Here is a 57075-nt window from a genome sequence, read left to right as displayed (position 1 = left end):
GATTTAAATAAATGTTGCAATATTATTAATACCTATGTTTAATGCTTATTAATAACAACGCTGGGGTATTTATAATGTTAAAGCAAACTGCTCTTATTGCATTAATGGCAATTTCTTCTGCTTCATTTGCAGATTGGCAAGTCAAAGTTGGTGGTTCGGTGATTGCACCAACACAAGACACCAAAGTTGCTGGTGTTGGGACTGTGAAGGCAGACCATGAATATGCTTTTACGCCTTCTGTAGAATATATCTTTGGTGAAACACCTTTCTCTGCGGAAGTTTTATTAGCTACACCAATTAGCCACGATGTGAAATTAGATGGTGAAAAAGCAGTTAACCTTAAACACTTACCACCAACTGTAACGTTTAAATATAACTTTAAAAACTCTACACGTTTTACACCGTATATTGGTGTTGGTGGTACAGCATTCCTTGCATGGGATGAGGAATCATCTGGGGCATTGGCGGGCACTAAGGTTAAAGTTAAAGAAGATTTTGGTTTTGCTGGTCAAATCGGTTTTAACTTCCAACCTGCTGATGCAAAAAATTGGGGTGTTTTCTTTGATGCCCGTTATGCTCAATTAAGCCCAGAAGTGACTGTTAAAGCGGGTAATACTACTGCTGCAAAATTTGATTTAGATATTGATCCAGTTATCTATACTTTGGGTTATAGCTATAGATTCTAAGTTTGCTTTAGAATCATAAAAAACTCGGTAAATTTACCGAGTTTTTTTATTTTTACAGAGCCTTATATATTGAAACAAGAAGCAATAAAAAATAGTTATTTTTAGCTATATAAGCGCTGATTAAATCCATTTAATCTATCAGAACATCAATAAGACTTTGACATGATATGAAAAATTTAATTTTTATAATATTTGTAGGGTTAAGTAGCAGCACTATAGCCAATGCTGCAAGTTTTAATTGTGAGCATGCTCAGACCAAAAGCGAACATGCCATTTGTGAGCATCGCAGTTTAAACGATGCAGATGTCAAAATGGCGACCACCTATACCATTATCCGTAAACTCGTTCCGATGGGAACACGGGGCGTGATACAGGATCAGCAAGTGAAATGGTTACAACTGCGCAATCAATGTCAGGACAATCTACGCTGTTTAACCGATGCGTATCAGATGCGTCAGCAAAAACTAGAAATTTATATGAATCGAGTTTACCAACAAGGGCCATTTTAAAAAAAATTAAATTTTCCTATTGAAATATGCTTAAACCACTCCATTTCTAATGCATTCAATAAAAAAGCGTTATGAATTTACGGAGTGATTTTATGAGTGAACAGAACGTACAACACAGTTCAAAAAAGCATAGCTTTCAAGCAGAAGTGGCTCAGCTTTTACATTTAGTGACGCATTCACTTTATTCTAACCCTGAAATTTTCCTACGCGAGCTGATTTCAAATGCTTCAGATGCATGTGATAAGTTGCGTTTTGAAGGAATTAACCATCCTGAATATTATGAGAATGATCCAGACTTACATGTTCGTGTAAGCCTAGATAAAGATGCTAAAACAATCACCATCTCAGATAATGGTATTGGTTTAAGCCAACAGGAAGCCATTGATAACTTAGGGACGATTGCTAAATCAGGTACCAAAGACTTTATGTCAAAGCTATCTGGTGACCAAAAAGCAGATGCGCAACTGATTGGTCAGTTTGGTGTAGGTTTTTATTCTGGTTTTATCGTTGCTGATAAGATTACCGTTGAATCTCGTCGTGCAGGTTTAGATACATCAGAAGGTGTACGTTGGATCAGTGGCGGTACAGGTGATTTTGAAGTTGAACAAATTGAGAAGACTTCACGTGGAACATCGATTATTTTGCATTTACGTGATGATGCGCTGGATTATTTAGAATCTTATAAAGTTAAACAAATTATCAATAAATACTCTGACCATATCAGCTTACCTATCGAAATGCAGAAGGAAGTTTGGCAGGAAGAAGAAGCTGCTGAAGGTGAAGAGAAAAAACCAGGTCATTATGTTAAAACAGATGAATGGGAAGCGATTAACTCAGCAAGTGCTTTGTGGACACGTAGCAAAGGCGAAATTACAGAAGAGCAGTATGTAGAATTCTATAAGAATTTAACCCATGACTTTGATGCACCACTGGCTTGGGCGCATAACCGAGTTGAAGGCAGTACTGAATATACCCAATTGCTTTATATTCCAAGTAAAGCACCAAGTAATATTTTCACACGTGAAGCTAAAGCAGGCATCAAACTTTATGTAAAACGTGTATTTATTATGGATGATGCAGACAATCTGATTCCAAATTATTTACGTTTTGTACAAGGTGTGGTGGATAGTGCTGATCTGCCGCTTAACGTAAGTCGTGAGATTCTACAAGAAAGCCGTGATGTGAAAACCATCCGTGAAGGAAATGCACGTCGTGTATTGACAACATTGGATGCTTTAGCAAAATCAGAAGATCAAGCTGACCAAGACAAATTTAAAACCTTCTATGCTGAATTTGGTTCAGTAATCAAGGAAGGTTTAGGTGAAGACTTTGGTAATCGTGAACGTATTCTAAAACTTTTACGCTTCTCTACTTCGAGCAATGATGAAGTTTCAACATCATTGGAAGCGTATAAAGCACGCATGAAAGAAGGGCAAAAAGCCATCTATTATGTGACTGCCGATAGCTTAGCGGCTGCAAAAAACTCACCACAACTTGAATTGTTCCGTAAAAAAGACATTGAAGTTTTGCTTATGGCAGACCGTGTTGATGAATGGGCGATGGAATTTGTGCATGACTTTGATGGTACACCTATGCAAAATGTCGCAAAGGGTGCAGTCGATCTTGGTGATTTACAAGATGCTGAAGAGAAAAAAGCACTTGAAGCTGCTGCAGAACAGTTTAAACCTGTGGTTGAAAAGCTCTCTGATTCATTAAAAGCCAAGACCAAAGAAGTGCGTGTGACAACGCGTTTGGTGGACTCACCAGCATGTCTAGTAACCAGCGATGGTGAGCTTTCTCCACAATTGATTCGTATGTTAAAACAAGCGGGTCAGGCTGTACCTGAATCTAAGCCAATTCTGGAAATTAACCCAGAACATCCTTTAGTGAAAAAATTGGAAAGTTCAGCACAGTTTGATGATTTAGCCAATGTGATCTTTGATCAGGCAGTAATTGCTGAGGGTGGTTTACCTGATGATCCTGCGGAATATGTAAAACGTATTAACAATTTATTGCTTAAATAAGTCGTCATTTGTTTTAACAGAGCCTATCTTAAAGATAGGCTTTTTTTATAAAAAACATTCAATGAATAAATTTAAAAGAATTCAATGTATAGGCTGTTCTGTATTGCTCAGTTTAGCTACAACAGTAGGAATGGCATATGAACTTCCACCTGTTGAAAAGCGCAATGCAAATACCACAGATCTTTCAGTACATAACGCCATGTTCTTACGACAAAATACACAGGCTGCTGTGATTGGTATATTGAAAAAAAATGGTCAGAACTATGAACTTGCAGCTAGCGATGGGAAAGGGGGAATGGCGTTACCGATAGCAGTACATCCAAGCCTTAAAATAGACGATGCTTTAGTCGATAAAGAAGTTAGGGCGATTGGGCGAATGACCTACGAAACAATGTATATGCCAAATTCAAGCGACTTTGGTCCCGCTTATAGTTTTACTTTTGAATTGTTTTCAATTGCCTCATTGAATTAAAAGGATGTGGCAGGCGTTTTATCAACATCAGTGGATAAGTCGAAACTTATCCACAGTTCAGCTTAAAGATTCAGCTGATGCTTAAAATAACGCTTCTAAACGGACCAAAGCACTTGGGAAATGGCTACGATCTTCACGACGATCATTAAAATAATTTAAATCACCTTGTACGTAAAACCATTCACGCCAAACAGGTTGCCGCCAAGACACAAAAGGCCCCCAACTGTTTAATTTAAGATCATTATCATTATAATAACCGCCAGTGTAGATACCGTAGTTAAAGCGATTGTTTTTAAAGAACTGATGTTGACGATAAGTACGGTTATCCCAAGTTAAATCATCGTCTTGTTCATCTGCATACGTCACATAGAATTGGTTAGAAATAAAGGGCTGATTGGGGCGAGCATGGGTTAGCTCTAAGTTGGTTCTTAAATAGTTTTCACTGTCGATCCCATAGCGGTAAATTTGTTCTGCATGAAAAGTAAAATCATTCCCCAGTTTCCAATCCTTTTGGGCCTTTAAACGTGCATAAATATCATCGCCTGAACGAATACCAAGGTCTGCATCTATGTCAAAAGGTAAGCGTTTAGAAAGCTGTGACCAACGTAAAGCAATCGAGCTGTTATCATCACGAATTTGTTTTCCATCCACTCGTTTATCTGGATTGCCATCAGCATGATTGTTATTGATCGCAATATTATTGGAAATTTCATCATCTAATGAATCATCACCAAAGACCACACTTAAACGGTTTTCAAGTGTGGGTAATTTTACTTTCCCTCGAATACGTGGATTGACATCATAACCATCATGTTTGTTCCATTGATTATCAACAATGATCCGCAACGTTGCTGATGCTGGATGTGCCGGATCAGTTTTTCCAAACCAGTTGTCCATTTTATTGGCTGTACGGTCTGCCCAATTGCTAATCTTTTTCTGCTTTTTGTCGGCCCAAGTTTGATCTTCTGTCGCATCTGTTGGGGGAACAATAACCTGATCAGATTGTTCAGGAAAAATGGTCGGTGTTGAGTCAACAATTTTTGGAATATAGTTGAGCAAGCCGATCTCATTTTCTTTGGTGGTGGCTAAAGAAGGTTGCTGATCGACTTTCCCCGTTTTAGCATTCGCTTCAAGACTGCTATTTACTTCTGCAAATGCAGCGTTCCCAAAAAAACCGCCTAATATTAAGACATAAGGTAGTTTTGAGAAGATTGATATTTTATTCATATGCACACTTCTTAAACTTTGAATCATTCAGTTTTTAATTTTCAGTATAACTATGCCTTAAAAAAACACTGAATTTCAATGGAATCGCTATTTTAAGTACAAAAAACATAAATTTATTTAAAATGAAACGCATTCTATCAGCGATATCGCGAACCAAAGCGCAGTTTAAGCTGTTTTTGAATAGATCAGTGCTTTTATTATCCACAGCCCAATTGTAGTAAAGCTTTTAAACTAAAAATTGCTTTAGATACAAAATATGCACTTATCCAAGAAGAATTGATAAGCGATTGTGAATAGATCCCATAAACGTTTGAAAATCGAGAATGAAGAAAAATTATACGCTGTTGTGGATAACTTTAATTTTATCCTCAAGGCCGATTTTATTGTGGTATAAACAAAAACACCTCCAAAAGAGGAGGTGTTGTGTCTTAAAAAAATAAGAAAATTAAAAAAGAAACTACAGCGCATGAATTTCGTGGGAACGAAAAATATTTAAAGATCTTAGTCTAAGAAAAACACGATGAATAGTTCCTTTTCTGCAACGCTGTATTGCAAAAATGGCACGTAAAATTTTAAAAAATGACCCATTAAAAATAAAGCGTAGAAATCATTAGTATATTTTTATGATCAGTTTATGTTGGTTTTTTAACCATTTTCTTAAATATTACTATGCTTATTGAATACTGAAGAAACTCCTTCAAGGAATTTCTCCAGTAGCTGATTTTATTTGTTTGGAACTTCACAAGAGTCATCAGCACAAACAGGGCCATCCTGTTGCTCGATTTCAGCATCATTCGCAGTTTCAAGGGCTTTTTCTAACACTTGTACAAAGACTTCACGTGGTTGAGCACCCGCTAAAGCCACACGTTGATCAAAGACAAAGAATGGTACACCTGTTACTTTTAATTGATCATGAGCAACTTGTTCATCGAATTTTACAAAGTCAGCATATTCTTCAGAGTCTAGAACATCATCAACTTCGATCGGATTTAAGCCAATACGAGATGCGACATCTTCAATTGTTTCACGCTCACCAATCGGTAGGCCTTGTGTCATATAGCTATAGAAAAAAGCTTCTTCCGCTTCTGAACCTAAACCCTTACTTTGTGCAAGGTGAATGATACGATGGGCATTAAAGGTATTTCCTGAGTTGGCATTTTCCCAGTTAAATTGGATGCCTTCTTCTTTTGCCATTGCTGCAATATTGCGTTGCATATCTTCGACTTCAGGGATGCTACGTCCATATTTTTGCGCAAGACGTTCAGAGTTTGAAACTTCTTGACGCGTAGGTGCTTCAGGATCAAGTTCAAAACTGTGCCAATGGACTTCAAGTTCAATACCTGCTTGTTCAGCAGCAGCTTCTAAACGTTTTTTACCGATATAGCAAAAAGGACAAACCACATCTGACCAAATATCTACGCGCATGGGAAATCTCTACAATCTAATTCTGGATTATGATGGGGTTTGTTTGCATAAATTTAAAGTGAAACTTTTAAGTGATGCCCATTTTAAGCTTATTCAGCAAAAGTTATTTATTGTTATTTTGCATAATTAATATACAAAAAAGAGTCGCTTAGGATATTCTAAGTAATCTATAAGGATGTTCGGAGCTTGGTATGCGTCGACTTTTGATTGTTTTCGGTATCATCTTTCTGGCTGTTATTGGATTTTTCTACTATGACCATAGTTCAATAAAGAATGAAGAAGCCAATCGCCAAGCATTTGATTTGGTGATGACTGAAAAAATGCGGCAACTTTCTGAACAAGCCCAAGACCGTTCTAAACCAGTAAATATTGATATCCATGATAATCGGCTCAAAGGTGATTACAAAACCTTGTCTGAGTTTTTATTGAAATATTGGGCCAAGAATGTTGATACACGGAACACTTATTTAAATCAGCTCGCAGCGGCCAAATGGGATCATTTTTTAGATGTAAATCGTTTGGATGCAGACCGTAAACAGAACTATGTAGAAACAACACAGATGCTGGTGACTGTACGACAAGCAATGCAGCAATATCAGCAAAAAAATAGACAAAATAAAACCGAGGCTTTAAACGAATTAAAAAAAATAGATTTGCGTAAAGACCTCAAGAAACCCTTACAGGATAAGCTCGAACAGAATGCTGAACTTGACCCTGAAAATACCCTAATCCTAAATGAGCTACAAATTTTAGGTAAAGCTGAAACCATGTTTGATTTGTTAAAAAAATATGAGTGGCAGAAGCAGGGCAATCAAATTTTGTTTAAAGAAGATGCTCAAGTGAAACAATTTAATCAGTTATTTCAGGATGTACTGAAATTGAATAGCCAAATCAATCAGAAAAAAGAGCAAAATGCGGAAGTATTAGAAGAAGCCTTGTAAATTTTAGAAGTAGATGAATGAAAAATATAAAAATATGGTTGTTTTTTACAATGTTTATACTGCTATTGCTGGGTGGGATTGGCTATGTCTACCAGACGCCAATTCTCGTTCAGCAGGATTGTAAAAGTGTTGCTTTATATCGTTATCATTTTGGTGTTTATCAAATTGACCGAGATTCCATTCTGGATGTCGATACTTATAAACAGGTTTATGGATGGAAGCATTTTTTAGGCTTAGCCCCTATTTTATGTGCTGAACAAATTGAGTATGACCAATGTGTCGAGGAGGAAAAGCAAGCGGCTTTAAATGCTGAGCAGGAAAAACAGCAATGGAGCCTTGTGCGGGACAATTTATATATCAATCCTCAACGAGAATTGGCTTTAAAGTTTCCTTATGCAAATCGTTGTAGCATGTTTTTATCTGAACATGTTCTGCCTAGCAAAAGCCTGTCGATCATGGGTGAGCGTTTTTATCGACATTTGGGTTTTGGTGGTGAAGATGGGCCTTCTTTGAATGACACTATAGATTTAGCGAGCTTCAAGCAGTTAAACCCTTCCAATTTATATAAAGATAAACGGCATGTTTATCGCTACTTTAGTATGCTGGATGGGGGTAGTTTTTCTATTTTAGAGGGTGCAGATGCCAATAGTTTTGAGTTGCTCGGAGATTGCTATGCAAAAGACAAGCACAATATTTATGAAGAACGTTTTGGCAAACTTGACGATGCAGATTATGCAAGTTTTAAAACCAAATCTGATGCGGGATGTATTGCACAGGATAAAAATGGCTATTGGTTTTGGAATGATCGAAAAGCTTGGAAGGATATGAATAGTGAAGAAAAAGAGCGAGTCAAAGCGCTTCAATGAGGTTGATCTCGATTAGCGCTTGGTTTCTTCAATTTTTCCTTGCATTAAAAAAGATGCTAATAAGCTTTGAGATTTTTTGAGTTTGGCTAATTTTTCTGAAATATGTTCTAACTCCATTTCTAATGTCTCTTTGGCAACTGGGCATAAGGTAAGTTTTTCCTCAGCCAAATCGAAACATGGCAATAATAATTTAATGTCTTTTAAATGCATGCCTGCATCATTGAGAACTTTAATTTTTTGAATATCCTCGATGTTTGCTTGATTATAATCTCGATAGTGATTCGCTGTTCGTTGCGGACGAATTAATCCTAGCTCTTCATAATAACGGAGCATACGCGGGCTGACTTGAGTTATTTCAGCAACTTTAGCAAGATTCATAATAGACCTCTTATAAACTGAAATGGATCAGTTGAAAAAATTTATCGGTGGCTCTATTCAAGCTGTTGAGTGAGCAAAACCTATTTAATCTTTATTTCAGAATTTTAACAGTATTTACCGTTTATCTGAGCTTTAGTGAATCTCGCTATAATTTGTTATAGCCTATTTAATAGACAGTATTAAATGTATTGAATCATTTTATTGAATGTATAGGATGATTTATTTTTTAGGTGAAATGTATGAACTTTATCAAAGTTTCGATACTTGCAACGGCTCTTTCTGTTTGGTTACCCACTGTACAGGCAGAAGAAGTTGCCTCATTGCCTACCATTAAAGTGATGGCGGATTCTGAACTACGTCAAGAAGCTGTAGGTGTTATTCCTTATCAAGAAGATAAGGATGTACGTAAAGCGTTACAGCATCAGATCATTAAAAAAGAGAATGAGATCCAAAATTATGTGATAGGCGATAATTTTGCTGTGCTTGATATGCAGCCCAAAGCCTCTGAACCGAATATAAATCAAATTTCTTCACCATTACTCAGAGAGTATGTTTTGGCTGTAGCTGCTGGTTTGCAGTCCTCTGATCCTACAGCAGGTTTGTTTACCATGATGGAGCCACTTTCGATGGGGATGAATCGCGAGAAAGCCTTAGAAGCAGTTCGTAATGGAACTTTTAAGTTGAATATCGATGCTGACCGTTTAGATTTGATGTTAGGTGATAAATGGCGAAGCGGCTTACCGAAGTGATAATCTTTTAAATTTTAAGAATATTATAAAGTCAATCTGTAGATTGGCTTTTTTGTATATTGAGTTCTGTCCTAAAATTAAACTTGGTGAATGCTTGCAAATAATAGCGAGAACAATTCAACGACTACAGTTACAGCTTGGTTTCTAAACTGTCTGCATTAGATCAAGTGAGTAAAAGTAAAATGATCTATAAAAAACTCAAAATGAATAGAGTCTTTTAGGGAAAGTTGGATCACTTTTAATAAAATCCCCGCATTAAGCGGGGATTTTATATCTTAGTATTTAATTAAGAATTAAACACGTTCGATAATTGTCGCGATACCTTGGCCAAGACCGATACACATCGTTGCAAGACCGATTTGAGTATCTTGTTGTTCCATCACGTTCAACAATGTAGTGGTGATACGTGCGCCTGAACAACCCAATGGGTGACCCAATGCAATCGCACCGCCGTTTAAGTTGATCTTGTCTTGCTTGTCATAGATGTTCAAGCCTTTCATTACAGAAAGACCTTGAGCAGCAAATGCTTCGTTTAACTCGATGGTTTGGATGTCTTCCATTGTTAAGCCAGCACGTTTAAGCGCTTTCTGTGTTGCAGGAACAGGACCATAACCCATGATCGCAGCATCACAGCCTGCAATCGCCATAGAGCGAATCACAGCACGTGGCTTAAGACCTAAAGCTTGAGCACGTTCAGCAGACATTAACAACATTGCCGATGCACCATCAGACAATGCAGAAGAAGTCGCAGCAGTTACAGTACCACCTTTAGGATCAAATACTGGACGTAATGCTTTGAATGCTTCAAGGTTTGCATCTGGACGAATTACTTCGTCGATGTCGCAAAGGATTTTGAAGCCATTGGCATCATGACCTTCAACACCCACGATTTCGTTTTTGAAACGACCTTCCTGAGTTGCAGCCCAAGCGCGACGATGAGATTCAACACCAAACGCATCTTGTTCGTCACGGCTAATGCCATTCATACGACCTAACATTTCAGCAGTTAAGCCCATCATGTTAGATGCTTTCGCATAATGCTTAGATGCTTCTGGGTTAAGGTCGATGCCGTGCATCATACCAACGTGACCCATGTGCTCTACACCACCGATGATGAATACATCACCTTGGTTGGTTGCAATTTGCGCCGCAGCAGTATGGATTGACTGCATAGAAGAACCACAGAGGCGGTTTACAGTTTGACCACCAACAGTCTTTGGCAAGTCAGCCAATAACACGATGTTACGGCCAATGTTCATACCTTGTTCTAGGGTTTGGTTAACACAACCCCAGATCAAATCTTCAACTTCATTGACATCAAACTGGTTACGAGCAACTAAAGCACGAACCAATTCAGCAGATAAGCTGTCAGCACGTACATTGCGGAACATACCGTTTTTGGTTTTACCCATTGCAGAACGTACGCCATCAACGATGACAACGTCACGTGGATTTAAAGTAGCCATTCACGTTGCTCCTTAACCGTAGAATTTTTTGTTGTTTGCAGCCATGTCACGCAACATTTGTGGCGCTTCATAAGCCTTACCTAAGTGTGCATATTTGTCGCAAAGCGCAACATATTCAGCAACACCTGTTTGGTCGATGTAACGCGCTGGACCACCACGGAATGGAGGGAAACCTACACCCATGATCATTGCCATATCTGCTTCAGAAGCAGTAGAAACAATGTTGTCCTCTAAGCAACGAACAGTCTCGTTACAGAACGCGAGCATCATACGGTCAATAATTTCTTGAGCATCAAACTCGTGCTTTTCAGTGGTTGCCATCGTTGCAACAAGCTCATACGCAGTTGGATCAATAGATTTCGCTTTCTTACCTTTACGATCAAGCTCGTATTTATAGAAACCGATGTCATTTTTTTGACCAAGACGTTTGTTTTCGTACATGATTTCGATCGCGCCTTTATAGTCAGGCTTCATGCGGTCTGGGAAACCTTCAGCCATAACTTCAGCACCATGTACACCAGTGTCGATACCCACAACGTCGATCAAATAAGCAGGTCCCATAGGCCAGCCGAATTTTTCCATGACTTTGTCAACTTGTTGGAAGTCTGCGCCATCTTTAAGCAGAAGGTCAAACGCACCAAAGTAAGGGAACAATACACGGTTTACAAGGAAGCCAGGGCAGTCGTTTACAACGATTGGTGTTTTACCCATTTTCTGAGCAAGAACAACAGTTGTCGCAATTGCTTCTTCAGATGTTTTCTCACCACGGATCACTTCAACCAAAGGCATCATGTGAACTGGGTTAAAGAAGTGCATACCCACGAAGTTTTCAGGACGAGTCAATGCATTTGCAAGACGCGTGATTGAAATCGTAGAGGTATTTGAAGCAATGATTGTGTTGTCACGAACTTTTGCTTCTGTATCACGTAACACAGCTTCCTTGATTTTAGGATTCTCTGTGACTGCTTCAATCACGATGTCAACTTCTTTAAACTCGTCATAGCTTAAAGTAGGACGGATGCGTGCAAGTGTTTCACCCATTTTTGCAGGCGTCATCTTTTTACGTTCAACTTGTTTAGTCAACAAGCCATTCGCTTCAGACATACCCAAAGCAAGCTGTGGGTTACCGATGTCTTTCATGATGATTGGTGTGCCTTTGCTTGCCGCTTGGTAAGCAATACCGCCACCCATAATACCCGCACCTAAAACAGCTGCTTGGTTAACAGGGTGAGCACCTTTTTCATGTTTTTTCGATGCTTTTTTCACAACTTGGTCATTGATGAATAAACCGATCAATGCACCTGCTTGTGGTGTAATCGCAGCTTTAGCAAATGCTTCAGCTTCAATTTTTAACGCTTCATCACGTTTTTGACTTACACCTGCTTGAAGTGAATCAAGAAGAAGTTTTGGCGCAGGGTATTGAGCAGGGTTTGCTTTCGCAAGAACCACACCTTTAGATGAGTTAAACGCCATCATTTGTTCAAGCATGTCTAATTTAACAGGCTCTAATTTTTCTTGACGTTTTGCTTTCCAGTCTAAACGACCAGAGATTGCTTGTTTAACAAGATCAATCGCAGCTTCTTGGAGTTTGTCAGCTGCAACAACTGCATCTACAGCACCGTCTTTCAGCGCAGCATCTGGACGTTTGTTTGCTGAAGTCGCGATCCACTCAACCGCATTGTCAATACCAATCAAACGGCTTAGACGAACAGTACCACCGAAACCAGGAATGATACCCAGTTTAACTTCTGGTAAGCCCACTGTTGCAGCATTTGACATTACGCGGTAGTCACATACCAAACACATTTCAAAACCGCCGCCCAATGCAATACCATTGATCGCAGCAACTTTAGGAATCTCTAGATCTTCAAAAGCGTTAAAAATCTCGTGAACAGGCATTGCCCATTCTACAATTGCACTTTCACCTTGCTTAAAGTTTTCACCAAACTCAGTAATGTCTGCACCAACGATAAATGTTGATTTACCAGAGGTAACGATTAGACCTTTCACTTCACTGTTATTTTTTACAGCTTCAATAGCAGCTTTAAAGTCTTCAATCGTTGCACGGTTGAATTTGTTAACAGACTCACCTTGTAAGTCAAAGCGGAATTCTGCAATTCCGTCCGAAAGCAATTGGACGGTAATGGCATTGCCAGCGTGGATCATGCCCTGATCTCCTTTTTTGGAGGACTTCTTAAGTTGATGTTTTGAAGTGTGTATGCAATTCCCGCACACATTTCGACTTCACTAATCTTACGATAACTATATCTAAAAATAACCTAACAAGTTGTATCAAGCCGTGACGCAAGGGTCATCAATTTTTTTTGAGTAGAAGATTAAATTAAGCTTTTAAATTTTAATAATTTTATAGGTTTATTATATAAATATTTGAAATTTATTGATTTAATGTAAATTTCTTTGAACATTTCTTTAGCGAAATGGATAATAATAGGCATACATAGTGATTCATTTTTTTTGTCATTTAGGTCAATTGATATTGAATTTAATTTTTCGCCTATGAAATTTTGAAAATAAATTGAATATTCTGTATAGCAAATGTAATATTTGTTTGGTATTTATCACAAAAAAGAACCCATTATGTCTATACAGAAAAAGAAACTTGCATTCACTGCTATTTGTTTATCATTATTACTTGTTGGATGTGGAGGCGGTGGTGACTCCTCATCAAATAATTCGAACACTTCAACGGCACAAGACAGCTTAGATAATGGAACTCGCTATTATTTCGTTGATTATGAATTAGACAATGATTCTGATAATTTAACTATGGAATATTTTGAAATTTTTAATAAACAGTTTAAGGATACGGAAGCTAACAAAAGTTTAGATGAATACATATTAACAGCCAACAAATTATATACTCCGCGAGATATTGCGGTGAATACAGTTGCATTAAATTCTTTGACTTCATGGACCTCAACATTCATTGGTAATGTTAAAACGGATATTAAACTAGAAAAAATTGATATCTCAGGAAAAAATATTTTTGATACGGTTTTACCTGGCTATCGTAGTTTAGGTTTTGATAGTGAAAATAGTTATTTTGAAGCACGAAAATTATTAGCTTCATATGGCAATGATCGTTTTCCACAGGGAAGTAACTGTTATCGTTTTATTTCTCGAAAGAATAACCAAGACTATTTTAGCTTCAATACAGATAATGAGTTTAATCAAACATTTGAAGAATTTAATAACGACAATCTTGGCTATGTTGATTATTTGAATAAAAAATATGAAGCATTAGGTATAACTTATCGCTATTCAAGTGGTAGCTGGCAAAATGTTCCGTGGACGACCATTTATGAAACCGATACGGGTGTGGGGAATAGTGATGCGGTAGCAGTTAAATATCAAAATAGGACATATTTGGCGGATTACAACAGCAGTATTGAATGGACGAGTACTAAAGAAATTAAACAATGGGAAAAACTGCTGGGAATAGCCACAACAGATGAACAAAGAAGAACAGCAACGTTAAATATTGAGAAACTTAAGAAAGGGTGCGCTGTATATAATTCAAAAGCTGCATCAGCTTTGGCTTCTTTAAGACTGATTGATTGGAATAAATAAGAAAAAAACTTAGATGTCTGTCTAATAAAACTTAAACCAAATTTGTAGTCACCTCTACAAATTTGGTTTGTTTTTAATAATAATTAATAAAAAACATCCAATTAGATCATTGTGGCTTTTTGATTTATAGATTTGTTATAATTTGTAGAAACATTCTCCCTTTTTGAGATTTAAAATTCTATCAGCACATGTTGCTTGATTAACCTGATTAATGAAAAGAGTGCTGTATGATTAAATGGATCATATTGGCGATTTTTGTGATTTCTGCTTTGTATATCCAAAATCGCGGTAAAGTGCGACATTCGTTTTATCGTCAATTTTTTGACCATTCAACGATACTCGCACCAATTAACTTTCTCATGTATATGTTTTCAAAAGTGCCGAATCAGCCGTATATCGACACACAACATTTTAAAGATTTAAAAGTGTTAGATGAAAACTGGGAAATGATTCGTGAAGAGGCGCAAGCGTTATATGCCAAAGGTGGAATTAAGGCTTCAAGTACATATGATGACTTAGGCTTTAATTCATTCTTTAAAACAGGTTGGAAACGGTTTTACCTAAAATGGTATGACTCAGCGCATCCGTCAGCAGCAGAACTCTGCCCGAAAACAACTGAATTGTTGAAAACCTTGCCAAGTATTAAGGCGGCAATGTTTACAGAGCTTGCACCTGATAGTCGATTAGTGCGCCATCGTGATCCTTATGCAGGTTCATTGCGTTATCACTTGGGGCTCATTACACCAAATGATGATCGTTGCTTTATTGACGTAGATGGTCAGCGTTATTCATGGCGGGATGGTGAAAGCGTGGTTTTTGATGAAACCTATATTCATTATGCTGAAAATACCACGGACCAAAATCGTATTATCTTCTTTGCTGATGTAGAGCGCCCATTAAAAACAAGGTTTATGCAGCGCTTTAACCACTGGTTTGGTAAAAAAGTGATGACAGCTGCCAGCTCTCCAAATGAGGCGGGCGATCAAACAGGGGGGTTAAACAAAGTTTTTGGTTATGTGTACCAAATCCGCATTAAAGCCAAAGCCTTGAAAAAAACCAATCGTCAGTTGTATTACTTTTTAAAGTGGTTCTTGATGTTAGGGATTTTCTTCCTGATTTTTATTCGACCATATATGTCACAGATCATTGCATTTTTTGAAAAAATGATTTGATTTAAAGCGCCCATCAGGGCGTTTTTTTAATAACAAATTTTGACTTGAGTTTAACGCTCGTTTTTTTTAATTTACTTTCATAATTTATAAAAGCGCTGGAAAACACAAAATGTTTAAAAATTTAGCCTCAGAAATGATGGGTATGAGTGATATTGGAACAATTATTGAGCCACATGATTTCAATAAAACAGATATTGATGATTATATTTTTCATGAAGATAACGAGAAAATTTTCTTTGTCATCAAAAGTAAAACAGATGAATATTGTTTTACTAATGTGGCCTTTATGCACCTCGATGGTAAAAGTGCGATCAGTAAAAAACGCATGTTGTACCGCTACTTGTATAAGCACAACCCAATTAAAAATGTACTTTTAGAAACCGCTGGTACCGTGGATTTAGATGCTGAAATCAAGTTCCAATTAGGTGAACAGCATTTCTCTATCGATATTGATAAAAAACAAATCGAGAAAATTCGCGATCTCTATAAAGCATTATTTACCATTGGTGAAACCTGCAAAGAGATCAATCGTAAACGTAATGTGCTATTACAAAGCACTGACAATGTGCAGAAAATGTTTAACTTACGAGAGCTCAGTGAACAGGCAATTTTAAATTTACCTGAAATCATCAATCAGACTGCGCAACAAGTTGAAGATTATGCCAACCAGCGTATTCGACAAATTGAGAATTATGATTTTTCTGAAATTTTTGATCGCTATTTAAAAAATTGATGTTTAGACTTTTAGTCAAAAATTAAAACGCTCGAAAGGGCGTTTTTTATTATGTAAATCGATGATTTTATAGTCATATTTAACTCGAAATTCAGATAGAATAATATTTTATATGGGGAAACTTTGAAGAGCGTGATGCAAAAATTTCATACTAAAATTGATTGGTGGATTTTAGGCTTTTTAATCGCAATGACAGGTCTGCTGATTCAATTGCTCTTTACCATGTATGCAAAGGGCACTATCGTTGAATATCCTGAACATACAGCGGTGTATATTTTAACCATTGCTGTGATTTGGTGGCCAGTTTTCAATACACGCTATATCGTTGAAAATGAAGCATTGATCATTCATAGTCTTTTTTTAAAATGGCATATCCCTTTGACAAGCATTCAAAAGATTAGCAAAACCAATAATTCAATTTCATCACCTGCATTATCTTTAGATCGTTTGAAAATCGAATATATGAAAGACGGAAAAATCAAACAGGTCTTGGTTTCTCCAAGAGATCAGCAGGCCTTTCGTCAGGCAGTAGAAGTAAATAGTTCTCAGATTTAAATAAATAGAGAATAGCGATCGTGTGTGATAAATATTTTAGAATCATCATAAAGGAATTCATTATGGGCTTTTCTTTACTGTTTATACGGATAAAAAATCAGGAGATTGTCGATGCCGATCGTGATGGACTCGCCAAATTTTTAGCGGAAAATGAATTATCTGTTCATACTCAAGTAGGCAGTGGAGCATTAGTTGATCAGAATGAAAAGGCTTTAGCTTTTAATGGTTATGTGAGTGATTTATATTTAGACCCATTAGAGCAACCTAAACCTATTACAGGTGGAATATACCATGCCACACTAAGTGAAGAAGAATGCATCTTTATTTATGATCTGTGCATGGCTGGAAAAATGCTGATCGTCAATCCGCAAGCTAATCCTATGTATATCATCCCAGCTACTAATCATGAGCAACACAATATTCCCGATTTGAATGATGCTGTATGGGTGAATAGTGCAGCAGAAATGTTGCTTGTACTTTCACAAGGCTTTAATGCATTTAAAGTTTATAAAGAGAAAGTAATGAGGCAATATAATGATAAAGATCATCCTCAAGCCTGATTTTTATAAACGGTAAAATAGCTCTTTTATAGACATGAAAGATAAAGGATAAAGTCTAACTAAAGGTTTGAATAATGTTAATAATCAACTATATGAAAATAAAAACAGTGAAAATTTAAACGATTTACACTTGTGATTTTACGAAATATTGGTTAATAATGATTCAAAATAAATAGTACAGTGAATCTATATAATGAAAAAAACAATATTTTTTATAATCAATGCTTTAATTTTAACAGCTTGTGGTGGCGGATCAGATGATTCAAAAAAAGAATCAAATAAATTTGATACCCTATACTCATTTCAAGGTGGAGGTTCTAACTTACTACCGAAAGCAAAAACTTACCATATAAAGGAGAATAAAAATCTTTTGGTTCAAGATGCTTCTATAGAAGAAACTTCAAAATATTATCTAACTCAAAATGCGATTTCGACATTTAGCTCACCACAATTAGATCAAAACACATTTTTGCTGAGTGAGTCTGCAACATTTGATGGAAAGAAATTACAATATTCAGTGAGTAATTATATTGCTGAACGACCTTTGGTTTTATCTTATCAATATAAGAAAATTGATGTCTCAGGGCAATTGATCACGGATGATATTAATAACCCAATCCGTCAAATGAATAGTAGTGCGGCAGGTCAGATTTTAGTTGCAATCTTAGGGTTAGGTTATTCGCCAAATGAAGTATTTCCCAAAGGCTCTATTTGTTGGCAAAGTTTGTCAGCCAATAGTAATCAGGAATATATTGAGTTCTTACCGTATATCGTTGATGCAAAGGTATTTGCAGATTTAGAAATAGAAGCAACAGGAAATTGGAGTAATGTGGCTTGGACTCGATTCAAAGATAAGGAAAACACCCTATATAGCAATGTAAAGCTCACAATAGATGGAAAAGACTATCAAGGAAAATATCATCCTCAAAATGAATTTTTTTATCATAAATCTGATGAGTTGGCGTGTAATTGGATGAACCATACCGCTTATAAAGCTGTTAATCAGCCCTTTGAAAAATGAAAAATCAAGATATTTTCCAATTGAAAGCGCAAGTAATTCACTCAAGTAGACTTGAAAAATGGATGATCTAACTACATCATCCATTTATAGTCCAAAGTTAAAAGTCTACTGTGAACGAAAACGCACGTGAAAATATCGAAAAGATTCTAGCCAATATGACGACTTTACCTGGCGTGTATAAAATGCTGGGAAAAGAGGGTGAATTATTATATGTCGGAAAAGCCAAAAATCTAAAAAATCGCGTACTGAGTTATTTTGTCAAAACCATTGAACACCCGAAAACACAGGCTTTGGTTGCACGTATTTATAATATTGAAACCCTTGTCGTCCGTTCTGAAACCGAAGCTTTATTGCTCGAACAGAATCTAATAAAACTGCATCGCCCACCGTATAACATTATGTTGCGTGATGATAAATCCTATGTCTATATTTTTGTCTCCGCAGATAAACCTTATCCGCGGATTGCTTCAGGGCGAGGCAAAGGCAAACATCAAGTGGGTAAGTTTTTTGGACCCTATCCAAGCGCTTATAATGCAAGAGATACGCTTTTAGTTCTACAAAAATTATTTAATGTCCGCCAATGTGAAAACAGCTATTTTTCACAGCGTAAACGTCCTTGTCTGCAATATCAGATCAAGCGTTGTACTGCGCCTTGTGTGGGGCTGATTTCAGCCGAAGCCTATAATGAAGATGTACAAAACTCGATTCGTTTTTTAAATGGTGATACCAAAGAACTGAATCAGGAATTGATTCAAAAAATGGAACAGGCGGCAGAAAATTTAGAATTTGAGAAAGCAGTATTTTACCGTGACCGCATGGCCTTACTGCGTGATGTCCAAGCACAACAAGCCATTTATAAAGTTAAAGGCGAAGCGGATATTCTTGCCATTGCCTATCAAGCGGGTGTGACCTGTGTACAGATCATGCATGTGCGTAATGGGAAAATGCTGGGTGGGAAAAGTTATTTTCCCGATATGTTGGGTGATGATTTGGGGCAAATGTTATCTGATTTTATCGCCAATTTTTATTTTCAGGTCGCAGATGAAGTTCCTGCTGAACTGATTGTCAATGTGAATGTGACAGACCGAAAAGAACTAGAAGAAGCTTTACATCAACAGTTTGAAAAGAAAATTCAGATTAAACACAATGTTCGTGAAACTCGTGCTGAATGGCTTGAGTTGGCTGAAATGAATGTTCAGCATGCGATTAAAGGAAAATTAGCCAATCATTTAGAATTAAATGAGCGTTTTCATCAATTGGAACAAGTTTGCGGACGACCTGTTGATCGTATTGAGTGTTTTGATATTTCGCATACTATGGGCGAAGCAACCATTGCATCATGTGTGGTTTTTGATGCAGGTGGCGCACGTAAACGCGATTATCGTCAATTTGCGATTGAAGATATTACCGGCGGTGATGATTATGCCGCTATGCGCCAAGCCTTAACACGCCGTTATAAAAAAGCCATGTTACCCGATTTATTACTGATTGATGGGGGTAAAGGGCAACTTCATATGGCGATGGAAGTTATGCAAGAGCTTGGTTTAGATGCATTTATGGTGGGTGTTTCCAAAGGTGAAGGGCGTAAACCCGGTTTAGAAACACTGCATTTTACCGATGGCACGAAGATTCAGCTTCCTGAAGACCATAAAGCTCTGCATTTGATTCAGCAAGTCCGTGATGAAGCACATCGCTTTGCAATTACCAAGCATAGAGCTAAGCGAGATAAACGTCGTGGAGGGTCGGTACTTGAGGCTATTCCGGGCTTGGGTCCAAAACGTCGCCGTGATTTACTGACCCATTTTGGTGGTATTCAAGGGGTACTTAAAGCCTCTGAACATGACTTAAAAAATGTTCCTGGTCTAGGCGATGTTATGGCACGAATGATTTATAAAGTGTTGCATGAATAATATCGTTATTGTTCTCGATGATGAGTAGCATTTGCCAAAACAACCATTGACGCATGAGTCACTGATCATTTTCATCTCACGTTAAATATGAAACAGTACAGCAAAGATCGAAAAATTGGACAGATCATGTCATTAGAATCGCTATTTCAGCAGATTGAACAGGAAGAATGGATTGATATTCCTCGAGGATGGTTGCAGGGGCGTACCATCTTTGGTGGTCTCGTTGCAGGTATGTTGGTTTATAAAGCAATTGCAACCATTCATGATCCAGTTAAAAAGTTGTTAAGTTGTAGTGTCACTTTTGTTGGACCTGTTGAAGAAACGCCAGTGAAATTGACTGCTGAAATCCTGAGACAGGGTAAATCAGTCACGACGATTGAAGTCAGATTGTGGCAAAATGAGGCTGTGCAAAGTATTTTAATTGCAAGTTTTGGTAGCCAACGGGATTCTAAAATTCAAGTGTCTTTAGAGCCTCAAGCCCCTGATTTTCCGTCACTTGATCAGATTAATATTGTCCCTAAATATTTACCTTTTCCAGAGTGTGTAAAAAATTTCCAACTGGCATGGACTGAAGGGAATTATCCAATGTCAGGCAGTAAACAACCTGATTTTTCAGGTTGGTGTCGTTTTGACCCTGAGCTACATGCCAATCGAGCAATGAATGTCTCAGATATCATGACCTTAATGGATGTTTGGCCACCCGGTGTATTGCCGATGTTTAAACTGCCAGCACCTGCAAGTACACTGACGTGGCAAGTAACGTTTATCCATCCTTTACAAAATCAGTTGAATGATTGGTTCAAATATAAAGTGATTACAGACTTTGCTGAGCATGGATATGCAACAGAACATGCCTATCTTTGGGATGAACAAAATCGACTCATTGCGATTGCAAGACAAACGGTTACGGTATTTACCTAGTCGACAGTTTCATGTGAATCGTTTAAAGTACTAAGGAAATAGAGCTTCACTCTAAATTATTATTTACCTTCATTCGGGTAAGTAGGGGACTCACTGGCGGTGTCTATGACTACAGGTCGTATCCTGAATATTCCAAATATCTTGACGCTTGCTCGAATCGCGTTAATTCCTGTTTTTTTAATTATTGCCTATTGGCCACCTGCAATTGGAGTGGCTGGACATACTGGTGGTATGACGCGTCATATTATCTTGACTGCAATTTTTGTTGTTGCTGCAGTCACAGATTGGTTTGATGGTTATCTGGCACGAACATTAAATCAAACCTCAGCTTTTGGGCGGTTTTTAGATCCAGTTGCAGATAAATTAATGGTGGCAGCAGCATTGATTGTTTTAGTGCAGTGGCAACCATCAATCACTATGGCATTTGCTGCAATTGTGATTATTTCACGTGAAATTACAGTTTCAGCACTGCGTGAATGGATGGCTGAATTAGGTGCACGTACCAATGTGGCAGTCTCCACGGTGGGTAAATATAAAACAGCCTTTCAGATGATTGCAATCACGGTGTTTTTACTGAATTGGCAGCCGCTTGAAATACTGGCTTATGCCTTGTTATATACCGCGGTCATTTTGACACTCTGGTCGATGTTTATTTATTTAAAAGCAGCGTGGCCTTATTTAAAACAGCCTTAATCTGCGCAAATGAATGCAATATACAGATCAAAGCCTTTCTCTCGTGAAAGGCTTTTTTTGTGCTTGAAAGTCAGTACAATGGAAAGATTGATGAAAACAGATACAAATCATTAAACATCATCTTGTGCTATATTGAAAATCCATCAAATTACAAGAAACACTGTAACTGGAATATTGAGAAACACGCCATTGCAGGTAAAATTAAGGAATACACATGGCAGCATTGCTTTATTTATCGAATCAAAATCTGTATTTATTGGATGGGAATAAAAGTATTACGGTTCCTTGCCAAGCGATTGACTTATATAAAAAGAATTTAGTTGAGATTCAACAACGTAAAGATTGGAAAACCAAAGGTACGGGTGCACAGTTCATGGGAGCATCGTCACAAAATGATGAGGTGGATTTAAACCATATTTTCCCCACAGATGTTGCTCTTACTGTTGATCATAAAATGATTTATACCGCTTGTTTGCAAGAAGGCACTTCGATCAATATCAAATCATTGACAGATTTACAAGAAACCGAAGGCTTAGTATTACGAAAGAATGATTTTGTGGTGCAGGACATGGCTTATGATGAGTCCAAAAAGCGTTTAGCACTATCCGTCAACACACAGGGCTATGAACGACATATTTGTATTCTGCCTTTAGACGCCAATCGAACACAGTATTTGACCGAAGGGGATTGTCAGGATTCAAATCCATGTTTTGATCCGCGAGATACCATGCAGTTGTATTATGATTCGTGTGGTTTAGCCTATGGTGAACACCGTATTGCCTATAGTCCCAAAGAAATTTTTCATTTGGATATGGGAACAGGCGAGTTGCAAACAATCGCTTCAAATCCAAAGTTTGATTTCTTTAAACCAAAAATGGATGGGCTGGGTAATTTGTACTTTATTAAGCGCCCATATTCCCGTGATGGTTCTCACCAATCTCCTTTAACAACGTTTAAAGATATTATTTTTGCGCCTTTTAAAATTATTCGTGCGATTGTGGGGTGGTTGGATTTCTTTACTCAACGCTATACGGGTGAATCGTTAAAAACAACGTCTGGAAATAATCCAGCCAAATCGCAACAAAAGTCAGAAGAAGAACTATTTGTTGAAGGTAATTTGATTAAGGCTCAGCAAAACTTAGAACGTAATCAGAAGGCTGGCGAAAAATATCCTGGGATGATTCCAAACTCGTGGGAGTTGATCAAAATGACAGCTTCTGGTGAGATGATCGTATTAAAAAAGGGCGTGATGAGTTTTGCTTTAAAAGACAATTCTATTTTTTATTCCAATGGAAAATATTTGGTTGAAATTGATCAAAACAACAATGAGACCTTGCGGGTTGAAGCAAAGCTAATTTCAAAAATTATCTGTTGAGGTTTTGTGTTTCCACACTACATTTAGATAAACCAAAGCCGAAATGAGACTTTGGTTTATCTAAGAAATTGCTTTGAGAACGAGACAAAATATCAGGCTTAATTAGTTTTTGATAATCGTCAAAGAGGTATGTTCAAAGCGCGATTTTAGCTTGTCTGTATCTGTCAGTGAGAACGTCCCTTTTTCAGATTCCCGAGAAAGAAATACTGAAAGCGATTGAAAATCTACACGGCTAATCAGTAAATCTTGTATAGAAACAGTCCATTTTTCACCTGAATGTAGTCGCGCAATTTGGTTCGAAATGTGGTTAAGCAGATCCATTTTATTCATCCTGATGCAAGTGATTGGAAATTTTTATCTTGAAAATAAAAACTCACTGAGTTGATCACTTAAAATATTTTTAACCTGTACACATAAGCTTTAAAGCCATCCGAGATGACTATCATGTGACATTAATATTGCATTTTCGTGACAAGTAAACGTGGATATCCGATTAAAATAAATAAACTTTATTTTTTTCTGTCGAAAAATTTGAATTTGCCAAAATATATTCAATTTCTTCTTTTGCCGCAGTTTGCAGTTTGCTACGTAAAGCATTTAGGCTCTGTTCGATTAGCGTTTCTGCTTCTAACTCAAGACGTAGACGAACACTTTCCAACTCTGAAGTCATTTGTGCATCTGTGATGCGGAATTGCCCATTGGCATAATCTATTGCTGGATAATCAGGATTTTTAGTGTATTTTTCACTATATTCTGAAATTTCAATATCAATTTGTTGACGTAAATTTTGTAAGGTCAATTGTTGATGTTCAAACTGCTGAATTTCATCTTGTTGTAGTTCTAAATTATATGCGTGCTGTAGTGCTCGTTTTTCAGCTAAAGATTTTTCAAGAGCCAATTGTCTACGGATTCGCGCTTCTTCAATCAGCTGGGCTTTTAGCTCAGCATAGGCGTGTTCAACTTGGAGTTGCGCCACTTGCATTTGGCGTTGGTCGTTACTTAGCCAGTCCTGTACATTTGTTGTCGGGCTGAGAAGGTCACAGATGCGGTTGAGGTCATCTACAAAAGTTTGGCGTACCGCTTCAGGCGTATCTAACCAGCGCTTTTTAAAATCTTGACCGACATTTAATGTCACCACATATCTCCTTGATATAAAATGAGAATGAAGAATTAAAGTTTAAATGTTTGAGGCGAAACACCCATTCGTCGATAGGCTTTATATTTCTCTCGACCAATTTGTTTTGCTGACTCAGCATTTTCAATAATTTCTATAATGTGACTAAATTGTGTCACTTGTTCAAGTGCTTGATTGTTAAAATTAAACACAATCCAGTCTAAAGACTCAGGTAATCTTGAAGAAATACAGATCGGTGCATCAATTTGATCAATTCCATGCGCAATAAAACTGGTCGGATCAAAACTCCATAAACGTTCATCCAGTTGTTGCTGCATGTCTACATCAGGGCAATGCAACCAAACTTTGGCTGCATTTCGTAAAATTTTACGACATAAACGACAGGCACTTTCCACCTGCCGTTCAGGGCTTTTTTCAAACAAATAAAAGCTAATTTTAGCCATTCTTTTGTACACGGTTGGCAATTAATTGCATCAACAATGGTACTGGACGTCCTGTTGCACCTTTATTTGCACCAGAATTCCACGCTGTACCTGCGATATCTAAGTGTGCCCAACGATAGTCACGGGTAAAGCGTTGTAAGAAACAGGCCGCTGTAACTGCGCCAGCTTTTGGACCCCCAATATTGGCAATATCGGCAAATGGCGAATCAAGTTGTTCTTGATAATCGTCATATACGGGCATACGCCATACACGGTCAAATGCAGTGTGTCCTGCTGCTGTAATTTCTTCTGCAAGTTCATCATCTGGTGTAAATAAACCAGAAACCACTGAACCTAAAGCGACCACACAAGCACCAGTCAGTGTTGCAATATCAATCACTAATGCAGGATTAAAGCGCTTAATATAGGTTAAGGTATCACAAAGGACTAAACGACCTTCGGCATCGGTATTCAGGATTTCAACCGTTTGCCCACTCATGGTGGTTACAATATCACCAGGGCGAGTTGCATGACCAGAAGGCATGTTTTCAGCGGCGGCAATTGCACCGACAACATGAATCGGGAGTTTCGCTTCACAAAGTGCACGAATCGTACCCAGTACAGATGCTGAACCACACATATCAAATTTCATTTCATCCATGCCTAAGCCTGGTTTTAATGAAATACCACCTGTATCAAAAGTCACACCTTTACCCACGAGCACGATCGGTGCTTGATCAGGATTGGCTTTATATTCAAGCGTAATCACACGCCCTGGACGATCAGAACCTTTGCTTACCGCAAGAAAAGCATGCATGCCTAGATCAGCAAGTTGTTGTTCTTCAAGTACAGTCACTTGTAAAAGCTCAGGGAATTCAGCTGCTAAAGCATGTGCTTGTTCTGCTAAATATTCAGGGAAGCAAATATTAGGAGGGCAGTTACCTAAGTCACGAGCAAAGTTTTGTCCCTTTTGAACAGCTTCAATAAGCGTGATCTGCTCTGCACTCAGACTCGATTGCGTTGCAATAAATTCAATATTTTCTAAAGTAAATTCATTCTTCTTCGATTTGAATTCATCATAAGCATACGCAGCTTGCGTCAAATTTAATGCAAATAGATAATGTAACTCAGACGGCAAAGCCGAAATATCAATGCTAATTTTTTGGAATTTTTTTTGTGAAGCTTTGATAATGGTTTGTGCGATTTTTGCTAATTTCGCGGCTTTAATTTCGGAGGCTTTATCTATGCCGACTAAAGTACATTGCGTAACTTGAGTTAGCTTTCCGATAAGTGGTAGAGTTTCGTTTAAACTTGCTTTGAATTGAGTGTTTTCAATTATGCTGCTCAAGTCATTGATTTTATATGTTTCTTGAGCTTGCTTAGCGTTTTCAGAATCCACCAGAATAAATAACGACTGGCTAGATGTAGACGCTGAAAATGACGTATTGATCGTAAGTTTCATGTGTTGTCTTTGTGCCTTTTGTACATTTCAAATCATTAAACCATTGAACCACTTCAAATGGTAGAATTTCAATCTAGTTTTATAATTTTAACTTCGGGTAAACTAGCGCTACATCACGATATTACCCTTATTTGGAAGATTAATTTGATTATTCGACGTTACCTTGTCAAACAAGTCGTTTCGACCTCTCTTGTGGTTGTCACATTATTGACAGTCATTATGATGGGTGGGCAATTGATTAAACGATTTGGTCAAGCTGCTATGGGGCGTGTAGATCCGAGTATTCTATTGAGTATTATCGGTTTTCGTTTACCTGAGTTTTTGACTTTAATTCTTCCTTTGGGTTTCTTTATTGGGTTGATGCTGGTTTTTGGTCGTTTATATGTCGATCATGAAATGGCGGTACTGAACGGGAGTGGTATTAGCCGTATTCAAGTCGCCAGATTATTGATCCCACTGACCGTTATTTACTTGTGTGTACAAAGTGTCTTAATGATCTGGATGTCTCCATGGGGAATTCGTCAATATGAGCAACTGATCTCTACACAAGCGGTACGAACGGGCTTTGATTTAGTTCGGCCACGTGAGTTTATTTCTTCGGGAGCTTATACGATTTATGCTGGCTCTTTATCTGAAGATCGTAAAAATCTAAAAGATATTTTCTTTTATCAACGTGCTGAAAAAGAAGGTAAACCTGATGTCATGATTTTGGCAAAGGAAGCAACACGGATTGAAATTGCCAATGAAACTGCCAGTGTTGTCGATTTAGTCCAAGGCCGTCGTTATGAAATTTATCCTGGAACACCCAAATATAGTCAAACTGAATTCCAATCATATCGTTTGCGTTTAGAAAATAATAAAGAAGCCAAGTTTGAAAGTGATGAAGTCGAGGGGCTATCATTTGGCAAATTGCTTGAAAATAGAAATGACCCCGTTGTGGCAAGTGAATTGGGATGGCGTTTATTTGTTCCATTTTCTATTATTGTCGCTTTAATGCTGGCAACAGCACTATGTGAAGTCAGCCCTAGACAAGGTCGCTATCTCAAACTTTTCCCTGCATTATTGATTTTTGCCAGTTTAATTGTGGCACTTATGGCAATACGAACTCGTATCAGTAAGGATGAGGTGGGTGTTTGGGCATATCCTGCAGTGTTATTATTCTATGCTGTTGCTGCCGCTCTATTTTCAAGAAAACAGAAATTAGCACCTAAGATTAAAAAGCAAATACAGCGAGTAAAATCATAATGTTAGCACGTAGAATTGTCGCAAAACATGTGACGAAAACCACCTTGCTCGCCATGTTAGGTGCGACCGCAGTTCTTGCCAGCTTACAGATCTTATTCACCTATTTGGGTGAGTTAAGTGATCTAAAACAAGGCTATACGGCTTGGAATGCATTGCAATATGTTTTATGGGGTGCACCTCGTTATTTGTATGAGATTCTTCCAATTGCTGCCTTGATCGGCGCTGTATTGGGCTTAGGCTCAATGGCTTCCAACAGTGAATTGATTGTGATGCGAGCGGCGGGTATTAGCCTATGGCGTATTGTCGGTTGGGTGATGCGTTCAGCAATGCTTTTGGTGGTGCTTTCATTTTTATTGACGCAATTTGTGATTCCCTATACCAACGAGCAGGCGAAAAGTGTTAAAAGCCATCGCAGTGTCGCGGCGCTTGGGGAAGTTAAAGGTTATTGGACGCGTGAAGGGCAACGCTTTATTTATATTGATTATGCCAATTCACAAGGAACGCTAAAACAAGTTCAAGTTGTCGATTTTGACGAAAATTATCGAATGAAATCGTTACTGAATTCGGAAGAAGGTCAGTTCTTAAAAGAGGGTCAATGGAATTTAAAACAAAGTGCCCAAGTCAATTTATTGGACAATGGTCAAGCTCAAGTTGTCAATAAAAACCAACAGGATTTAGCGCTCGCATTGCAACCGAAATACGTGCATATGGTGACAATCAATCCTGAGGACTTAGCACCTACACAGTTATTGAGTTTTATGCAATATATGCATGAATATAGCCAAGTACCGAAGACGTATCTGTTGGCTTTCTGGAAAAATATCGGTTCACCATTTGCATTGCTTGCTTTGGTCTTGATTGCCTGTTCATTTATTTTTGGGCCTTTGCGTCAACAATCTATGGGTTTTCGTTTAGTGATCGCATTATTTGTTGGTTTAGGCTTCTATTACATACAAGACTTCTTGGGTTATGCAAGTTTGGTCTACGCACCATCTCCAGCTTGGTTTGTATTTTTGCCAATTGTATTGATGTTTGGTATCGGCAGTTATTTGTTGTATAGAGCAAGATAATTTTATGAATCAATTGGTTAGATTGGTTGGATTTTAACTAGATTAGAAATTTAGATGATGGCAACCCGTTTTTGCCATGGTCATAGCATAGAGTCTGCCGTAAAAAAACGGTAAGATGTAACGATTAATTTGTAAACAGTAAAGAGTGTAAATCATGACGGATGCAACTGCTGGCAAAATCCCTCACGTTCTGGTGATTATGGATGGTGTGGGTCATCGTGAAGCGGTCGAAGATAATGCGTTTTTAGCAGCAAAAACGCCAAATCTAACCATGATGCAAGAAAAGCATCCGCATAGTTTAATTTCAGGTTCAGGTGAAGATGTTGGTTTGCCAGATGGGCAAATGGGTAACTCAGAAGTGGGTCATATGAACTTGGGTGCAGGTCGTGTGCTGTATCAAGATTTTACTCGTATTACCAAAGACATCCGTACAGGCGATTTTTTCGAGCATGAAGTTCTGATTGATGCGGTAGAAAAAGCCAAAGCGGCAAATGGTGCATTACACATCATGGGATTGTTGTCAGAGGGTGGTGTCCACTCTCATCAAGACCATATTATTGCGATGTGTGAGCTTGCCTTGAAGCGTGGGGCAAAAGTCTATTTACATGCGTTCTTAGATGGTCGTGATACACCACCACGGAGTGCAAAACCTTCTTTAGAAAAACTCGATGCGGTATTTGCACAATATCCAAATCAAGGCCGTATTGCCACGATGATTGGACGTTACTTTGCCATGGATCGTGATAATCGTTGGGATCGTGTGGAACAAGCTTACCGTCTGATGACTGAAGGAGAAGCTTTACGTGTTGTTGATTCAGCAGTTGAAGGTTTAGAGCAAGCTTATTCAGCCAATGAAAATGATGAATTTGTTAAAGCAACCCGTATTGGTGAAATTGCAAAAATCCAAGATGGCGACAGTGTGGTCTTTATGAATTTCCGTGCAGACCGTGCCCGTGAAATTACCAAAGCATTTGTAGAGCAAGACTTTGCAGGTTTTGAGCGTAAAGTAGTACCACATCTATCTAAATTTGTAATGTTAACGCGTTATCAAGCGACGATAGATGCACCAGTGGCATATATGCCAGAAGGTTTAAAAAATTCAATTGGTGAATACTTATCTTCTTTAGGCAAAACGCAGTTACGTATTGCTGAAACAGAAAAATACGCTCATGTGACTTTCTTCTTTAGTGGTGGTCGTGAAGATGAATATCCAGGTGAAAAACGGATCCTAATCCCATCACCTAAAGTGGCGACCTATGATTTACAACCAGAAATGAGCGCACCAGAAGTTACCGACAAGCTGGTTGATGCGATCAATTCAGGCGAGTTTGACCTTTTGGTGGTGAACTATGCCAATGGTGATATGGTGGGTCATACTGGCGTGTTTGAGGCAGCTGTGAAAGCAGTTGAAGCGGTTGATATAAGCCTTGGTCGTTTATATGAAGCTGTAATGGCAAAGCATGGTCACATGCTGATTACCGCTGATCATGGTAATGTCGAGCAAATGCAGGATTATGTGAGTGGTCAAGTCCATACCCAGCATACCACTGAACTTGTACCTTTCATTTATGTTGGACCAACCTCAGCGACGATTGCTGAAGGTGGAGTTTTAGCAGATGTTGCACCGACTATTTTAAGTTTAATGCATCTCCCTGTACCGACAGAAATGCAAGGCCGTAATCTAATTACATTGAAAGCATAAAATTATCTCTATTAAAAACTAGGTGCGTGAATGGCTCAAGCTTGGAAATATATTGCTGTATTAACAGGATTGTTGACCTGTGGGAGCCATTCAGTTTGGGCGGCAGAAAATGCTGCCGCACTTGATTTTGATGGTGATGTCGAAGAAAGTATTGCGGAAGTGCCCATTGAATCGATTGAGCAGTTTGTGCAAATTTACGGTATCGTTAAAGACAATTATGTTCAGGAAAAACCTGATGATGTTTTGTTTTTACAGGCAATCAAAGGGCTGGTAGGTGGTTTAGATCGCTATTCACGTTATCTGAGTCCTGAAGAATATAAACAGTTGATGCAATATACGGAAAGTGACCTTGCGACTGCTGACTTTGAATTGGCTTTTGATAATCATATTCATCAATGGAAAGTGAAGAATTTACGCGATAATTCAGACTCATTTAAACTTGGTTTAAAAAATGGCTTCACTATTTTTAAAATTGAGAATCAAGAACTTAAAAACTTAAATGCTCAGCAAGTTGAAGACTTATTACATGGCTCAATTGGTTCAACTTTTCAGTTGCAACTGAATGAAAAAAGCCCAGCAATCACTGTGGTCAGAAATCGAAAATTGGAAGTGGCGGATATAGAGCCGGTTATGTTGCATAATCAGGTTTTGGTTCTTAAAGTCAAAGTCTTTCAACAAGATACGGCCAATGAAATTAAACGTTTAATTGAAGAATATAGCACTCAAAAAGTAAAAGCCGTGCTATTCGATCTGCGCAATAACCCCGGTGGTTTACTCTCAGCGGCTGTTGAAACGGCTGATCTGTTTTTAACTCAGGGAACGATTGTTTCGACCAAAAGCCGTTCAGAAGGCAATCAACAATTCCAAGCCTTACCGGGTGATGAGTCGTCTAATACCAAATTAGGTATTTTGATTAATGGTCGTTCGGCATCTGCCGCAGAAGTCTTTACGGCTGCAATGAAAGAGCATCAACGTGCTTGGGTCATTGGTGAAAAAAGCTATGGCAAAGGCGTTGTACAGAAATTATTCCCATTGCCAAATGGCGCCGCATTACAAATGACGGTTTCGCATTATTATACGCCTAATGGCAATATGATTGACGGACAAGGCATTCGCCCTAATCTTGAATATCCATGGGCTTTGGATCAAAAAGAAGAAACTTATTTAAATAATGTTGCAGATCAACTATTAAAACATCGTGAGAGATAAAGTTGAATGCGAGAAGTGAATTTATAACACTGTAGCCGTTTTATGCTGCTATATCTGACATGACGTATTTAAATAACGTTGTGTCGGCGATCCTTCAGCTTGCACTGCAAACTAAGCCAATGCTTGCTTGTTGCTCAAAATGAAAATGACCAAATCCTATGTTGAGTAAGGGGTGTACCCCCTTACTCAATGACGACATCCATGTTGTCACGCTGTAACCATGTAAAAAGCAAAAGCGTTTGAATTGATATTATGATGAAGAATGGAGGCTACTTTTATTCATCATCATCGGTATCTAAACCAAACTTTTTCAAACGGTAGCGTAAAGAACGAAACGTCATGCCTAATTTCTTCGCAGCTAAAGTGCGATTCCAATGGGTTTGATTTAATGCAGATAACAGCACCTCTTTTTCGACTTTTTCCAAATATTGCTCCAAACCTTCTTCTGGAATGTTTTGTGCTTTATTCGGCATAACGATAGGCAAGGCTTTACTTTGCATCAGATCATGCTGTTCGACTTTGTGGATACCACGATGCGGAGCAGGTTGTAGCTGTTGAATATCAATATAGTCTTCATCACTCATGGTAATGGCTTTTTCGATGATATTGCGTAATTCACGAACATTGCCTGAGTAATGTTGTTGCAAAAGAAAAGCTTTGGCTTGTTCAGTGAATGACTTGGTTGAAATACGCCATTCTGTACAAATTTGCTGAAGAAAATGATTGGCTAAAATCAAAATATCACAATCACGTTCGCGCAATGGCGGGAGCACAATATCCATCACATGAATTCTAAAAAACAGATCATGACGGAATTTGCCTTGTTCAACGAACGCTTCAATGTCTTGATGTGTTGCACTGATAATACGAAAATCAACTTCGATTTCGGTATCACTGCCTAAAGGACGAATTTTCTTTTCTTGTAAAGCTCGTAACAGTTTGGCTTGCATGGCCAATGACAGTTCTGCAATTTCATCTAAAAACAGGGTACCACCATTGGCAGCTTGAATAAGGCCCTGTTTGTCTTGAGTTGCACCTGAAAAACAGCCTTTCTTATGCCCAAATAGCTCACTCTCCATCAGCTCTTCAGAAATTGCACCACAATTAATCGCAACAAAAGGGCTATCACTGCGGTTGCTGAGTAGATGGATGAGATTGGCAACTACTTCTTTACCTGTTCCCGATTCACCCGTGATAAATACTGGTGCTTGTGAACGAGCAATTTTTTTAATCGATTCTCTTAACTTACGAATCACCTGTGAATCACCGATGAGCATTGATTCCTCAAGCGGCGCATCGCTGATAGTTTCTCTTAACTGTGGTACATGCAAAGCTTTTTGTAAAAGCTGTTGCAGATGTAATTGGTTAATCGGTTTGCTGACAAAATCAAAAGCACCTGCTTTCAGCGAGGCAATCGCAATTTCCATATTTCCATATGCAGTTAAGACTGCAATTGGTGTTTTAGGATAATGTTGCGATACATGTTTAACCAAATCTAAACCACTACCATCAGGGAGGTTTAAATCGGTAATACAGGCATCATATTTATATTCACTAAAAAAATATTTGGCTTGTTGTAAATGGTGTGCCATATGCGTTTTGATGCCCATTCGAGAAAGGCTCATTTGCATTAACATACATAAATCTTGTTCATCATCTACAAGTAAAACCAATGGTTGTCGTGTAGTCATATCCCCAAAAACCTAATCTAATCCATGAGTGGGCATTCGATACGGAAGCACGCCCCTTGTTGTTTTTGCTCTACGTAAATTAGTTTCGCTTGATTCGCTTCGCATATCGTCTGCGATAGGTACAATCCTAAACCAGTTCCATTGATTTCGGTACTAAAAAATGGCTGAAATAATTGCGAAAGATCTTGTTTTGTGACGCCTTTCCCATAATCAATCACATCGATATATACGTGTGATTCATTTTTAAACGTTTGCACTAAAATGTGTTCAGCATTTTGATCATTGTGACGTAATGCATTACGGACTAAATTGATTAGAACTTGTCGAAGATGAGAATCATCAAAATAGATCCAAACATCAACTTGAATTTCTAATTTGATTTTTTCCTGAGCATCCCCTAAATCATGGCGTAATAAGTCATCAACAAATTCTTGAAAATTAATTTTTGAGGTATGGATCTTTTTATTTTTTGCCATATCTAAGGTATCTTTAATAATATTATTGATACGGATGGTCTGTTTGGTAATCATTTGATTTAAAATTATTTGTTGTTCTGGATCACTGCTGATAAAGAGATCATTGGCCTGCGCAATGGCGGCAAGCGGATTGCGAATTTCATGGGCAATACTGGCCGATAATTGACCAAGTGCGGCAAGTTTGAGTTGTTGTACCTTTTGATTAATTTTTTGTGCATCTTCGAGGACTAAAAGCGTGAGTGCTTGATGCGGAACAATCAATTTTTGTACGCGAATATCGACTGTATACGAGGACTGTTGGGATTCAAATTGGAAGCGTTCGCCATCACGTAACATGGCATCTTTTAAGATTTCATATAAGTCCGGTTGAAAGCTGGATAAATGATATTGCTCATGTGCGTAAAGCGGTGAAATGCCCAAAAGTAAACAGGCAGCAGGGTTACTGACGATAATTTTGCATTTTTCATCAAGCACCAAATAACCGACTTCAATCTGTTCTAAAATATAGCGGTTAATGTTCTGTAACTTAAATAATTCAAGAGATTGATAGGTATTTAACGACTCTAAAACTTGGAAGCGATTAATTGCAATCTGTCCAATGCCATAGACCATAAAAAATAAAAAAGCCAATAAGGCACTGTTACTAATATTATTTAAATTTGAAAAATCGAAGAAGCTGCCTAAAAACTGTTGGTAAATAATTGCAATCACAGAAACCAGTGTTACGAATAGCGCTTTATTTTTACTCAGCAGAAAATTCGCGGTAAAAACGGCAATCACGAACAAAATACTGATGGCTAAATTTGGCCCATTGAGGGCAAATACCAAGGTACTTAGAAAGGGAATATCAACAATAAAAAAACCGATAAATTGCCGCCCAACCCCATGCGGATAGAACTTGAGCAGCATCATTTGTAATGCTGCGATCAGCGTAAATGCGGTTAGAGAATAAAAATATAAGCTGGGATATTCGTAATGTACGGGCTGATGTTCAAGGGTAATCAGAAAAATAATGACTAAGCAAAAGGCAATAACCAATCTATACCCTGAATACAGTGTGCCTAGACGGTAAATTGTTTGATAAATAGGAACCGTTACCGTAGGCGACATAAATCGTACTCAAGATAAATTATTGTTTTAATCAATTTATGGCTTAATTAGACCATAACGTATCGCAAGGTGAGTGAGTTTTACATCACTATCAAGTCCTAATTTTTCAAAGATACGATAACGATAAGTATTGACTGTTTTCACACTGACAAAGAGTTTGTCAGAAATTTCTTGTGCACTGACACAATTTACCACCATCATGGCAACTTGCATTTCACGCTCTGACAGTGCGTCAAAAGGTGAGGTTTGTGTATCGGACAGATAAGAACTTGCAAGTTGTTCAGCAATATCTGCACTAAAATATTTACCGCCTTGCATGACTTTTTTGATTGCACGAACCATTTCAGTGATCGGTGCGCCCTTGGTAATGTAACCACGAGCTCCAGCTTTCAATAACAGCGATGGATAGGGTTCTTCAGCTAAACCACTCACAGCGAGTACTTTGGTATCAGGTGCGGTTTGTAACAAACGACGGGTAGTTTCTACACCACCAATTCCAGGCATGTTGACATCCAATAAAACCACATTGGGATGTTGTTGCCTTACAATCGTAATTGCTTCTTCACCAGATTCTGCTTGTCCAATGACTTGAATATCGGTCTGATCTTCTAACATTCTGCAGATGCCGGTTCTTACTAATTCATGGTCATCTACCACTAAAACAGTAATCACTTACACCTCCTTAAATTTCTCAATATCGACATTTTTGTTACATAAAGCAAAAAAGACTTGCAAAGACATAACAAAATTGGCAATCCTATTCCTAATATCCATTCAATATTTACGCATAATACGGCGTGATTGAAATATTTGTTTTAATATAGTCACGTTTGAGTGTAAATGTAAGTCATATTTGAGGTAATTAGCAAGTTTGTGAATACCTCCTTGAGGTGAGTAAATTATCGTGAAAAAACCAAAAAAAACGTTAATGCATGTGCTGAGTTTGTCAGTACTACTCAGTTTGAGTTCTACCGGTTTTGCTGAAATCATTATGAACTCATCGGGGGGGAGCGGACAAGCAACTGTAAATTGGTCTTCTTCAGATGCGAGCCAGTTACTCAATGGTGACTCTCTGGATGATGATGGCGAAGATATTTCTCCAAAAGGCTCAACCACCTTAACCACAACAATTCGTGCATCAAATGCTGCACCAACAACATTGACCAATAAGTCTGTACAGATTTATGACACCAATACCTATAATAGCCAGCCATCGGTAAATGCGCGCGCAGCATTGGTGATGGATGCAAAAACAGGTGAAGTCCTGTTTAGTAAAAATACCAATATGGCATTGCCTATCGCATCAATTACCAAGTTGATGACAGCAGTGATTACCGCAGATGCCCGTTTAAATATGTCTGAAGACATCACTTTGCAACAAATCGATTTTGCGGGCGCTGGTGGTAAGAATTCAAGTTCAACTTTAAAAGTTGGCGATACCATGAATCGTGCTGAAATGTTACTTGTGGCATTGATGAAATCAGAAAATCCAGCTGCAGCGGCTTTAGCACGTACTTACCCAGGTGGTCGCCAAGCGTTTTTTGCTGCAATGAATTCAAAAGCACGTCAATTGGGCATGAACTCAACCCATTATGTTGAATCTACTGGTTTAGATCCACGTAATGTTTCTTCTGCTCGAGATTTGGGGATTTTAGTCAGTGCTGCATCGCAATATGGCTTGATCCGTCAATTTTCAACAACAGCACATTATGATTTTAATTTAGGTTATCGCGTGTTGAAATCAAACAATACCAATGCCTTAGTACGTAATGGTGGCTGGAATATTAATATTTCTAAAACGGGTTATATCAATGAAGCAGGGCGTTGCGTAGTTATGCATACTACTGTAAATAGTCGTCCAGCTGTGGTGGTGTTATTAGGTGCAAGTTCTTCTCAGGCACGTACCAATGATGCAACCAATTTATTAAACTGGGTCAGTAATTTACCGAAACGTATCTAATCGGTTTCTCACAGCACTTAACCAGCCAAATGACAAAAAGCTCTTTAATATGAAGGGCTTTTTTTATGCTTAAATTAAGCATAAAAAATAGATTATGAGATGTGTAAATTTGGAATACTGGTGTTTGGGTGGCACTTTCAAATCGTGCTGACAAAGCAATTGATATTAAAGGCAGATAGTGTGACTGAATCAGATCTGTACTATGACCAATATGAAGAAGAATAATGTTTAGCTTGAGCAAATAAAAAACCAGTTGCGCACAACTGGTTTTTTAGATGTGAATGCGTTATTACATATTTGAAAGAATAGAGTCTTTCACTTGATTCATTGTTGCATCAATAGATAACATCACTGCATCTTCACATTGTTTAATTGCGGTATCAGGATCTTTTAGACCATTACCTGTCACAGTACATACAATCACAGAACCTTCAGCAATTTTACCTGCTTTGATATCACGAATTGCACCACCGATAGATGCCGCAGAAGCAGGTTCAACAAATACACCTTCATACATAGAAAGCAGACGTTGCGCTTCTAAAATTTCTGCATCAGTTAATTCATCAAACCAGCCATTTGAGTCACGAACGACCGCTTTAGCATGATTAAAGCTTTGAGGATTACCAATACGAATTGCTGTTGCAACTGTTTCTGGGTTTTCAACAGGACCACCACGTAAGAATGGCGCAGCACCAGAAGCTTGATAACCGACCATGACCGGACGACCTTCAGGGTTTGGACCGGTAAACTTATCTGTTTCAGGGTCATAAACCACTTGTTCAAATGCTTCAACAGGTTGATTAGCAACTGCTTCGGTATAACCCATCCAATGCGCAGTGATATTGCCCGCATTACCAACAGGTAAGCAGTGGTAGTCAGGCGCACGACCTAATGCTTCTACGATTTCATAAGCAATGGTCTTCTGACCTTGTAAGCGGTATGGGTTGATTGAGTTAACAATCGTTACCGGCGCTTGGTCTGCAACTTCTTTAACCAAACGCATGCCGTCATCGAAGTTCCCGCGAATTTGCATGGTGATCGCGCCGTACATCATCGCTTGTGCCATTTTACCCATGGCAATTTTGCCTTCTGGGATTAACACAAATGCTTTGATACCCGCACGAGCAGCATATGCAGCAGCAGCAGCAGAGGTATTGCCTGTAGATGCACAGATAATTGCCTTAGAGCCTTCTTCTACTGCTTTGGTCACTGCCATGGTCATACCACGGTCTTTAAACGAACCTGTCGGGTTTAAACCTTCATACTTCACATAAATTTCAACATTCTTACCAATAATACCGGGAATATTGTCTAATTTAATGAGAGGCGTATTACCTTCATTTAAAGAAATAGCACGTGTAGTTTTCGATACTGGTAAGCGGTCACGATAGCGATCAACAAGTCCTGTATAGCGATTGGCATTAGACATGATGGTGTTCCAATTGTGTGTAGAGCAAATAAGATATTCTTTTAACCTCTAAGCCTCTACTCGGAGAGGCTGAGCCATTCATTGAATGGCGCTTTGCAGGGTATTGCTGCAAATTTAGAGGAGTTTAAAACCCGATTAGTTATCGAGCAATTCTAAACGAATTCGTACGATTTCGCCATGGATAGCAGGTAAGGCTTGAATTTGTGCAATCGCTTCATTCATTTTCGATTCGACAATCGGATCAGTCAAAATCACGATAGGAATCAGATCTTTTAAGCGAGGTTGCTGCATGATGGCATCAATACTGATTCCAGTGCGACTTAAAATTGTTGTTACATCTGCAAGTACGCCAGTTTGGTCTTCAGCATTTAAACGCAAATAATAACCTGTGGTCATCTCATCACTCGACAAGATATGCAAGTCGGAAAGAGCTTCAAAGGCAAGCTGAGGAATAGTACCTGAACCATCTTCTGTGTAAATGATATCACGGACAATATCAACCACATCTGCCACAACCGCAGAAGCAGTAGGGCCTGCGCCTGCACCTGCACCATAATACAATGTAGGGCCAACTGCATTGGCTTGAACCAAAACTGCATTCTTCACGCCATTTACATTGGCAAGAAGCTCTTCTTCAGGAATCAGGGTTGGGTGTACGCGAAGTTCGATGCCTTTGCTAGAACGACGTGCAATACCCAAGTGTTTGATCTTATAGCCAAGCTCTTCAGCGTATTTCACATCTTGTGCAGTAATCTTGGTGATACCTTCGGTATAAACCTTATCGAACTGTAAAGGAATACCAAAGGCACATGACGCAAGAATAGTCAGCTTATGCGCAGCATCAATGCCTTCAACATCAAATGTTGGGTCTGCTTCGGCATAACCAAGTTCTTGCGCTTCTTTAAGTACGTCCGCAAAGGCACGACCTTTTTCACTCATTTCAGTCAGAATGAAATTACCTGTACCATTGATGATACCCGCCAGCCATTCAATTTTATTGGCTGCTAAGCCTTCACGAATGACCTTGATAATTGGAATACCACCGGCAACCGCTGCTTCAAAGGCAACTTGTACGTGGTGATCATCAGCTGCTTTAAATAGCTCATTGCCATGTTCTGCAAGTAAGGCTTTGTTTGCCGTTACCACTTGCTTGCCATGTTTTATAGCTTCCATCATGACTTCATAAGCAGGGTGAATACCGCCCATGACCTCAACGACAACATCAACATCAGGCTGGCGGACGATATCTAGCAGATCAGCGCTCTGTTTAATGCTTGCTGGTAAATTTAGATCTGGACGTGGACGACGCGTGCCTACGTGGGTAATTTCAATTTCTCGACCGGTGCGACGTCTAATTTCAGCAGCGTTTTCTTGTAGTAGTTTAAGGGCACCACCGCCTACGGTTCCAAGACCGAGTATTGCCAGACGAACTGGTTTCACGTCACACTCCAATTATGTATATAAATTATATTAAGCTTAGATCATAGCTAAAAAATGCGCCAGACTCTAGAGCCTGACGCATCTTTATATTGAGCTATAAATAATAGTAAATTTACTGATAAAAATTATTTATTTAAACGGCTTTCAATTTCGTCAGCAGTCATATAACCGCCCAGATATTCACCCTCTGCATTGTAGATCGCAGGGGTACCATTTACACCCATTTTTAGACCTAAAGCATACAGGTCGCGAACTGGATTTTTACAGCTTGCTGGTGGAAGCGCGGTACCAGCAATGGCTTGATTAAATGCAGCACTACGGTCTGCACTACACCAGATACTTTCCATCGTCGGTATAAATTGTTCACCACGTGGCCATGCGATATAACGTATTTCAATACCTTTAGCCGTGATTTCACTGATATGTTCATGAAGTTTATGGCAATAAGGGCAACTTGCATCAGTAAATACATAGATCACATGTTTAACCTTACCTTGCGCAGGGTAAACCAAGAGGTCCTTAATATTTAAGTCAGCAAGATATTTCTTGTTTTCTGCAGCTTGTATTTTGTCACCAATGCTACTGAGTTTATCACCACCTAAACGGATCACATCGCCTTGGATCAGGAATTTACCATCAGATGTTGCATAGACTGAGCTCATGCCTTCCATACTGATCCAATAAAGATTGGGCATTTCAGTCGGTTTAGCATCTAAAATTTTGGCTTGAACGCCAGCCTTTTTGAAATTGGCTTGTAATGTTTGAATTAGACGTTGTTTTGCATCACGCTCAGTTAAATTCGATGCTTCACCTGTTGCAGGTGCTGTCGCAGTTAAAGTGTCATCTTTTTTTGAGTCTGGATTCTTTGAACAAGCACTCACTGCCATCGTGCTTGCAATAAGACAAGCCAACATCAATTTTGAACGATTCAATTGCATAAATAACTCTTTATGTTTCTTCAGCATGATTTGAGGGAATTAGCATAACAAAATTTTTAATAGTGTACTTTAAAACTTGATTAAGGGATGTAAATTGCCGATATACACGTCATGCTCAGCCATCAAGCACGTGGATGATATTTTTCATGCAGCTGTTGCATACGGATTTGTGCGACATGGGTATAAATTTGTGTGGTCGATAAATCACTATGCCCCAAAAGCATTTGCACCACCCGTAAGTCAGCACCATGATTTAAAAGATGCGTTGCAAAAGCATGGCGTAAGGTATGTGGTGATAGCTCTGCTTGAATCCCAGCTTGTAAGGCATAACGTTTGATGGCATACCAAAAGTTTTGACGACTCATGATGCCGCCATGTTGGGTTAGAAATAGATAATCGGTAGCGGATTTATACAGTTGTGGGCGAGATTCAGTTAAATATTTTTCCACCCATTCACATGCCATGCCCCCCAAAGGCACCAAACGTTCTTTATTACCTTTACCTGTGATTCTTAAATAGCCTTGTTTTAAATTGATCAAATCTAATCTTAAATTGAGAAGCTCAGAAACACGTAAACCACAAGCATAAAGCACTTCAAACATGGCGCGATCACGCAAACCTAATGCTGTTGTGACCTCTGGTGCTTGGATCAGTGCTTCAACGTCCTGCTCCGATAAATCTTTAGGCAATGCTCGTCCGAGTTTTGGGGTTTTATGGGTCGCGACAGGATTATCTAAACGAATCTTTTGTTCACGTAAAAACTTAAAAAACGAACGTAAAGCAGAAAGTGAACGGGCAATTGACCGAGGGCTTTTGCCTTGTTTAGTGAGTTGAATAAGTACATCGGAGATGTCTTCATGTGTCCAATTCGGAAGGTAAGAATTTACACATTCACTACATTGAATTAAGTCAGATAAATAGGCGTTTCTTGTATGCGGACTGACCGTTTGCGCAATTAAATAGTCACGGAATCCCTGTAAAAAGCCTAGATTTTCAGGAATGGCAACAGCAGCAGGAATACGTGGTTTCTTATTTAGCATGGTCTTCGGTGGTGTTTAAAACTTATTTGTTGATGGAATGTAGACTAAAAGAAAACATAAGTCGAATATCGTATTTGAATGAGAATTGTAATCAAACCTTACTTGGTAATTATTCTCATTTGTATGTATAATAGTCTGTCTATCGTGTAAATTTTAGGGTTAATTGCTGTGCGTTTGTCAGACTTGAAAGTAAAGCAAACTGCCATTATCGCAAAGGTCAATCGTACCTCACAAGATAATGTCAATCAGCCAGATTTAGTGGCGAGTCGTTTAGAAACTCTAGGTTTTGTGCCTGGCACACGTGTACAAGTGATCACAAAAGGTGTTTTTGGTGGTGATCCTATTCTCATTCAAATTGGTTTTACTCGATTTGCGTTGCGCAAGATCGAAGCCGAGAAAATTGAAATACATCAGGCATTAGAAGGAGCTTCCGCATGAGCGAAACTTTACGTATTGCTTTAGTGGGAAATCCTAACTGCGGTAAAACTTCACTTTTCAACCATTTAACCGGTACACGTCAAAAAGTTGCCAACTATGCTGGGGTGACTGTTGAACGTAAAGTGGGTACATTTAATTTACCTTCTGGTCGTGCGGTGCGTGTTCTAGATTTGCCTGGAACATATAGCCTCGATGCAGCCAGTCCTGATGAAGCCATTACCCGTGATGTCGTTTTAGGGAAAATTGCCGGTGAACAAGATCAACAGGCATTTTTATGTGTGGTGGATGCAACCAACTTAAAATTACATTTGGGACTTGTCCTTGAAGTCATTGAACAAGGCAAACCGATTCTGCTTGTATTAAACATGATGGATGAAGCGCGTCGTCGTGGGATGCAGATCAATACCCAAAAATTATCACAGCGTTTAGGTATTCCTGTGGTGGAAACGGTTGCTGTGCGTAATGCAGGGATTGAAAACTTGATGGGTGCTTTGGAAAATGAAAAATTCCACACACCAAGTGCAGAACTGAGTGATGTTAAGCTTTCAGGTTCCAATCATGAAAAAATTGACCAAATCTTAAAAGATGTGGTGGTTTTTTTAGATCATGAAGATAAACGTACTGATTTTCTCGATAAGATTTTTTTACACCCCGTTTTAGGACTTCTTAGCCTTGCGCTGATGATGTTTATTGTTTTCCAAGCTGTATTCGCTTGGGCGGCGCCATTTATGGATGGTATTGAAGAATTTTTTGGCTGGTTTGGTGGCTGGATTGGGCAGTTTATTACCCAGCCACTACTTCACAGCTTGGTGGTCGATGGGATTATTGCAGGTGCAGGTAGTGTAGTGGTGTTCTTGCCACAGATTCTGATTCTGTTCTTCTTTATTTTGGTTTTAGAAGAGTCAGGCTATCTACCGCGTGCGGCGTTTCTACTCGATAAATTAATGTTTAAAGCAGGCTTAAGTGGTCGGGCGTTTATCCCACTGTTATCCAGTTTTGCCTGTGCTGTACCTGGGATCATGGCGACTCGAAGTATCAGCGATCCACGAGATCGTTTGGTGACGATACTGGTTGCGCCGTTGATGACATGTTCAGCGCGTTTGCCAGTGTATGCCTTGCTGATTGCTGCATTTATTCCAGCGAAAATGGTTTGGGGCTTCCTTAATCTACAAGGTTTAGTGCTCTTCGGTTTATATATGGCGGGAATTGTGAGCGCACTCATTGTTGCGACCGTGCTGAAATTTTTCCAGAAAGATAAATCACAACATGCTTTATTGATGGAATTACCAAGCTACCGTATCCCAGATATAAAAAGTGTATGGATTGGTTTGTTAGACCGTGCCAAGATCTTCTTAAAGCGCGTCGGTGGCATTATCTTCGCTTTATCGATTTTATTATGGTTCTTATGTACATTCCCTCAACCGCCAGAGGGTGCAACTTTACCAGATATTGACTACTCTTTTGCCGGGATGCTGGGGCATGTGATGCACCCAATCTTTGAACCGCTTGGATTTAATTGGCAAATCTGTATTGCTTTAATTCCAGCGATGGCAGCACGTGAAGTTGTGGTTGCAGCATTGGGTACGGTTTATGCTTTATCCGCAGCGGATGATGATGCAGTTGCTCAAGGTTTATCACATCTGATCAGTCAGGGTGATTTAAGCTGGTCAGTTGCAACAGGTTTATCGTTGTTGGTGTGGTTTATCTATGCACCGCATTGTTTAGCGACATTGGCTACGGTAAAACGTGAAACAGGTTCTTGGAAAACTGTTGCAGGTATGACGGTCTATTTATTTGGTTTGGCTTATTTAATGGCTTTCCTCACTTATCAAATTGCGTCAGGTTATTTTGGTCTATAAGCCAGAATCTTGAAGCAAAGGAGCTAGAGATGATTGAATTATTGATTATTGCGGTATTGGTGATTTGGAGTGCAATTTTTGTATTTAAGAAAGTCTTTCCAAAGTCAGCGTATTCGGTGTTTTCTAAACTGGCTCAATTTTGTCAGTCGCAAGGTTGGAATCGTTTAGCCAAATGGATTCAGCCTGCGATGGTGAGTGGATGCGGTGGCGGTTGTGGTTGCAGTAGTGCTGAAACGGACAATCCTAAAAAGGTTGAAGTCCAAGCAGTAAAATGGAAATGATTGGCCTAAAAAGAAAAAAGCCATTCTAGAACATAGAGTGGCTTTTTATTTGTATGTGGGAATAGTCCATAAAAGATAATTTATCTCGTTAGCAGATAGGCATATCTTGAATGATCCAATGCTGCAAAAAGCAATTTAATTTGAATACTGAGGTTGGTAAAACATTAACAACACTTTAGCTATGGGTTTCTTCCTCACCATCATCTTCAAAAGTTCGTGCAATTTTTTCGATATTTAAGCTTTTAGCCATCGCATCAAAAATTTCCTTATAAGCACCATCTTGATGATAAAGATCATGATGTTCACCATGCTCAACGATTTGTCCTTCTTTCATCACATAGGTGTAATCGGCATCAATAATTTGTGAAAGGCTATGCGAGATCATAATCACAGTTCGACCTTGTTTAATCTCATCTAAGCTTTGTTTGATTTGCTCTGAAGCGATGGCATCTAAACTCGCTGTGGGCTCATCTAAAAAGATAATAGGCGGGTTTTTAAGGAACATTCGAGCAAGTGCGATACGCTGTTGTTGTCCGCCAGACAATAGCAAGGCATCTGCTTCATAGGCATGGGGTAATTTTAAAATCTGCTCATGAATCGAGGCTTTTTTTGCAGCTGCGATGACTTCTTCATTGCTTGCATGGGGCTTACCATAACGAATATTTTCTAAAATTGAGCCTTGGAAAATATGGTTTTTTTGCAATACCAAGCCAATATGTTCTCTTAAATAGTGTGTATCGAGTTGCTCTAAATCAATCCCATCGAGTTTGATACAGCCTGAATTCGGGGCGTAAAATTTATCTAATAGGCTGATTAAGGTTGATTTTCCCGCACCTGATAAGCCGACTAAAGCTGTGATTTTATTGGGTTGAATAGTCATGTTAATCCGATGTAAGGCTTGATGACCATTCGGATAGATAAAATCAACATTTTCCAATTCAAATTTGCCATGAATTTGAGGTTTCATTAAGCCACTGGCTTCGATTTCATGATCTGCTTCTAAGATGCCAAAGAAGCTTTCTGAATAGATCATTGCCGAGTTAATTTCATCATAAATACGGTGCAAAGAGCGGATCGGTGCAGACACGTTATTGAACAACAATACATGGTACATGATCATCCCTATACTCATTTGTCCATCTAAAACAAAGTAAGCAGTTAAGATAATGATCAGGACTACACCAACTTGTTCGATAAAGGTTTTTAGACCATCAAAAATATAGCTGGTTTGTCGAGTTTGCATCTGATTTTCAGTCAGTGACTTTTGTAAGTTCAGTTGCTTGGTGGATTCAACAGCCTCTTTATTAAAAGATTTAATCACTGTAATTGAGTTAATAATACTCAAAATACCTTGATTCTTCTTTTCCATGTTATCGCGCAAGGCTCGACGTTTGCCAGAAAGCTTTTGTGATTGTTTAAAGGTCAGCCAAAAGTAAATTGGTACAATGATTGTTGCGACCACACCCACCCAAAAATTGGCATAATACATTAGGGCTAAAGCGATAATTGCACTGGTAAATAACGGTAAAATATCAATAAAAAAGATTTGAACCAGCCGAGTGAGCGAGCTAACTCCACGGTCGATACGGGTTTGTAATTTTCCTGCTTGGTTATTTTTCTGATCGAAAAAGGCCAATCGATAGGTAATAAATTTTTCGATAATACCTTGAGATAGGTCCTGTGAAATTAAAATTCTGAGTTTTTCACCAAATGATTTTTGCCCAAACTGAACAATTGCATTGATGACTTCTTTGGCTAATAAAACCACAGTAATGGTAATGATAATGTGCCATCCATCCGTCAGGCCTTGTCCTGCTTGGATCAGTTGGTTAATGCTGTCTACAGCATATTTAAGTGTAAGAGCATTGACCTGAGCGGTGAGTGAGCCAATCAATGTTAACACTAAGGTAACGATGACAAGCCAGCGGTAGGGACGTACAAAGGGGCGTAATTTTTGAAATAATTGCCATAAATTCATAGGTTTTTTGCTTTTTATCAGCTTGGTTTTAGTCTAAAGCTGAATAAACGTTGCTACAAGTGATTGCTATGTTTTGAATTGTGAAAGATTTTAATAATGTCTTACACTAGTCCAAATCTTCACGATCAAAATCCTATTTAAATTCTTCAGCTTGCTGAATTAATTTGAATATTTACCCATGATATGACCTACTATTCTTCATATTAAAGTTGTTTAATTTTGATCAAAAATGACTTGTTTCATGTTAAATATTGATTCATTGTTGGATGAACCTGTAGCTCATTTTAGACAATGAATTTAGATTTATTTGAACCTGAAGCACAAGATAATTTACTGCCTTATGATGGGGTAGTAAAAGACTTTGGCTTAATTTTGGATCATGAACAAAGTCAAAAATATTTAAATTATTTTCTACAGCATTTGGCTTGGCAACATGATGAAGTTTATTTGCATGGTCAATATTATAAAACTGAGCGCAAAGTGGTGTGGTATGGCGATGATGATTACCAATATCATTATTCAGGTATGGCAAAACAAGCCCATATCTGGAATCCCGCTTTATATCGACTCAAACAGCATATCGAGCAACTCACAGGGCAAACTTATAATTCCTGTTTGGCAAATTTATATGAAAATGGCTCACAAGGCGTGGGTTGGCATAGTGATGATGAGCCATCATTGGAAGCGCCCAACCACAATGTAGTGATTGCTTCATTGAGTCTAGGCGCTACTCGAAAATTCATTTTTAAGCACAAGTGGAAAGCTAAAAAAGTAGATTTACTTTTACACAGTGGTCAGTTGATTGTGATGCAAGGACAGACCCAACGTTATTGGAAACATAGCCTCGCCAAATCCACACGAATTTTAGCGCCTCGTGTAAATTTGACCTTTCGTTACTTTTATCCAAGTGGATAAAGCTTGTCATCAAATTGTTCAAGTTTAGGAAAGTCTAATACAGGTAAATTTTCTAAGTTATGTAAATATTGCTGATAATCAAGCAGGATTTGTTGACGTGCTTCATGAGAAATATAAGGAACATGGTAAGCGGTAAATGGTGGCAGCACTTCAAAGCCTGCATAAGCTAAAGTTCCACGTTGAATTGGCAGTAACAAGTCATCAATTGAACCATGAATCGCATGATCACCAAACATATGTTCACGGCCACCCAAGGTAAAGCTTAACAAGGCTTTTTTCCCCACCATGCCGCCGTGGTTATAAAAACGTTTACCACCATAGAAAATACCCGAAACGAATACGCGATCAATCCAGCCTTTTAAGATGGCAGGTACAGATGTCCAATACATGGGGAAACTTAAAATCACTAAATCTGCTTTTTGTACTTTTTCAATTTCAATCTGAATGTCTGCTGCAATCTGCTTGTTTTTACAAGCATGGCGCTGTTCCAAAGCATAATTCATATATTCAGGATGACTCAGTTCTGAGAAATCCTCTCGTGATGCGATTGGATTAAAATTCATGGCATACAAGTCTGAAACCTCAACTTGATGTCCTAATTTTTCCAAGACCTCAACAGCATGATCTTTCATTGCGGTTGTAAATGAAAGGGGTTCGGGGTGTGCATGGACGATGAGGATATTCATAACATTCCTTAATTAAAATTATGCATCATTGTTATTGGCTGCTTTAGATTATTCCTCAATGAAAATGATTCGCCAATTACTCTAATTATTTTTTTAATGGCTTAAAAGTGAACTCAATGGATAAAAAATTTTGCACATAAAAAAGCCTATGTTTAAACACATAGGCTTCCTTACTCTGAGGAGGAATTGTCTTCGCAAAAACAATGTCCAAAAAATCATGGATTACTGAAGAACATAATCATATTATGAGAATATAAAAACATTATCAAGAGATAAAAACATTACAAAATGTTAAATTATCAAGATGATTGCGCTTATGGGTGAAATTCAGATAATTGGTCATTGGCAGAGAGTGCTTGATAGCGTTTTTCAATCTGTGCAGCAGACTCTTGCAAGGTCTCAATCAATTTTGGGGTGTTGACGTATTCAAAACGATTTTTTGAAGCAAGTACGGTCAATGCTAAAGGCGCTTCTTTACTTGAAAACTTCACTGGGATAGATAAGCCAGAAACATTTGGATCAAGTTCACCTTGTGAAAAATAATAACCTTGTTTTTTTATTTTTTTCATTTTATTAACAAAGGTTTCTTCATTTTCAGCAAAACCAACTTCAGTTAATTGTGTTGCAAAGCGAAGGTAATATTCATGAATTTTCTGTTTAGATAAATGCGCCATGATCACTTTAGGTGAAGAGCCCATAAATACGGGACGAGGGCAACCACGACCATAAGAAAGTAAAGTTTCATCACGATACACCTCATGATGAACATCAATACAATAGTCATCATTTAAATGTGTCAGTAAACAGCAAAGCTCTGTACGTTCTGAAATTTCTTGCATAAATGGTTTGCTGATTTGAACCAATGGATCGGTGGTTCTAGAAATATAGTCCATCACAGCAATTTTAGGACCAAGGGTGTAATCGCCTGAAGTTCCATTTAAGCGTTGCAAAATATCAGCCGAAACTAATTCTTTTAAATAGCGATAGCTGGTCGGTTTAGATAAACCAAGCTCTTCACAAATCACATCGACATTAATTACTGGGCGAGACACCGAAAATAAATCCAATACGGTGAGAATTTTGCCAAAACTGGAAAGTGCCATTGATGACCTACTCAATTAGTGAGAATCAAAAAAAATAATAATGAATGTTACTTTATAACAAATTGTTCAAGAAAAAACAGTGGAATTTGCATTGTAAATGCAAATGATTCTACATTTTTAACTTTAGTGGTTATTTTGAGAAAAAGCACTACATTTGAACATTAAAGTAAATTATATTTAGTTGTATTATCAAAATGAGATATTTTTATTGATTATTTGTGTTTTTTTTGAGATTATTGCTGATATGAATATCCAATGGTGAATTTATACTTTTCTAGAAGTGTAAATTTTTATCATAAATTGAGTCCTTCTCTACTCAATCGTTGTATTTGAGCAAATGCCTAAATTTGTTCTTCTATTCACATCTTTTTTAAAACCACACTGTTTATTTGATGTGGGACTGCTGACAATTCGTCTATGTTTGCGGCAACGCAAGCCATTTATGAAATGCCAAAAGACCCTAAGCAGTGCGGTTTTTTGGTCTATAAGAAAAGAAAATGTGATGTGTACAACAAACCCTTATAAAAGTGGTGAATATCAGCTTCCTAGATCTTAGAGCGCTAGAGATGACAGAGAAAATCAATGAAATTGAATTTATAGTGAGTTGCTTGCATGTTACTGATCAAACCCTTATTGGCTTTTAGACCCAATAAACTCGATTGGATTTTTGCGAGCAAAACTTTCATTGCAGGAATGCTGGCACTCTATATCGCATTTGAGCTCAACCTGAGCTACCCGATTTGGGCGATTGGTACAGTCTTTGTGATTGCCAATCCTTATTCGGGCATGATGGCATCAAAAAGTATCTATCGAATTTTAGGAACCTTGATCGGAGCAATTTTTGCTATTGCAGTGATGCCTCATTTGGTTAATACCCCTTGGTTATTTACCTTTGTACTGGCAACTTGGGTGGGGATCTGTCTATATCTGTCTTTAATCGACCGATCACCACGCAGTTATGTGGTGATGTTAGCGGGTTATACCGCGGTGATTATTTGTTTTAACTCAATTTATTATATCGAGACAGTTTCGATTTTCGACATGGCTGTGGGTCGATTCTTAGAAATCTCGTTGGGTGTTGTGTGTAGTGCTGTGGTCTCTGCCACTATATTTCCTATGCATATTGGGCCTGTGGTCGAACTCCGTGTCACTAAAACCATGCAAGACACCAAACAGGCTTTTGACTCAATTTTGTCTGATCCGGCACATACAGATAATTATACTCAGCTATTGACCAATATCACGCGTGATACAACAGATATTCATAGTATGGCTGTGCATTTAAGTTATGAAACTTCAAAATTTAAGGGCATGACCAAACCACTCCAAGAGTTGCTACATCAAGTGACGATGTTAGTGGCTAACTTGGTCGCAATGTCAGAACGGATCAAGCAACTGGATCAAATTGATTTAACTTATCGTCCGTATCTGCTTGAGTTTCATCAAAAGATTGATGATTTTTTAGAAGGTGAAAATGCCATTCTTGAAGATGAGCTTAAGCACTTACCTGAACATTTTGACCAAGAATTTCAAACCATCACTGAACATGCAACTGCTAAACAGCAGGTGATTTTGGGCAGTCTAAAAATGGATATTCGCCATTTTATTCAAAATGTTCGTGCAGTGAAGTTTATTTGGCAATGCATGCAGCAAGGTAATCATAGCTTACCTGAATCCATTGTACCTTTAACCACAACCTATCCCAGTTTACATCGTGATTATGGCGTTGCGGTACGTGGCGGGATATCGGCATTTTTAACCACCAACATTGCCTGTGCATTTTGGATTTTAAGTGGCTGGAAAATGGGCTTTATGGTGGCAGAAATGGCCGCAATTACAGCATGTATTTTGACCTTTTTAGATGACCCTGTACCTGCGCTAAAAATATTTATCCGCTCCAGTATTTATGCCGCTATTTTGGTTTTTATTTATGCATATGGGATTTTTCCGCATATCACCGCATTTTGGGAGTTAGCCGTTGTATTAGCCCCCTTTATTATGTTTTGTGTGATGTTGTATTTACATCCGCCTTTGCATGCACTGGGCTTACCGCTGATTATGAGTACGATTATGGGGTTAAATCTGCAAAACCGTTATTTGATGGATCAGATCACCTTTTTTGATGCTTCGATTGCAACCGTGATTGGGCCGATTATCACGGTTTGTATTATGCAAATGGTACGTTCAATGTCCCCTGAAATGACAGTAAAACGGATGTTGACTTTACACTATAAAGCCATGCGGGAGAGTATTGCGATGTCTTATGGAACGGGCTTTAGAATTCATTTACGCAGTATGCTTGATCGTATTGGCGTGTTAAATACCAAATTGATTCAGTCAGAACAGCTCAAAATCGAAATTAACAATGCTTTGATTGAGTCGAGTGCCGCAATTGATTTAACCCGTTTGCAGGAGTTGGCTCAAAAATTGTCGCCTGAATCTACGACGACCAGTGCAATTGTTAAATTACAAGGCCTACTTAACCAGTGGTTAAGCGAAAAAGCAGTAACTCAGCCTGATGATAACTTACGACAAGCATTGATTCAGCAATTTGATCAAGTCTTACAAGATGCGCAAGCTGTAGGTGATCAAGATATTCGACAGCGTATAGAAATTTCTGTGAATAATATTCGCAATAGTATTTGTCATATTCATCTGGTTGATGCGCAACCTTCAACTGTTCTAGTGGGAGCATAAATATGGGTGAGCTCAACATTTATGGTGTTTATGTCCCAATTTTTTTAATTCAAGCAATTCTGGCATTCATCATCTGGAAAGTGGTGTGTATTGGTACAGATCGCTTGGTTGAAAAAGAATGGATTGCATTGCCTGGGATTTTTAACATCTGTATCTATTTGATTTTATTGTGGTCGATTCATTGGGTATTTATTCAGGTGACGACTTAGCCGCTGCAATAGAGCTGATTTACTTTTAAGTTTAATGATTGGAAAATTGAAATGAATACGTTTGACATACGTAAGGCAATCCGGCCGATATCATTGGGTATCGTGGTGATTATTGCGATATTTTGTGCGCTGCATATCTGGAATTACTACAATGCAGAACCTTGGACACGTGATGGGCGTGTCCGTGGCGATGTTATTCAAGTGTCTTCTGATATTGCTGGCTTAGTCACAGAGGTGATGGTTCAAGATAACCAAACAGTGAAAAAAGGGCAGGTGCTTTTTAAAATTGATTTAGCACGCCAAACTTTAGACGTGGAACAAGCAAAATCAGATCTTGCAAAAGCCCAGTCAGGACTGGCTGAAGCAGAAGCGGGGCTTGCTGAGGCAAAAGCCAATATTGTGAAGTCAAAAGCCAATATCAATCTTGCAGATAAAAATGCACATCGATATGCAGACCTGATGAATGGTGCGATCTCTAAACAAGAACAAGATCAGATGTTTGCTACACGAGATCAGTCCCATGCAGAGCATCAACAATTGCAAGCTGCGGTACAACAAGCAGAAGCCAATATAAAACAACAAAAAGCTTTGATTGAGGCAGCAACCAGTAGTGTGCATTTGGCTCAATTGAATATGCAACGTTCAGAAGTGATTGCACCAGCAGATGGAACATTATCAAATTTTGATTTGCGTGCAGGGAATTATGTCAAAGTTGGGCAAGCTGTTGCCGCTTTACTTGATCGTAAACAGCTCTATGTTGTGGGATATTTTGAAGAAACCAAACTCAATAAAATACATCTAGGTGATCCTGCAACAGTACAACTCATGGGCGATTCTTTGAAATATAAAGGCCATGTCCAAGGGATTGCGTCTGGGATTGAAGACCGCGAACGAACAACTTCATCGGGCTTATTGGCCAATGTAAATCCAACATTCAGCTGGGTACGTTTGGCTCAACGGGTACCTGTGAAAATTATTTTAGATGAAGTGCCCCATGATTCATTGGCCTTTGTCGCAGGGCGTACCGTGACGGTACATATTTTGGAACAAGCAAAAAAATAATCAGCATCCATCATTAAACTTTGATCTTGAAGTCCATTGAAAAATGGGTTTTTTTTATAGATTTAGGTCTGCCATAGCGGGCATATTAATTTCTTTAACACAGCTGGCTTGACTGGTGGATAAGATAAATTTGATGGCAAGAATAACGTCTTGTAAGGGAATTAACTCATGACCACTCTGTTGTAAAACTTCATCCACAGATGTATTCAGATCAAACTCAGTCGCCAAGTAGCCTAGATTTAATATGCTTACTCCAATCTGGTCTTTGCGTAAACTTTCTCGGAGAGCGTGGACAATGCCTCTGAGGGCAAATTTGCTGGCTGAAAAGACCACTTCTTTGCCGTTATGATTATCTAGTCCCCACGTAGAACCAATCAAGATAATTTTTGCATTTGGAGACAGTCTAAGATTCTCAATCAAGGATTGAATTGCCAAAATACAGGATTGAATATTGGTGTGAATTAAATTTGATATTTCAATGTCAGTACATTGTTCAAAGTCATAATCTGCTTGAAAGGCTTTTGCTTCCCAAATCCCGACATTGTAAATCAGATAATCTATGGGCTGATTTTGAATTTGATTTTTAACTACATCCCGAGCGTACTCAGGTTTTGATAAATCAGCAGAGATCCATTTGAAATGAGCAAGGTCACACTGTGGTTGAGAACGTGAAATACCAAAAACCAGATCTTGTGTTTGAGGTACTGCGTGTAAAATAGCTTGTCCCAAGCCTTTGCTTACACCGTAGATGACATAAGTTTTTGACATTTTTAATGCTCAGCTTAAGGGGTAATTCCTTCAGGGTTTCGATACCAACTTTCAATAAATAAAGCAGCTGCAATACTATCCGCTGCTAATTTCTTTGCTCGACCTTGCGCGTGGTAATGATCGAGTTCATCTCGTGCTTCACGTGTGGTTAAGCGCTCATCGACCATTAGAGTTTCAATATTGGTTTGATGACGTAAACGTCGTGCAAATTTGCGTGCGCGTGTGGATAATTCTGATTCGGAATCATCCATATTTAAGGGTAAACCGACCAGAAATAAATTCGGTTGATGCTGTTTGATGATCTTAAGCAATTCATCCCAATTGGGGATACCATCTTTCATTGGGAAAAGTGCAAGCGGTGTTGCACTTTCAATGATGGAGGAGCCTACAGCCATTCCCGTTTTTTGTGTACCAAAATCAAATGCAATAATCAGTTGTGGGGAATTTAAATCAGGCATGTCCAATCTCAGAAGATAACCAAGTACGATCAATCCCTATTTTACGATAAGCAGCATCCCAACGGTCGGTATAAGGCAAATTAAACACCAAATCCATATCTGAATCACAAATCAACCAATCGCCACGGGTAATTTCATCTTCAAGTTGATTTTTGCTCCAGCTGGCGTAGCCCAATGCAATTTGATAACGACCAACACCTTCATTGTGTGCAATCGCATCTAAAATATCTTTGCTGGTGGTAATACACAGATTTTCACCCACGGCAATCGAAGAGTGCCAGGTTGGTTGTCCTGTATGAATCACAAAACCCGCTTCTGGGCGTAATGGACCACCTTGTAAGACTTCATGCGGATGCACATTATCAGCTTCAATTTCTAAGTCATTCAAAAGTTCTTTGACTTGAATACCTGAAGGTCGATTGATAATAATACCTTGCGCACCATCTTCATCATGACGGGCAAGATAGATTACCGTATTGGCAAAGAAATCATCAGCAAGATCAGGTGGTGCAATCAAGCAGCGATGAGAAAGATATTGTTTTGGCACCGATATGCAACTCCTTTTCAATCCGCTTAAATAATTTTAATTGTTTAAATAAAATCTATATCTATATAAATAGCACAATTAATATCAATAGGTTGTGAATATTTTAAAAGCCTGCAAAAACAGCCTAAGTTTTTCATCAATATGTTTAAAATATAAACAAAATGGTGTCCAAATAAAAATGTGCATCTCTATAAAAGCGATGACAATAGGACGAATGAATAGATAAAAGCGCTTATATTCCAAAATAGGAATAAAAAACCAGTCGCGTGCTGACTGGTTTTTTATATGGGTATTATTTTTTATACACTAGATTGAGGTATTAAGATGGCTGAAATTTCAGCTGTCTTAATTGTTTTGCATGTTGCAAGGTGGTTTCACCAATTTCAATACCGCCTGTCATACGAGCCAATTCTAAAATAAGTTGCTCTTCTTCTAGTGCAATGATGGTACTACTTGCAGGATCTGTTTGTAGTTTTTTCACCAATAGGTGTTGATCGGACTGGGCTGCAACCTGAGCTTGGTGAGTAATACATAAAATTTGAACGTGTTGACCTAAGCCTGCCAATAAGCGCCCGACAATTTCAGCGGTACCACCACTGATTCCGACATCAATTTCATCAAACACTAAAACTTCTGCTTCGGTTTTTTCGGCATTCATCACTTGCATGACCAATGCAATACGTGACAGTTCACCACCAGAAGCAACACGTGCCAGCGGTTGAGGTGGAATACCTTTATTGGCAGTAAAGAGTAATTGAATAAAGCTTAAACCTTCAGCAGAAACTTGTTCCAGCGGTTCAAATTTAAATTCAAAATGTGCTTCTGGTAGCGCCAGTTGTTTGACTTGCTCAGTCAGTTGCTTGGCTAAAGGTTCAGCAGCATCACGACGAATCTGATCTAAATGTTGTGCTTTCTCTACAAACACTTGATGAGATTGTTCAACTTGCTCAGCGAGGGTTTCAGGATCTTCAAGTTGATGTAGTTGCTCTAACTCATTTTGCCATGTTTCATATTGCTGTTTGAGTTCATCTGGTTGAATACGGTATTTACGCGCCAAGCGATGAAAGACTTCGAGTTGTGTATTTAACTCATCCATACGTTCAGGATCAAAGCTTTGGCGGTCTATAAACTGACGTAAATTTGCTGTTGCATCATCAATTTCACTTTGTGCATTGATCAATGAATTGTAAATTTCAGACAGCAGTTCACTTCGTCCAGCATGTGATTCTAAACGTCGAATAATTGAAGAAATTTCTTGGGTAATATTTTGTTCAGATTCATCAAGAACATTTAAGCTATAGCCACAGTCTTGCATGATGTGTTCATGGTGACTTAAACGATCAAATTCTTGTTCGATTTCTTTATAATCAATACGAATGACATCTTCAAGTTCTTCAAGTTGTAATTTTAAAGTGTCAATACGTTGCAGGCGATTGGCTTGTGCATCAATCGCTGCTTGGTGTGTACGAATATTTTTTTGCCAAGTGCTATACGCATCACGCACATCTTGGGCAGGCTGATAAAAATTACTATAACGATCTAACCAGTGCTTCGGGTAGGGCGGTTCAAGCAGTTGTTGTTGGCTATGTTGGCTGTATAGCTGTACCAAGAGGCGTCCAAGTTCTTTCAATTCAGCGAGGCTACTAGGACGGCCATTGATCCATGCTTTGCTGCGACCTGTTGCAAAGATCACCCGTCTTAAATGAATTTCACCAGATTCATCATCTAACTCATGGGTGTTGAGCCAATTTGCTTCTGGACTTTGTGCTTGGTAGCTAAAAACGGCGGTAATATCGGCTTTTTCAGCACCATAACGCACATAATTGGTATCGGTACGCTCACCTAAACAGGCTGACAACGCATCTAATAATAATGATTTACCCGCACCTGTTTCACCTGTAAGCACGTTGAACCCTTGCTCGATATCAATAGCAAGGTTATCGGCTAAAGCAAAATTGATCAGATTTAAGTGTGTCAGCATAAACGCATCCAAGCTGCGAACGGTGAAGTTCTAAGATAGTGAAGTTTTGTTGTGGTCACAAGTCAGAACGTATTCTAATACGAAGTAATTTTAAGCATTCTAAATAATTTTAATATGAAAATGTAATTTCCTTTGCTTAAGTTGCCAGTAAAAACATCAAAATAGATAAATCTTATTGAATTAAATAAAAAATGAAGCAAATATCTAGATTTTTTATGACTGATTTTATGCAATAGACATTTGAATCTATTGATCTGCATCTTTTGTCAGCCAATATTGAAACAAGACATTTCTTCACTCTAAGTAGGAAATAAATTGATCATGCATTAGGTGGGCATTCTTGGTGACATGTATTATGGTTTTTGGTCTTTATTGTTAGAGAAGCTTAAGCTTTGATCTAAGCGGACTGATAAAACAGACTAAAAATAGAAATAGCTTAAGCTTAAAAACATAGATTGATTAGTTTGCGGAGCAACATTAAACTACATCG

At 38.5% G+C, this 57075-nt stretch carries 52 protein-coding genes; 29 read left to right on the top strand and 23 right to left on the bottom strand.

Annotation, left to right across the window (positions count from 1 at the left end):
• Positions 1-74 precede the first annotated feature (74 nt).
• The 4 genes from GJV03_RS01730 (at position 75) to GJV03_RS01715 (ending at position 3691) form a co-directional block, all read left to right on the top strand.
• Positions 75-686: an OmpW family outer membrane protein gene (locus tag GJV03_RS01730; RefSeq protein WP_016539694.1), complete on the top strand. Its 612-nt coding sequence runs from the start codon at positions 75-77 to the stop codon at positions 684-686.
• A 167-nt stretch (positions 687-853) separates the two neighbouring features.
• Positions 854-1195, top strand: coding sequence for a hypothetical protein (locus GJV03_RS01725; RefSeq protein WP_004818519.1), 342 nt, complete (start codon positions 854-856; stop codon positions 1193-1195).
• A gap of 92 nt (positions 1196-1287) precedes the next feature.
• The gene (gene htpG / locus GJV03_RS01720; RefSeq protein WP_151956253.1) at positions 1288-3219 is read left to right on the top strand and encodes a molecular chaperone HtpG; all 1932 of its coding nucleotides are present in this window, start codon (positions 1288-1290) and stop codon (positions 3217-3219) included.
• A gap of 61 nt (positions 3220-3280) precedes the next feature.
• On the top strand, positions 3281-3691 hold the full coding sequence (locus GJV03_RS01715) for a hypothetical protein (RefSeq protein ID WP_105714610.1): 411 nt from the start codon (positions 3281-3283) through the stop codon (positions 3689-3691).
• Positions 3692-3772: 81 nt separating this feature from the next.
• Here the strand turns inward: GJV03_RS01715 and GJV03_RS01710 are convergent, their stop codons facing one another.
• Together GJV03_RS01710 and GJV03_RS01705 are read right to left on the bottom strand one after the other, a co-directional pair.
• The gene (locus GJV03_RS01710) at positions 3773-4918 is read right to left on the bottom strand and encodes a hypothetical protein (protein ID WP_035372393.1); all 1146 of its coding nucleotides are present in this window, start codon (positions 4916-4918) and stop codon (positions 3773-3775) included.
• Positions 4919-5641: 723 nt separating this feature from the next.
• Positions 5642-6343 carry a DsbA family oxidoreductase gene (locus GJV03_RS01705; RefSeq protein ID WP_154129330.1) on the bottom strand — a complete coding sequence of 234 codons (702 nt, stop codon included), beginning with the start codon at positions 6341-6343 and terminating at the stop codon, positions 5642-5644.
• A 191-nt stretch (positions 6344-6534) separates the two neighbouring features.
• On the opposite strand from GJV03_RS01705, the gene GJV03_RS01700 reads away from it, so the two are divergent.
• Positions 6535-7284: a hypothetical protein gene (locus GJV03_RS01700; protein WP_105714611.1), complete on the top strand. Its 750-nt coding sequence runs from the start codon at positions 6535-6537 to the stop codon at positions 7282-7284.
• A gap of 50 nt (positions 7285-7334) precedes the next feature.
• A complete protein-coding gene (locus tag GJV03_RS01695) occupies positions 7335-8150 on the top strand; it encodes a DKNYY domain-containing protein (protein ID WP_154129329.1) in 816 nt (271 codons plus the stop codon).
• 12 nt (positions 8151-8162) lie between these two features.
• Here GJV03_RS01695 and GJV03_RS01690 read toward each other — a convergent pair whose 3' ends face one another.
• A complete protein-coding gene (locus GJV03_RS01690) occupies positions 8163-8528 on the bottom strand; it encodes a MerR family transcriptional regulator (RefSeq protein ID WP_154129328.1) in 366 nt (121 codons plus the stop codon).
• Positions 8529-8767: 239 nt separating this feature from the next.
• Between GJV03_RS01690 and GJV03_RS01685 the strand changes: the two genes are divergently transcribed.
• Positions 8768-9277: a hypothetical protein gene (locus tag GJV03_RS01685; protein ID WP_154129327.1), complete on the top strand. Its 510-nt coding sequence runs from the start codon at positions 8768-8770 to the stop codon at positions 9275-9277.
• Between the two features lie 293 nt (positions 9278-9570).
• Here GJV03_RS01685 and fadA read toward each other — a convergent pair whose 3' ends face one another.
• Both fadA and fadB read right to left on the bottom strand, forming a co-directional pair.
• Positions 9571-10743, bottom strand: a complete 1173-nt coding sequence (gene fadA, locus GJV03_RS01680; RefSeq protein ID WP_004718442.1) for an acetyl-CoA C-acyltransferase FadA — start codon at positions 10741-10743, stop codon at positions 9571-9573.
• Positions 10744-10755: 12 nt separating this feature from the next.
• Entirely contained in the window at positions 10756-12909 is a 2154-nt protein-coding gene (gene fadB / locus GJV03_RS01675; RefSeq protein WP_004718440.1) for a fatty acid oxidation complex subunit alpha FadB, read from the bottom strand.
• Between the two features lie 432 nt (positions 12910-13341).
• Here fadB and GJV03_RS01670 point away from each other — a divergent pair, with 432 nt between their 5' ends.
• From GJV03_RS01670 to GJV03_RS01625, 10 genes are all read left to right on the top strand, one after another.
• Positions 13342-14334: a hypothetical protein gene (locus GJV03_RS01670; protein WP_105714616.1), complete on the top strand. Its 993-nt coding sequence runs from the start codon at positions 13342-13344 to the stop codon at positions 14332-14334.
• Between the two features lie 227 nt (positions 14335-14561).
• Entirely contained in the window at positions 14562-15506 is a 945-nt protein-coding gene (gene lpxO, locus GJV03_RS01665; protein ID WP_004718437.1) for a lipid A hydroxylase LpxO, read from the top strand.
• Positions 15507-15615: 109 nt separating this feature from the next.
• Entirely contained in the window at positions 15616-16239 is a 624-nt protein-coding gene (locus tag GJV03_RS01660) for a PH domain-containing protein (protein WP_004718435.1), read from the top strand.
• A 135-nt stretch (positions 16240-16374) separates the two neighbouring features.
• Positions 16375-16794, top strand: coding sequence for a PH domain-containing protein (locus tag GJV03_RS01655; protein ID WP_154129326.1), 420 nt, complete (start codon positions 16375-16377; stop codon positions 16792-16794).
• Positions 16795-16856: 62 nt separating this feature from the next.
• Positions 16857-17354: a hypothetical protein gene (locus GJV03_RS01650; protein WP_154129325.1), complete on the top strand. Its 498-nt coding sequence runs from the start codon at positions 16857-16859 to the stop codon at positions 17352-17354.
• Between the two features lie 193 nt (positions 17355-17547).
• Complete coding sequence (locus GJV03_RS01645) at positions 17548-18375, top strand: hypothetical protein (RefSeq protein WP_151956263.1); 828 nt, start codon at positions 17548-17550, stop codon at positions 18373-18375.
• Between the two features lie 110 nt (positions 18376-18485).
• Positions 18486-20285 carry an excinuclease ABC subunit UvrC gene (gene uvrC / locus GJV03_RS01640; protein ID WP_354666821.1) on the top strand — a complete coding sequence of 600 codons (1800 nt, stop codon included), beginning with the start codon at positions 18486-18488 and terminating at the stop codon, positions 20283-20285.
• A gap of 126 nt (positions 20286-20411) precedes the next feature.
• Positions 20412-21206, top strand: coding sequence for a thioesterase family protein (locus GJV03_RS01635; protein WP_154129324.1), 795 nt, complete (start codon positions 20412-20414; stop codon positions 21204-21206).
• Between the two features lie 105 nt (positions 21207-21311).
• Positions 21312-21899: a CDP-diacylglycerol--glycerol-3-phosphate 3-phosphatidyltransferase gene (gene pgsA / locus GJV03_RS01630; protein WP_004718416.1), complete on the top strand. Its 588-nt coding sequence runs from the start codon at positions 21312-21314 to the stop codon at positions 21897-21899.
• A 214-nt stretch (positions 21900-22113) separates the two neighbouring features.
• Positions 22114-23274, top strand: coding sequence for a hypothetical protein (locus GJV03_RS01625; protein ID WP_154129323.1), 1161 nt, complete (start codon positions 22114-22116; stop codon positions 23272-23274).
• A gap of 102 nt (positions 23275-23376) precedes the next feature.
• Here the strand turns inward: GJV03_RS01625 and GJV03_RS01620 are convergent, their stop codons facing one another.
• The 4 genes from GJV03_RS01620 to GJV03_RS01605 all read right to left on the bottom strand — a co-directional run bounded on the left by GJV03_RS01620 (position 23377) and on the right by GJV03_RS01605 (position 26293).
• Entirely contained in the window at positions 23377-23595 is a 219-nt protein-coding gene (locus GJV03_RS01620) for a hypothetical protein (protein ID WP_056516559.1), read from the bottom strand.
• Positions 23596-23767: 172 nt separating this feature from the next.
• Complete coding sequence (locus tag GJV03_RS01615; protein ID WP_354666820.1) at positions 23768-24409, bottom strand: hypothetical protein; 642 nt, start codon at positions 24407-24409, stop codon at positions 23768-23770.
• 35 nt (positions 24410-24444) lie between these two features.
• On the bottom strand, positions 24445-24852 hold the full coding sequence (locus GJV03_RS01610) for a DNA polymerase III subunit chi (RefSeq protein WP_004818553.1): 408 nt from the start codon (positions 24850-24852) through the stop codon (positions 24445-24447).
• The gene (locus GJV03_RS01605; protein WP_154129322.1) at positions 24845-26293 is read right to left on the bottom strand and encodes a leucyl aminopeptidase; all 1449 of its coding nucleotides are present in this window, start codon (positions 26291-26293) and stop codon (positions 24845-24847) included. Before GJV03_RS01605 ends, GJV03_RS01610 begins: the two co-directional genes overlap by 8 nt.
• 144 nt (positions 26294-26437) lie before the next feature.
• Between GJV03_RS01605 and lptF the strand changes: the two genes are divergently transcribed.
• From lptF to GJV03_RS01585, 4 genes are all read left to right on the top strand, one after another.
• Positions 26438-27538: an LPS export ABC transporter permease LptF gene (gene lptF / locus GJV03_RS01600; RefSeq protein WP_035371793.1), complete on the top strand. Its 1101-nt coding sequence runs from the start codon at positions 26438-26440 to the stop codon at positions 27536-27538.
• Entirely contained in the window at positions 27538-28608 is a 1071-nt protein-coding gene (lptG, locus tag GJV03_RS01595; RefSeq protein WP_151956266.1) for an LPS export ABC transporter permease LptG, read from the top strand. Before lptF ends, lptG begins: the two co-directional genes overlap by 1 nt.
• Before the next feature lie 154 nt (positions 28609-28762).
• Positions 28763-30310: a 2,3-bisphosphoglycerate-independent phosphoglycerate mutase gene (gene gpmI, locus GJV03_RS01590; protein ID WP_154129321.1), complete on the top strand. Its 1548-nt coding sequence runs from the start codon at positions 28763-28765 to the stop codon at positions 30308-30310.
• A gap of 30 nt (positions 30311-30340) precedes the next feature.
• On the top strand, positions 30341-31519 hold the full coding sequence (locus GJV03_RS01585; protein WP_151956268.1) for a S41 family peptidase: 1179 nt from the start codon (positions 30341-30343) through the stop codon (positions 31517-31519).
• Between the two features lie 275 nt (positions 31520-31794).
• On the opposite strand, the gene GJV03_RS01580 is transcribed toward GJV03_RS01585, so the two are convergent.
• Genes GJV03_RS01580 through GJV03_RS01570 form a run of 3 tightly spaced genes read right to left on the bottom strand, consistent with a single transcriptional unit; the run spans position 31795 to position 35468 of the window.
• Positions 31795-33210 (bottom strand): sigma-54 dependent transcriptional regulator, encoded by a 1416-nt coding sequence (locus tag GJV03_RS01580; RefSeq protein ID WP_105714623.1) that lies wholly within the window; start codon positions 33208-33210, stop codon positions 31795-31797.
• 17 nt (positions 33211-33227) lie between these two features.
• Complete coding sequence (locus GJV03_RS01575; protein WP_151956270.1) at positions 33228-34796, bottom strand: ATP-binding protein; 1569 nt, start codon at positions 34794-34796, stop codon at positions 33228-33230.
• A 36-nt stretch (positions 34797-34832) separates the two neighbouring features.
• On the bottom strand, positions 34833-35468 hold the full coding sequence (locus GJV03_RS01570) for a response regulator (protein ID WP_004718392.1): 636 nt from the start codon (positions 35466-35468) through the stop codon (positions 34833-34835).
• Between the two features lie 232 nt (positions 35469-35700).
• On the opposite strand from GJV03_RS01570, the gene pbpG reads away from it, so the two are divergent.
• Entirely contained in the window at positions 35701-36756 is a 1056-nt protein-coding gene (gene pbpG, locus GJV03_RS01565) for a D-alanyl-D-alanine endopeptidase PBP7/8 (protein ID WP_004718389.1), read from the top strand.
• A gap of 289 nt (positions 36757-37045) precedes the next feature.
• On the opposite strand, the gene thrC is transcribed toward pbpG, so the two are convergent.
• From thrC to xerD, 4 genes are all read right to left on the bottom strand, one after another.
• Complete coding sequence (gene thrC / locus GJV03_RS01560) at positions 37046-38185, bottom strand: threonine synthase (protein ID WP_004718388.1); 1140 nt, start codon at positions 38183-38185, stop codon at positions 37046-37048.
• Between the two features lie 135 nt (positions 38186-38320).
• On the bottom strand, positions 38321-39625 hold the full coding sequence (locus GJV03_RS01555) for a homoserine dehydrogenase (protein ID WP_004718385.1): 1305 nt from the start codon (positions 39623-39625) through the stop codon (positions 38321-38323).
• Positions 39626-39750: 125 nt separating this feature from the next.
• A complete protein-coding gene (locus tag GJV03_RS01550) occupies positions 39751-40563 on the bottom strand; it encodes a thioredoxin fold domain-containing protein (RefSeq protein ID WP_004718384.1) in 813 nt (270 codons plus the stop codon).
• Between the two features lie 122 nt (positions 40564-40685).
• Complete coding sequence (gene xerD / locus GJV03_RS01545) at positions 40686-41603, bottom strand: site-specific tyrosine recombinase XerD (protein ID WP_056516585.1); 918 nt, start codon at positions 41601-41603, stop codon at positions 40686-40688.
• Positions 41604-41771: 168 nt separating this feature from the next.
• Between xerD and GJV03_RS01540 the strand changes: the two genes are divergently transcribed.
• Genes GJV03_RS01540 through GJV03_RS01530 form a run of 3 tightly spaced genes read left to right on the top strand, consistent with a single transcriptional unit; the run spans position 41772 to position 44181 of the window.
• Positions 41772-42041, top strand: coding sequence for a FeoA family protein (locus GJV03_RS01540; RefSeq protein WP_004718380.1), 270 nt, complete (start codon positions 41772-41774; stop codon positions 42039-42041).
• Positions 42038-43900, top strand: coding sequence for a ferrous iron transport protein B (gene feoB, locus GJV03_RS01535; RefSeq protein ID WP_004718379.1), 1863 nt, complete (start codon positions 42038-42040; stop codon positions 43898-43900). Before GJV03_RS01540 ends, feoB begins: the two co-directional genes overlap by 4 nt.
• Before the next feature lie 29 nt (positions 43901-43929).
• Complete coding sequence (locus GJV03_RS01530; protein ID WP_004718378.1) at positions 43930-44181, top strand: DUF6587 family protein; 252 nt, start codon at positions 43930-43932, stop codon at positions 44179-44181.
• A gap of 175 nt (positions 44182-44356) precedes the next feature.
• Here GJV03_RS01530 and GJV03_RS01525 read toward each other — a convergent pair whose 3' ends face one another.
• Complete coding sequence (locus GJV03_RS01525; protein WP_154129319.1) at positions 44357-46159, bottom strand: ABC transporter ATP-binding protein; 1803 nt, start codon at positions 46157-46159, stop codon at positions 44357-44359.
• 291 nt (positions 46160-46450) lie between these two features.
• On the opposite strand from GJV03_RS01525, the gene GJV03_RS01520 reads away from it, so the two are divergent.
• The gene (locus tag GJV03_RS01520; protein ID WP_154129318.1) at positions 46451-47074 is read left to right on the top strand and encodes an alpha-ketoglutarate-dependent dioxygenase AlkB; all 624 of its coding nucleotides are present in this window, start codon (positions 46451-46453) and stop codon (positions 47072-47074) included.
• Here the strand turns inward: GJV03_RS01520 and GJV03_RS01515 are convergent.
• Positions 47059-47760 (bottom strand): NAD(P)H-dependent oxidoreductase, encoded by a 702-nt coding sequence (locus tag GJV03_RS01515; RefSeq protein WP_154129317.1) that lies wholly within the window; start codon positions 47758-47760, stop codon positions 47059-47061. The genes GJV03_RS01520 and GJV03_RS01515 overlap by 16 nt on opposite strands.
• Before the next feature lie 314 nt (positions 47761-48074).
• Positions 48075-48863: an IclR family transcriptional regulator C-terminal domain-containing protein gene (locus tag GJV03_RS01510; protein ID WP_004818582.1), complete on the bottom strand. Its 789-nt coding sequence runs from the start codon at positions 48861-48863 to the stop codon at positions 48075-48077.
• A gap of 612 nt (positions 48864-49475) precedes the next feature.
• On the opposite strand from GJV03_RS01510, the gene GJV03_RS01505 reads away from it, so the two are divergent.
• Genes GJV03_RS01505 through GJV03_RS01495 form a run of 3 tightly spaced genes read left to right on the top strand, consistent with a single transcriptional unit; the run spans position 49476 to position 52831 of the window.
• Positions 49476-51560: an FUSC family protein gene (locus GJV03_RS01505; RefSeq protein ID WP_154129316.1), complete on the top strand. Its 2085-nt coding sequence runs from the start codon at positions 49476-49478 to the stop codon at positions 51558-51560.
• A 2-nt stretch (positions 51561-51562) separates the two neighbouring features.
• The gene (locus GJV03_RS01500; RefSeq protein WP_004718368.1) at positions 51563-51769 is read left to right on the top strand and encodes a DUF1656 domain-containing protein; all 207 of its coding nucleotides are present in this window, start codon (positions 51563-51565) and stop codon (positions 51767-51769) included.
• Positions 51770-51820: 51 nt separating this feature from the next.
• Complete coding sequence (locus GJV03_RS01495; RefSeq protein ID WP_154129315.1) at positions 51821-52831, top strand: HlyD family secretion protein; 1011 nt, start codon at positions 51821-51823, stop codon at positions 52829-52831.
• A gap of 54 nt (positions 52832-52885) precedes the next feature.
• Here GJV03_RS01495 and GJV03_RS01490 read toward each other — a convergent pair whose 3' ends face one another.
• From GJV03_RS01490 to recN, 4 genes are all read right to left on the bottom strand, one after another.
• Complete coding sequence (locus tag GJV03_RS01490; RefSeq protein WP_154129314.1) at positions 52886-53599, bottom strand: SDR family oxidoreductase; 714 nt, start codon at positions 53597-53599, stop codon at positions 52886-52888.
• Positions 53600-53613: 14 nt separating this feature from the next.
• On the bottom strand, positions 53614-54057 hold the full coding sequence (ruvX, locus tag GJV03_RS01485) for a Holliday junction resolvase RuvX (protein ID WP_004818593.1): 444 nt from the start codon (positions 54055-54057) through the stop codon (positions 53614-53616).
• Complete coding sequence (locus GJV03_RS01480; protein ID WP_105714632.1) at positions 54050-54604, bottom strand: YqgE/AlgH family protein; 555 nt, start codon at positions 54602-54604, stop codon at positions 54050-54052. The genes ruvX and GJV03_RS01480 overlap by 8 nt, the downstream gene beginning before the upstream one ends.
• 319 nt (positions 54605-54923) lie before the next feature.
• Entirely contained in the window at positions 54924-56585 is a 1662-nt protein-coding gene (recN, locus tag GJV03_RS01475; protein ID WP_154129312.1) for a DNA repair protein RecN, read from the bottom strand.
• Positions 56586-57075: the final 490 nt, after the last annotated feature.

The sequence above is a fragment of the Acinetobacter sp. RIT698 genome, assembly GCF_009668065.1.
GTDB lineage: Bacteria > Pseudomonadota > Gammaproteobacteria > Pseudomonadales > Moraxellaceae > Acinetobacter > Acinetobacter guillouiae.
The sequence above is the reverse complement of the archived record's forward strand: the minus strand, read 5'-3'. Positions and strand labels throughout refer to the sequence as shown.

Coding starts and splice junctions, on each gene's coding strand:
- GJV03_RS01525 (WP_154129319.1), bottom strand. CDS start 46,159: ATGAATTTATGGCAATTATTTCAAAAATTACGCCCCTTTGTACGTCCC.
- GJV03_RS01610 (WP_004818553.1), bottom strand. CDS start 24,852: ATGGCTAAAATTAGCTTTTATTTGTTTGAAAAAAGCCCTGAACGGCAG.
- GJV03_RS01520 (WP_154129318.1), top strand. CDS start 46,451: ATGAATTTAGATTTATTTGAACCTGAAGCACAAGATAATTTACTGCCT.
- GJV03_RS01685 (WP_154129327.1), top strand. CDS start 8,768: ATGAACTTTATCAAAGTTTCGATACTTGCAACGGCTCTTTCTGTTTGG.
- GJV03_RS01700 (WP_105714611.1), top strand. CDS start 6,535: ATGCGTCGACTTTTGATTGTTTTCGGTATCATCTTTCTGGCTGTTATT.
- GJV03_RS01575 (WP_151956270.1), bottom strand. CDS start 34,796: ATGTCGCCTACGGTAACGGTTCCTATTTATCAAACAATTTACCGTCTA.
- gpmI (WP_154129321.1), top strand. CDS start 28,763: ATGACGGATGCAACTGCTGGCAAAATCCCTCACGTTCTGGTGATTATG.
- GJV03_RS01550 (WP_004718384.1), bottom strand. CDS start 40,563: ATGCAATTGAATCGTTCAAAATTGATGTTGGCTTGTCTTATTGCAAGC.
- GJV03_RS01510 (WP_004818582.1), bottom strand. CDS start 48,863: ATGGCACTTTCCAGTTTTGGCAAAATTCTCACCGTATTGGATTTATTT.
- GJV03_RS01715 (WP_105714610.1), top strand. CDS start 3,281: ATGAATAAATTTAAAAGAATTCAATGTATAGGCTGTTCTGTATTGCTC.
- GJV03_RS01645 (WP_151956263.1), top strand. CDS start 17,548: ATGAAAAAAACAATATTTTTTATAATCAATGCTTTAATTTTAACAGCT.
- GJV03_RS01585 (WP_151956268.1), top strand. CDS start 30,341: ATGGCTCAAGCTTGGAAATATATTGCTGTATTAACAGGATTGTTGACC.
- GJV03_RS01650 (WP_154129325.1), top strand. CDS start 16,857: ATGGGCTTTTCTTTACTGTTTATACGGATAAAAAATCAGGAGATTGTC.
- GJV03_RS01695 (WP_154129329.1), top strand. CDS start 7,335: ATGTTTATACTGCTATTGCTGGGTGGGATTGGCTATGTCTACCAGACG.
- GJV03_RS01670 (WP_105714616.1), top strand. CDS start 13,342: ATGTCTATACAGAAAAAGAAACTTGCATTCACTGCTATTTGTTTATCA.
- ruvX (WP_004818593.1), bottom strand. CDS start 54,057: ATGCCTGATTTAAATTCCCCACAACTGATTATTGCATTTGATTTTGGT.
- GJV03_RS01690 (WP_154129328.1), bottom strand. CDS start 8,528: ATGAATCTTGCTAAAGTTGCTGAAATAACTCAAGTCAGCCCGCGTATG.
- fadB (WP_004718440.1), bottom strand. CDS start 12,909: ATGATCCACGCTGGCAATGCCATTACCGTCCAATTGCTTTCGGACGGA.
- GJV03_RS01730 (WP_016539694.1), top strand. CDS start 75: ATGTTAAAGCAAACTGCTCTTATTGCATTAATGGCAATTTCTTCTGCT.
- lptG (WP_151956266.1), top strand. CDS start 27,538: ATGTTAGCACGTAGAATTGTCGCAAAACATGTGACGAAAACCACCTTG.
- GJV03_RS01710 (WP_035372393.1), bottom strand. CDS start 4,918: ATGAATAAAATATCAATCTTCTCAAAACTACCTTATGTCTTAATATTA.
- GJV03_RS01530 (WP_004718378.1), top strand. CDS start 43,930: ATGATTGAATTATTGATTATTGCGGTATTGGTGATTTGGAGTGCAATT.
- GJV03_RS01725 (WP_004818519.1), top strand. CDS start 854: ATGAAAAATTTAATTTTTATAATATTTGTAGGGTTAAGTAGCAGCACT.
- GJV03_RS01490 (WP_154129314.1), bottom strand. CDS start 53,599: ATGTCAAAAACTTATGTCATCTACGGTGTAAGCAAAGGCTTGGGACAA.
- GJV03_RS01655 (WP_154129326.1), top strand. CDS start 16,375: ATGCAAAAATTTCATACTAAAATTGATTGGTGGATTTTAGGCTTTTTA.
- GJV03_RS01620 (WP_056516559.1), bottom strand. CDS start 23,595: ATGGATCTGCTTAACCACATTTCGAACCAAATTGCGCGACTACATTCA.
- htpG (WP_151956253.1), top strand. CDS start 1,288: ATGAGTGAACAGAACGTACAACACAGTTCAAAAAAGCATAGCTTTCAA.
- GJV03_RS01500 (WP_004718368.1), top strand. CDS start 51,563: ATGGGTGAGCTCAACATTTATGGTGTTTATGTCCCAATTTTTTTAATT.
- GJV03_RS01605 (WP_154129322.1), bottom strand. CDS start 26,293: ATGAAACTTACGATCAATACGTCATTTTCAGCGTCTACATCTAGCCAG.
- recN (WP_154129312.1), bottom strand. CDS start 56,585: ATGCTGACACACTTAAATCTGATCAATTTTGCTTTAGCCGATAACCTT.
- GJV03_RS01625 (WP_154129323.1), top strand. CDS start 22,114: ATGGCAGCATTGCTTTATTTATCGAATCAAAATCTGTATTTATTGGAT.
- fadA (WP_004718442.1), bottom strand. CDS start 10,743: ATGGCTACTTTAAATCCACGTGACGTTGTCATCGTTGATGGCGTACGT.
- GJV03_RS01580 (WP_105714623.1), bottom strand. CDS start 33,210: ATGACTACACGACAACCATTGGTTTTACTTGTAGATGATGAACAAGAT.
- feoB (WP_004718379.1), top strand. CDS start 42,038: ATGAGCGAAACTTTACGTATTGCTTTAGTGGGAAATCCTAACTGCGGT.
- GJV03_RS01705 (WP_154129330.1), bottom strand. CDS start 6,343: ATGCGCGTAGATATTTGGTCAGATGTGGTTTGTCCTTTTTGCTATATC.
- GJV03_RS01515 (WP_154129317.1), bottom strand. CDS start 47,760: ATGAATATCCTCATCGTCCATGCACACCCCGAACCCCTTTCATTTACA.
- GJV03_RS01495 (WP_154129315.1), top strand. CDS start 51,821: ATGAATACGTTTGACATACGTAAGGCAATCCGGCCGATATCATTGGGT.
- xerD (WP_056516585.1), bottom strand. CDS start 41,603: ATGCTAAATAAGAAACCACGTATTCCTGCTGCTGTTGCCATTCCTGAA.
- pgsA (WP_004718416.1), top strand. CDS start 21,312: ATGACTACAGGTCGTATCCTGAATATTCCAAATATCTTGACGCTTGCT.
- GJV03_RS01505 (WP_154129316.1), top strand. CDS start 49,476: ATGTTACTGATCAAACCCTTATTGGCTTTTAGACCCAATAAACTCGAT.
- lpxO (WP_004718437.1), top strand. CDS start 14,562: ATGATTAAATGGATCATATTGGCGATTTTTGTGATTTCTGCTTTGTAT.
- GJV03_RS01635 (WP_154129324.1), top strand. CDS start 20,412: ATGTCATTAGAATCGCTATTTCAGCAGATTGAACAGGAAGAATGGATT.
- thrC (WP_004718388.1), bottom strand. CDS start 38,185: ATGTCTAATGCCAATCGCTATACAGGACTTGTTGATCGCTATCGTGAC.
- GJV03_RS01660 (WP_004718435.1), top strand. CDS start 15,616: ATGTTTAAAAATTTAGCCTCAGAAATGATGGGTATGAGTGATATTGGA.